Here is a 57,671-nt window from a genome sequence, read left to right as displayed (position 1 = left end):
ATGGTGTCGTCCGGCAAGCCGGCGTGACCGTATTTCTTCGCCACTTCGCCGGACAGCATGGTACCCACCGTGCGGTTCAGGTTGCGTACGGGCGAGATGAAGGAGACGCGCTCGCCCTTTTCCAGCGCCGCGCGCGCTTGCGCGATCAGCTTGTGGTCGAGCGCTTTCTCCAGCGCATGGTCCTGAAACTCCACATGGCGGCAGGCTTGGCCATCAGGTGTTTCCGGCTTGTGGAAGATGGCCGAGAAGTCCAGGCCCTGCGCCTTCCAGTGCGAAATCGCCTTCGATTTATCGAGCAGGTCGACACGGCCGATCAGTTCGTCGTACGTGCGGATGCCCAGCTGCGCCATCAATTGACGGGCTTCTTCGGCAACGAAGAAGAAGTAATTGACGACATACTCGGGTTTGCCCGAGAACTTGGCGCGCAGCACCGGATCTTGCGTGGCCACGCCCACCGGGCACGTATTCAGATGGCATTTGCGCATCATGATGCAGCCTTCGACCACCAGCGGCGCCGTGGCGAAACCGATCTCGTCGGCGCCCAGCAGGGCGGCGATGACTACGTCGCGGCCCGTTTTCATCTGGCCGTCGGCCTGCACGCGGATGCGGCTGCGCAAGCCGTTCAAGACCAGGGTTTGTTGCGTTTCAGCCAGGCCCAGCTCCCACGGCGTGCCCGCATGTTTCACGGACGACAGTGGCGACGCGCCCGTGCCGCCGTCGTGGCCGGCAACGACCACGTGGTCGGCTTTCGCCTTGGTGACGCCGGCGGCGACCGTGCCGATACCCACTTCCGACACCAGTTTCACGGAAATCGAGGCACGCGGATTGGCATTTTTCAAGTCATGGATCAGCTGCGCCAGGTCTTCGATGGAATAAATGTCATGGTGCGGCGGCGGCGAAATCAGGCCCACGCCCGGCACGGAAAAGCGCAGGCTGGCGATGTATTCCGACACCTTATGCCCCGGCAACTGACCGCCTTCGCCCGGTTTCGCGCCTTGCGCCATCTTGATCTGGATCTGGTCGGCCGAGTTCAGGTAGGCGGCCGTGACGCCGAAACGTCCCGATGCCACCTGCTTGATGCGCGAACGCATGGAATCGCCTTCCTGCAGCGGAATATCGACGACGATCTGCTCGGCGCCCACGATGGACGCCATGGTGTCGCCCTGGCGGATCGGGATGCCCTTCAATTCCTGCGTGTAGCGGTTCGGATCTTCGCCGCCTTCGCCCGTGTTCGACTTGCCGCCGATGCGGTTCATGGCGACCGCCAGCGTCGCGTGCGCTTCCGTGCTGATGGAACCGAGCGACATGGCGCCCGTGGCGAAACGCTTGACGATTTCCTTGGCCGGTTCCACTTCATCGAGCGGGATCGCCTTGGTCGGATCGAGCTTGAACTCGAACAGGCCGCGCAGGGTCAGGTGGCGACGGCTCTGGTCGTTGATGATTTGCGCATATTCCTTGTAGCTGGAGAAATTGTTGCTGCGCGTGGAATGCTGCAGTTTCGCAATCGCATCCGGTGTCCACATATGGTCTTCACCACGCACGCGGAATGCGTATTCGCCGCCCGCATCGAGCTTGTCCACCAGCACGGGATCGTTGCCGAAAGCCAGTGCATGCAGGCGCAGCGCTTCTTCCGCCACTTCAAACACGCCGATGCCTTCCACGTTCGAAGCCGTGCCCTTGAAGTATTTGTCGACCAGCGATTTGTTCAGGCCGATGGCTTCGAAGATTTGCGCGCCGCAGTAGGACATGTAGGTCGAAATACCCATCTTCGACATGACCTTCATCAAGCCCTTGCCGACAGCCTTGGTGTAGTTATAGATGGCTTTGTCGCCCGACAGGTCGCCCGGCAAGCCGTGCGCCATCTCGGCCAGGGTTTCCATGGCCAGGTACGGGTGGACGGCTTCCGCACCATAGCCAGCGAGCAAGGCGAAGTGATGCGTTTCGCGGGCCGAGCCCGTTTCCACGACGAGACCGGTGGAGGCGCGCAAGCCCTTGCTCACCAGGTGCTGGTGCACGGTGGACGTGGCCAAGAGCGCAGGGATCGCCACCTGGTCGGCGCAAATGGCGCGGTCCGAGACGATCAGGATGTTGTGACCGGATTTCACGGCGTCGACGGCTTCCGCGCACAGCGAGGCCAGGCAGGCTTCCACGCCTTCCTTGCCCCAGGCCAGCGGGTAGCAGATGTCCAGTTCGTAGGACTTGAACTTGCCACCCGTGTGGGCGCTGATGTTGCGCAGACGGGCCATGTCGTCAAAGCCCAGCACGGGCTGCGCCACTTCCAGGCGCATCGGCGGGTTGACGTTGTTGGTATCCAGCAAGTTCGGTTTCGGGCCGATGAAGGACACGAGCGACATCACCATCGCTTCGCGGATCGGGTCGATCGGCGGGTTCGTCACTTGCGCGAACAGTTGCTTGAAGTAGTTATACAGCGGCTTCAATTTGTTCGACATGACAGCCAGCGGCGAATCATTGCCCATCGAGCCCGTCGCCTCTTCGCCGGCCACGGCCATCGGCGCCATGAGAAATTTCAAGTCTTCCTGCGTGTAGCCGAATGCCTGCTGGCGGTCCAGCAGCGACGGCTGGGCTTTTTCGCCCTGCGCGCGGTCCAGCTTTGCCTGGCCTTCGGCCAGCTTGATCTCGTCGAGCTTGATGCGCACGGAATTGATCCACGCTTTATACGGCTTGGCGTTGGCGTAGGTGTTTTTCAATTCCTGGTCGTCGATGATGCGGCCCGCTTCCAGGTCGATCAGGAACATTTTGCCAGGCTGCAAGCGCCATTTCTGGATGATTTTCGATTCCGGAATCGGCAGCACGCCCGATTCCGACGCCATCACCACCAGGTCGTCGTCCGTGACGATATAACGCGCCGGACGCAAGCCATTGCGGTCCAGGGTGCCGCCGATATGGCGGCCATCCGTAAACGCCATGGCGGCGGGGCCGTCCCACGGTTCCATCATGGCCGCGTGGTATTCATAGAAGGCGCGGCGGTTGTCATCCATCGTCGTGTGGTTTTCCCACGCTTCCGGGATCATCATCATCATCGCCTGGGCGATCGGGTAGCCTGCCATCAACAGCAGTTCCAGCGCATTGTCGAAACAGGCCGTGTCGGACTGGCCTTCATAGATCAGGGGGAACAGCTTTTGCAGGTCGTCGCCCAGCACGGCCGACTTCATGACGCCTTCGCGCGCGCGCATCCAGTTAAAGTTGCCTTTGACCGTGTTGATCTCGCCGTTGTGCGCGATCAAACGGTAGGGGTGGGCCAGCGGCCATTCAGGGAAGGTATTCGTCGAGAAACGCTGGTGGACGAGGGCCAGGGCCGAGATGCAGCGCGCATCCTGCAAGTCCTTGTAGTACACGCCGACCTGATCGGCCAGCAGCAAGCCCTTGTACACAATAGTACGGGCCGACATCGACGGCACGAAGAATTCCTTGCCATGCAACAGTTTCAAGGCCTGGATGGCGTGGCCCGACGATTTGCGGATCACATACAGTTTGCGCTCGAGCGCGTCGGTGACCATGATGTCCGGGCCGCGGCCGATGAAAATCTGGCGGATGACGGGTTCCTTGGCGCGCACGGTGGGCGACATCGGCATGTCCGTATCGATGGGCACGTTGCGCCAGCCCAGCACGACTTGTCCCTCGATGCGCACGGCGCGTTCGATTTCCTGTTCGCAAGCGATGCGCGATGCGTGTTCCTTCGGCAGGAAGACCATGCCCACGCCGTATTCGCCAGGCGGCGGCAGTTCCACGCCCTGCTTGGCCATTTCCTCGCGGTAGTACTGGTCGGGAATCTGGATCAGGATGCCGGCGCCATCGCCCATCAGCGCATCGGCGCCCACGGCGCCCCGGTGATCGAGGTTTTTCAGTATCAGCAAACCCTGTTCGACGATCGAATGGGTCTTGTTGCCCTTGATATGGGCGACGAAACCGACGCCGCAGGCATCGTGTTCATTGGCTGGGTCGTACAGGCCTTGCGCTTTCATGGGCTTCTCCGCTGCATATGACTATCGAAAAACTAGAGTAGTGCAACGCAACAAAAAACTCAACTACAACAATTAGGGTCGGAGTCGAATTAAATTCGATTCTGTCGCGCTAAAAATTTAATAGGGACATAGTCGAGGCCATTTCAATAAAACGTCAGAAAGGACTCATTTTTTGTTTTAAATACGAATGCTTTTTAATTAGCGTCCGCGGCGGCCGCGATTTTGCGGGGACGGCCCCGCTTGGCCGGCAGCACTTGCCGCTGCATTTTCTGCTCCAGCGCCTGCTTGAACGGCTCGGAACCCAGCGGCCAGCCCTTCAATACAGCCTCTTCCACCACTTTCACCTGGCTGCTGCCCAAGCCTTGCTCGAACAGGCGCAGATAGGCCGCCTCGCGGTCGAACGGCGTGTTGCCCAGCGCCCAGTACAACGCGTGGTCGGTGATGACGGGATCAGGTCGCACGCCGGCATGATGGGCATAGCTGGACCACGCATGGTCGAGGGCATGTGCCACCAAGCCCGTTTGCACGGGCACGCATTCGAGGTAGCGGCAGCAAGTGAGGAAGAAATTATCGGGATCGATGACGGAAGTTTTGTAGCGTCCCTGCCACAATGCCCCTTCACGGCCGTATTTTTGGTTGAAATACGGCACGTAATAGCGTCCCAGCCACTGCATCAGCTGCCCCAGGCCCGTCGCATCGCTGGGCGTGGCCAACAAATGTAGCTGATCAGGCAATAAAACGTAGGCGTGGATGGCCACCTTGAACATTTTCGCCCCCGTTTTCAGCCACGAGAGAAATTGCGTATAGTCGGCCGCATCCTGGAACACGGGCTGGCGGTTGCTGCCGCGCTGTATCACGTAATGGGGCAGTGCTGGAATGATGAGACGAGGCAAACGGGCCATGGCAAGAGTCGGCAAATAAAGGCTAAGGCCTTGATTTTACACACTTGTGCGCGCAAGACACGACTCTGACCCTGTTTTATTTGACATACTGAAAAAAACGGCTGGCTCTGTCCCTTTTATTGCACCGGCCCCTTGCGAGCGGCGCGATACGGCAAATCAGGACAGATTAAAACTGGCCGACAGGCTGTAGCCCTCGCCATAGGCGCTGCGCAGCGGCAAGTCCTGGCCCAGGCCCGTCTTGGCTTTCTTGCGCAGGCGGTAGACGAGCATGTCGACCCGGCGGCCCGCATCGGGATCTTCGCCGCCCATACCGGCCACGATGACGTCGCGCGGCACGGGGCGGGTGTTGATGGTGAGCAGGTGCAGGAAGTTGAATTCCTTTTCCGTCAGGGCGATGACGGCGCCCATCAGCTCAAGTTGGCGAGCGCTTACCTTCAAGGTCCACTTGCCCGGCTCGGGCACGGGATCTTGCGGACCGACGCGGCGGTCGAGCGCCTCGATATGGGCGGCCAGTTCGGGGAATTTGATCGGCTTGGTCAGATAGTGGTCGGCACCGAGGCGCAAGCCCAGGATGCGGCTGTCGAAGGCGACGCGCCCCGTCAGCACCAGTACGCCGATTTGCGGATACAGCTGGCGCATGCGGGGGATGACGTTGAAGCCATCCTCGTCGGGCAAGCCCAGGTCCAGCACGACCACGCCAACATTGCCATGGCTCAACGCCGTCCACATCCCGCCAGCGGAGCTGGTGATATGAACTTCGTGTTCGAGCTCAACGAGAAACTCCGCCATGTCTTCGGCGTAGTCCAGATTGTCTTCGACGATCAGTATTTTCGTCATTGCAACGCCATTCTTCCGTTAGTGAGCTACCGTGGGCAAACCATGCCATTCACTTCTGCACCATGATGGACGGCACAATAGGTTTACGTCAAGGAATTATCACGGTTGCCTTCAGCGGAAGCAAGACTTTTCCTGATCTAGACAGGAAGCGGCAGCCAAATCCGGAAAACGGCCCCACCTTCGGGCAGATTATGCCCCTGCAAACTCCCGCCATGCACGTCGACCACGGCGCGCGCCATGTACAGGCCCAGGCCTGCGCCCGGATGCGTCGCATGGCTTCCACGGCTGCCCTTTTCGAACATATGCGCCAGTTCGTCTTCCCGCAAGCCGGGGCCCGCATCGCGCACGCACAGCGCCACGCCGCCTTCGGGTACCAGCCTGGCCGACAAGCCGATGGGGCTGCCGGGCGGGCTGAACTTGACGGCGTTGTCTAACAAGATTTTCAGGCACAGAGCCATGCCGGGCACGTCGCAACGCAGCTTGGCTGGCAAGTCCTCGTCGAGTTCCAGCTGCACCGGGTGGCTGGCGGGCACGGTGGCGGCCGCCTGCTGCAGCAAGGCCAGCGGCGCGATGCCGTCGGCGGCCCGCTCGCGGCCGATGGCCGCCATGCGTTCGGGCGACAGATAATCGTCGATCATGAACAACAAGCGGTCGACGGCCGTCTGGATTTTCACGTAGCGCTTGCGCGTGGCCTCGTCGGCATCTTTCGATGTCGAGACGAGGCGCTGGATGGCGCCATCGATGGTGGCCAGCGGCGTGCGGAATTCATGCGACAGCATCGAGGCGAAGCGCTTCTGCTCCTTTTCCCGTTCCGCTTCCTGCGCCTGGGCCGCGCTGACGTCGCGCACCGTGCCCGCCAAGGTCACGCCCCGCCCGGCCGCCGCGGGCACGATGGTCGAGCTGATTTCCAGCGCCAGCAGATGGCCGTCCGCGTGCGGCAGTTCCACTTCGCGCAGCAGGCTCAAGCGGCTGGTGTCGCCATCGCGCCAGCGTTGCAGCCGGGCCGGCACCTCCGCCGCCAGCTGCGCCGCGTATTCGCGCAAGGCAGGCAGGTCATGGCCCGTCAGGCGCTGCGCGGCGGGGCTGATGTAGAGCAATTCGAGGGTGGTGGCGTCGAGCAGGAAAGCCGCGTCGCGCCCGTGCTCGGCCAGCAGGCGGAACTGCGCTTCGCCCGCCCGCGCGCGCAGCAGGGCACGGCGCAACTGGACGAAACGCAGCGCCATGAGGATGGCGCCGGCAAGCAGCAGAAGGAAAATAGGCAGCATGCGTTATACCTGGCAGGAAAGAATCGCCAAGTATAAGCGTGCGGCAGCGTTAATCTTCCAGCGGGGCGAAAATCTGCTGCAAGTCTTCCTGCGTGAGCGCCATCTTTTGCGATTCGCCTTCGGCCAGGATCGATTGCGCCAGTTCCGATTTCTTTTGCTGCAGCAGCTGGATTTTTTCTTCCAGGGTACCCTTCGCGATCAGCTTGTAGACGAACACGGGCTTGTCCTGGCCGATACGCCAGGCGCGGTCCGTGGCCTGGTTTTCCGCCGCCGGATTCCACCACGGATCGTAGTGGATGACCGTGTCGGCCGCCGTCAGGTTCAGCCCCACGCCGCCCGCTTTCAAGCTGATCAGGAAGATCGGCACGGCGCCCTGCTGGAAGGCGGCCACTTGCGCGCCCCGGTCCTTCGTTTCGCCCGTCAGCAGCGCGTACGGGATGTCGCGCGACTCGAGTTCTTCCTCGATCAATTCCAGCATGCTGGTAAATTGCGAGAACACGAGGATCTTGCGCCCTTCGTCGAGCAAGTCTTCCACCATCTGCATCAGGTCGAGCAGCTTGGCCGAGCCGGCCGATTGCTTTTTCGCCGGCAAGGATTTGACGAGACGCGGGTCGCAGCAGACTTGCCGCAATTTCAGCAGCGCTTCGAGGATGACGATCTGGCTGCGCGCCACGCCCTTCTTGTCGATTTCCTCGCGTACCTTTTGATCCATCGCCAGACGCACGGTTTCATACAGGTCGCGCTGCGGGCCCGTCAATTCCACCTTGCGCACCATTTCCGTCTTCGGCGGCAGTTCCTTGGCCACATTGTCCTTCGTGCGGCGCAGCAGGAAAGGCTTGATGCGGCGGTTCAGCAGCATGCGGCGCAGCGGGTCGTCCTGGCGTTCGATCGGATGGCGGAACTGGGTGTTGAAGGTCTTCTCGTCGCCCAGCAAGCCCGGCAGCAGGAAGTGGAATTGCGACCACAATTCTCCCAGATGATTTTCCAGCGGCGTGCCGGACAAACACAGGCGGTGGCGCGCGCGCAGCAGGCCCGCGCTTTGCGCCGCCTTGCTGCGCGTATTCTTGATGTAGTGCGATTCGTCGAGGATGACCAGGTGGAAATCATGCTCGCGCAAGGTTTCCTCGTCGCGCGGCAACAGGGCGTAGGTCGTCAGCACCAGGTCGCACTGATCGATCTGGTCGAACTGCTGGGCGCGGTCCTTGCCTTGCAGCAGCAGCACTTTCAGCGAAGGCGCGAACTTGGCCGCCTCGTCCTGCCAGTTGCCCATCAGACTTGTCGGTGCAATTACCAGGGCCGGATGCGTGAGACGGCCCGCTTCCTTTTCCACCAGGATATGCGCCAAGGTCTGCACGGTTTTACCCAGGCCCATGTCATCGGCCAGGATGCCCGCCAGGTCGTGGTCGCGCAGGAATTGCATCCACGCCAGGCCATCGGCCTGGTAGTCGCGCAGGGTCGCCTGCAAGCCGGCTGGCGCCGCCACTTTTTGCACGGAACCGAACTGGCTCAGCTTGCGGCCCATGGCGCGCAGCTGCTCGCCGCCCGTCCATTCCATCTCCAGACCCCGTGCCAGCTCTTCCAGGCGCGCCGCATCCAGGGTCGACATGCGCACGGCATGTTTGATCTTGTCGCTGAAATACAGTTCGCCCAGGGTGTTCAGGATGGGGCGCACACGTCCCCACGGCAGCGCAACGCGCGTGCCGTCCGGCAAGGTTGCCAGCATCTGGTCATCGTCCGCATGCGCTTCGATGACTTTCGGATTGAAATCGTTGGGTGCGTTGCGGATCAGCTGCACCAGCACGGGCAAGAGCGGCACGCGCTCGTGGTTGACGACGATGCCCAGTTCCAGCTCGAACCAGGCGTTGCCGCTGTCCGGGTCCTGGTCGTCGATTTCCGCGTACCAGTCGCCCACGTCGCTCACGTCGTAGCGGTACTTGGCCGTCTTTTCCACGATCCAGCCCTGCTCCAGCAAGGCGTCGATGCCGGACTCGGCAAAACGCAGCCATTCCGCCTGGGACGGCAGTTGCAAGGCGCCCTTCAAGCCGCTCAAGGGGGCAGAGCCCGGCTTCTTGAATTGCAGCTCGGCCAGGGTGGCCAGGGCGCGCGCTTCGTCGACCGTGTTTCTCTGGATGATTTCCGTCACGTCGCCCACTTGCCGCACCACGCGCTGCGACGGATCGAACGAGACGCGCTCGCCATCGTAGTCGTAGGACAGCACGGCGAAATCGCTCCAGCGCTGGATGCTGCCATCGGCCAGCATGGCGCTATCGAGCAGCAAGACCGGTTGCGCCGGCACGTCCTTGCGCAAACGCTGCGGCAAGGGCTGCGGCAGCGGCATCAAGTGCTGCAAGCCTTGCGCCAGCAACAGTTGCGACACGCGCACCTTGTCGTTCGCGTTCAGGGGCGGCGCCTGCGCCACCAGCGCCTGCAAGTCGGCCAGGGAAATGTCGGAGCCGCCCTGGTTCAATTCCAGCACGCCGCACGACAGGTTGTCGATGTACCACGGCGGATCGGTGGGCAGCATGTAGTCGATCTGGTCGGCGCCATGGTGCTTCGCGCCTTCCGGCGGGTCCACTTGCCAGCCCAGGCGCATGGTCTTGCCTTCGTCGCGCCAGAACAGGCGCGCGGGACGCACGGGACCTTCCTTCAACGGGTACACGAGGCCATTGCCGACGTCGGCCCAGGAATTGGCCCACAACAATTTATCCTGCTCGGCCAGCATTTTCAGCAGGGCCGCGCCCACCTTGCCCTTGGGCTCCGTGGCGCTGCCCGTCTGCGAATTCTGCCCGCTGCGCATGGCTACGAAGAAGCGCACGAGGTCTTCATCGGCCGGCGTCAAAAACGTGGGCGGCGCCGACAGCAGGGAAAAGATTTCGCTGATGGGCGACGCCGCCGCCACGTCGCCATTCGGCCGCAGCCGCGCCTTGTACAGGCACAGGGCCACGTGGCGGCCGCCGCTGGTGGGCGCCAGCACGTAGATCAATCGATGCGCGTTGAGTTTCGGATCGGGCTCGGCAATCGTCAGCACGGCCTTCGGATGGGCGGCTGCCTCCACCCGCTGCAGCCAGGTGGCGACGGCATACGGCAAAGGCGCTCCCGGCGCGCTGGCCGGGGCAACTGGGGTTTCACTGGTTTCGTCGCGGGTAAAATCCATGGGGCGCATTTTTGTGTAAAGGTCGTATCCAAATCGGCAACAGGCAATATTATCCGCCATACAGGCGTTGCTGGCTTGATTCACACACGCTCTTTGAGCAGTTTTAATGCGCGATGCCTAAAAAATAAGTATTTAATACGACACTTGGGACCCGCTGGCGGCAAAAAAGGCCCGTCCAGGGCCTTTTTTAGCGCCGCTGGACGATTTATCAGGCCGGCACGGTGTCTTCTTCTGCCACGCTGGCGGCCTCGACTACCGGTGCTGTGCTCGTATCGGCTGGCGTAAAGTTGCGCAAAAACAAGAAGAACTGGCCCATCATCTGCGTCCACAGTTGCAGATTGATATTCAGGTACTCCGTGCTGACGCCACCGGCGACCAGCACATCCATTTCCAGCACGACGAAATCGCCATGCTGGGCCACGCGGGCGAAACGCTTGCTGCGGTGCCATTCGGCCAGCAAGCCGGCCGGCAAGTCGCCGCCCTGCACGCGCAGCGGGCAGCTCAGGGTCAGATCCGCGTACTGGCCAGGCGCCGCTTCATTACCCCACAGCACCTGGAATCCGATGCCATGGCTGGCACTGTGCAGGCGCACGACGCCGTCGTGTTCGATGCTGGTCACGGCGCAGCCAGCCGCCTTGATGGCGTCGGCCGTTTGTTCCGCGTTCAGGGTGGTCAGCAAGTTGGTATTCGTGTTTTCCATCGTCATTCCATTCATTTCAAGAAAAATTATTGGGGGGCCGGCGTTTCTGTTTGACGCGCATCAAAGCGGCCCTGATACAGCTGGTCGCCATACTGCTGCGCGATTTGCTCGAGTTTCACCCGGCTTTGCGCGGCAAACGGCTGGCGCGCCTTCATGACGTCCAGCACATCGAGGCCCTCATACGCTTGCAGGATGTCCTGTCCGACCGCATACAGCTGGGCATTCTTGCTTTCGCAGCGCGCCAGGGCGCCCCGCTGGGCCGTCACTTCGCCGTCGAGGCGCGCACGCTCCGCTTCCAGCCGCTTGCCCGTGGCAGTCAATTGCTCGCTGGCCTGGCGGTACTGCGCCAGGCTGGCGGCCGCCTCTTGCGCGGCGGCGGCGCTGCGCTGTTGCTGCTCGCCCAGTTTTTCCCGCTGCGCGCGCTCTTGCGCCAGTTGCGACTGGCTGCGCGCCAGCTCCTTTTTCAAGCCGTCGCTGGCGGGCGCGGCGGCAGCGGGCGCCGCCTTGGCCACAGGCACGCCCTTGGCTTTGAGCACTTCCAGCTCGCCGCGCGTCTGCTGCAATTGCGCCGTCACGTTACGCAACTCGGCCCGCAAGCGCTCTTCCATGCTTTGCCCCTTCTGTCCCTGCGCTTGGGCCGTGCCGGCGGCCAGCAAGCTCAGCAACAGCAAAGGCAGGCGCATTTTGTTGGATATCAACATCGTGGCTCCTTAGAAACGCGCGTTCAATTCGATTTGCAGGGTGTCGATCGACAGCGCCGAACCGAACACTTCGCGGCTCGACGTCCAGCGGCCGTTCAGCCACGTATTCTTGTCGAGCGCATACGCGCCGCCCAGGTAGTAGCCGCGCGCATTCGTGCCGCCCAGGTGGAAAGTCGAATCGTTGTAGGCGTCAGGCAAGGCGTCCGGTTCGATACGCTTATAGCCAAGCAAGACGTTCCAGTCGCCGCGCGCGGCCGGGCTGGCCTTGCCCAGCGTTGCCTGCAACATGTAGGCATTGCCGCCGCTCTTGAAATCGGCTTGCGAGACGCCACCCGTGCCGCCGAAATTGTTCATGATGCCGCCCTTGGCGCGCGCCCACATTGCGTTCTTGTCGTAAGCCATGTTGCGCACATAGTCGCCTTCGATGCGCAAGTCCGTGCCACCCGCCACCCTGCTATCCCAGCGCGCATTCAGGTTGGCCAGGCGGAATTTCGACGCCAGGCCCACGAATTGCGGCTGCGGCGTATTGGCCGGGTCCAGCGGGTTCAAGGCGATATTGCGCAGCAACATCAGGCTATTACCCTTTTGCATGCTCGATGGACGCGACCAGTCCGTGCTGCAGCCATCGGCGCCCGCGTACAGCGCGCACGGCTGCGAGTATTCTCCGCTGATGTTGCGGAAGTTGTAGTAGGCCAGCGCGCCACGCAATTGATGGTCGTTATTGATCTTCCACGAGGCACCCATTTGCGCACCGAGCAGCCATTTGTTTTCGCTCGACATTTTTGCCTGGCTGCGGCTAGGCGCATTGTCGGACGAATACTCGAGCGGAATCAGGCCCAGGGTACCGAAGACGGTAACGTCCTTGCTCTCGCCCACCGGTTGCTGCACCTTGGCGGCGATGCCGTCGAAATTGAGTTCGCTGGAAAACAGTTCGTCGCCAGACACGAATGGATTGTCGAAGCGGCCCGCCGTCAGTTTCAACCAGGAAGCGGGCTGGTACGACAGCCACGCCTGGTCCAGCCAGATGTTTTTCTTGCCCAGGCCGCCACCGAGGGTTTGCGTGGTGGACACCGGGCTGTCGTCGTTGCCGCTGGCCAGGCGGATGCCTGCTTGCGTGGTCTCGGAAATGTCGGCCAGGATACCCAGGCGGGCACGCGCGCGCAGCAAATGCTTGCGGTCTTCGCGCGTGTTCAGCAACGCCGGCAGGGCCAGGTTGGTGTTCGAGTTGACGTCGTAGCCGCTGCCGCTGTTGAGCGAGCGCCAGTCGATCTCGATATTGCTGTTGGCCATGTCGTAGTAGCGCGATTCGTAGCGCGCGCGCACGTCGCCTTCCAGACGGATGCGCTTGGTCCAGGCCGGCGTTTCATTCGGCGCCGCCCAGCCGCCCGCCTTCGCTTCAGCCATGACCTGGCCCTTGATCTCGTCGCGGATCTGTTCGCGCACGGTTTGCGAAATATACGGCACGCGCACGTCGCCCGGCTGCACCTGCGCCAGGGCCGCCGGCGCCGCAGCCGGACGGGCTTGCGCCGCGGCCAGTGCTTCGCTCTGCGCCTGCGCCAGCAGCGCTTCGCCGGCATCCTTGTTCAGGGCGCCGCTCTGGATCAGGCCGCGGATCAGTTTGACCATGGTGCTGTCGGCCGGTGCGGCAGCCTGGGCTTGTGCCGTGCCTGCCGCCACGCTCAGGGCCAGGGCGGCCAGCGCCAGCGGGAGGCGGCGCGCACGCTGTGGGGAAGAAAATAAGGAATTCATCGCTTCTTTCGGTAAATGAGGAATTAGTTCATGCGCTTACGGGCGCCGACCTTTAATGGAAACGCGGGCCGGGAAACGCAGGGACGCCGGCGGCCGTTCATCGGCGCGGAAATCGCGCACCATGGCCAGCACTTGCTCATCCGTCTGCGCATTGCCCGTGCCTTGCACCAGCTGCACTTTCGTCGTCTTGCCTTCCGCATCGAGCCACAGGTCGACGCGGATGTCGGCAAAGGCCAGCTGGCGCGTGCGCGGGTCGCGGGCGAACGCCAGTTGCAGCGCATTGGCCACATAGCGGCCATACGATGCCGCGCCCAGTCCGCCGCCACCGCCGCCGCCCGTCATGCCGCCGCCACGCCCGGCCTGGATGCCGAAAGCGTCGCTGCCGGCCTGCGCTGCGCCGTCGATGGTGACGGGGTCGCCCTTGTCCTGCGACGGGCTTTCCGGCGCGTCATCCATGGGCTTGTCGGCCGGTGTCGGTTCCGGCTCCGACACTTCCGGCACCACCTTGTCCGGCGTCGGTTCCGGCAGTTTTTCCGGTTCCGGCGGCGGTGGCGGCGGCGGTGGCAGCATCAGCATCGGCGGGGCCGCCACTTCGCGCTTGGTGGCAGCCGTGTCCGACAGCAAATACCAGACCAGCGCAGCCAGCGCGCCGGCCAGCAGCACGCCGCCGGCCACGCCGCCCCAGCGGCGCCACCACTGCGCCGCACCCGACGATTCCGGGGCGGCCATCTTCATCATGTCGTCACGCTTCACCTTGCGCTCCTCATGCCGGCTTGCCGGTCACCAGGCCCACCTGGTTCAGGTCGATACGGCGCAGCAAATCGAGCACTTCGACCACTTTCGCGTATTGCACGGCGGCGTCGCCGCGCACGATCACGGGGAAGTCCGGCGTCAGGGCCTTTTCCGTGCGCAAGCGCTCTTCCAGCTCGGGCAAGGTGACGGGATAGGCATCGAGGAAGACCTGGCCCGCGTTGTCGATGGTGATGGCCTTGGTCTTCGGTTTTTCCAGCGCCATGGCCGAGCTGGCTTTGGGCAGGTCGACCTTGATGCCGGGAATGCTGGCGTTGCTGGTCAGAATAAAAATCACCAGCACCACCAGCAGCACGTCGACGAAGGGCGTGATGTTGATGCCGCCGCTACGCTTGCGGGGGGTAAACTTGGCGGAGGTGGCCATGGTTATGCGCCCCTCACGCCTGTTGCAGCACGGGACGCATCTGGCGTCCGTCGCCCTGCTCTTCGGCCAGTCGCGTGGCGAACTCGTCGACGAAGACGGCCATGTCGGCAACGATGGCGTCCGAACGCGAGGACAGCCAGTTGTAGCCGAACAGCGCGGGAATGGCCACGCCCAGGCCGGCAGCCGTACACAGCAGCGCTGCCGCCATGCCCGGCGCCACCGAGTTGATGTCCACGGCGCCGGCCATGGCTGCCACGACGAACACCAGCATGATGCCGATCACGGTGCCGAACAGGCCGACGTAGGGCGCGCCTTCGATGGTGGTCGACAGCCAGATCATGCGTTTGGACATGCGTTCGCTTTCGCGCACCATCACGCCATCCATGGCGGCGCGGATGGCGCCGATGGTTGCGTTCGAGACGGCGTTCAGGTCGTAGCCGCGGTCGTGGCGGCGGCGCATCTCGTCGATGGCCACGTCATACAGACGCCACAGCGAGGAATCGGCCTTCACGGAAGCGCTCAGCTTGCCGTTGCGCGACAAGTGGTCGAGCGGCGCGCCGGCCGCTTCGTGGAACGACTGCATGAATTGCGCATTGGCGCGCGAGATGGCGCCATAGCTGCGGCCCTTGCCGATCATGATGATCCACGACAAGACCATCATCAGGCCCAGCACGCCGACGACGATCCACGCGTCGAGCGGCATGGCGGCGATGATGAAGCCGAAATGGCTTTTGCCCGCCTGCTGTTCATCGGCGCCAAACACGGCCAGGCGCGATTCGGAGCCTTGCGAGACGGCGTCGGCCAGCAACAGGGCGTCGGGACGGGCCGTGCGCGACAGACGCAGCTCGTCGATGGCGCCCGTGAAGTTGGCCAGGGTGGCGGCACCGGCAGCGACCGGCGGCGCATCGGCACCCACCGAGGCTGCCGTGCTGAACGCCGGCAGCGCGGTGGCCAGCGACACGGCCGGACGGCCGCCCACGTACAGGGCCACGTTGTTCTTGTCGGCCTTGACGGCCAGGTGCGACCATTGCGCGGCCTGGATAGGCTGGCCCGGCTTGCTGCGCTGACCATTGACCTGCACGAAAGGCACGCCCTGGTTCACGCCGATCAGCAATTCATTGGCGCCATCGCGGCGCGCATACAGCACTTGCTGCGCGCCCAGGCTGTCCGGGCGCACCCAGGCGGAGAAGGTGAACGGCGCGCCGGCGGCCAGCGCCAGCGATGGCGAGGCGGGCAGCATCAGCGGTGCCGTACCCAGGCGGGCGCCGGCGCCGATGACGGAACCGTCGAGTGCCGGCACGGCCGTCTGCGCATGGTTGCCGTAGGCGGTGCTGTCGCGCGCAGGCACGCCAGGCTCGGTGAAGTGGTAGACGAGGCTGTAGTCGGGATCGAAAGTGCGCTGGCCATTGCCGGAAGCGGGCGCCTTCGGATTACCGTAGTACATCCACAGCTGCTGCGGCGTACCGGCCGTCAGGGCCGGCACGTCGACCCAGATCAGGGCGATGCCCAGCAGCGGGTTGAACTGTTCGATCTGGTGGTTCAGCACGGTTTTATCGTCGCCCGCCACGAAGCGCAGGTCGGCGCCGTTGTCGCTGACGCCTTCGAAGTTGAAGTTACCCGAATGCAAGCGCAGCAGCACGGGAATGCGGCCGGGATCGCCGCCCACGGCGCCCGCCTTCGGGCCGGCGTCGACGGTGACGGGTTTGCGGTAAGCCCAGTCGGGCTGCCACCAGGCATGCGCCAGGCCGGGAACGAACGTGCCCAGGATCGTGAGCAGGAAAAGAAGACGTTGCATGACAGTGATTCTCCGAAGAAAAGTCTAAAAAAGTGCAGTGCTGGTGAGCTGGCCCGTCAGTAGCTGGCCGACAGGTTGAAATTGATGCGGCGCACGTGTTTGTGCGTGCGCGGGCCGTCGCGCAGCGGATACGAAAAATCGATGCGGCCATTCAGGTAGCGCAGGAACTGGAAGCTGCTGCCCACGCCCACGGAGGCCAGGCCGAACAGGTCTTTCTGCTCGATCATCGGATCGCGCAGGCGCAGGCGCGCGCCATCGGCAAAGGCGAACAAGCGCCAGTTTTCCAGGCGGCTGAAATACGTCAGCTGGGGCGTGCGCCATTCGACGGTGCCGGACACGCCGTAGTCGCCCGTCGCTTCGGCCGACAGGTAGCCGCGCACGGAATTGGCGCCGCCGGCGGCCATCTGCTCACCCGACACGAGCGCCGCGTCGGCAAGCTGGCCCGCCAGCTTGCCGTACAGCTGTGCGCCGCTGCCCAGGGTGGTGGTGGCGTTGGCGTCGCCCTTCAGGACGAGGAAGCTGGGCGATGCCTTGTAGCGCTTGTCGTCGTAGGCGGCGCTATTGCTGCCGTAGCCGAACGAGGCGCGCGTGCCGGCCACGAGGGACAGGCCGAGGCCATACGTCGTCGCCTCCGTCTGCGCAAAGCCGTTATACGACACGCTCAGTGGCACGTACTTGAGCGGAATATTGCTGCCCGTGCCATTGAGCTTGAGTGCTTCCTGGTTATCCTTGAAGTCGATGCCGGCCGAAAAACTGTGCCACCAGATGCCGCCGTTGGGCACCGTGTAGTTGAGCTTCATGCCCAGCGCGTGCCCCTTGCCCAGCACGTTGGTGCCGCCCGCGCTGGCCACGTTGCTGTTCGACCGGTAACCCGTCGCTTCCACGCTCCAGCCCTGCGTGCCGATGGGCGCCACGTACGAGGCCGACCACACTTTGGTCTGGTTCAGGTCGCCCGGCGTGCCGAAAAAGCTGATGGTGGCGCTATGCCCCATCTGCCACAGGTTGTCGTGGCCGACCGACACGCTCGTGCGCAATTTTTTCGTATCGGCGCTGTAATCGTTGTTCAAGCCCACGCTGGCACGCCACGGGCTGCTGTCCTCGACTTTCAAGTCCACGTCCATGGTGCCGGGCAAGCTGCCCTGCTTGACCAGCGGCATCACCTGGCGCTTGGGCCCCCGGTTCAGGGCCGTCAATTCCACTTGCGCCTGGGTAAAATCGGGCACCTTGCCTTCCGTCAGGGCCGGCACTTGCTGGCGCACATCGAGCGGCGAGTTGTATTGCGCACCGACCACGCGCAAGCGTCCCACTTTCGTTTCGCTCACCTGCAGCACCACCACGCCCTGCGCCACCTGCTGCTCGGGCAAGTCCACGTAGACGGACTGGTAGCCGCGCGCCTGGTAGGCCGCGACGAGGGCGTCGCGCGCCCCTTCCACGTCCTTCAGGCTGCGGCCCGGTCCCAGGAAGGGCGTGACCGCCTCTTCAATGGTGCGCGCGTCGAGCACGGTATTGCCGCGCACCAGGTATTCCTCGATGGTCAGCTGCCGTTCCGGCGCGGCGACGGGCGCGGCAGCCGGGACCGCGTCCTGCGCGCGCGCCATGCCGGGCAGCGCCAGCATGGCCAGGCACAGCATCGTCAAGGCCCTTGCAGGCGCCGCTGGCGGCACGCCCCTGCCCTTGGTTGTCATTTCACGCATCTTCCATTCACCTTAAAATCAAACGGTTGCCCTGTGTTGCGGCGCTGGGCCGGCGTTTTTCTGTTAATGCTGATCTACTGATGCCTAGACAGCCGCCGCGCGCGACGACTGCCGAATGTCATCAAATGTTCATAAAACTCACGGTTGCAGGCCGCGCCGCTCGTTCGGCGTGAGCGCCTGCAGCTGCGGCGCCGTCAACGGTCCCGCCCCCAGCACCTGCACCACGCCGGCCGGCTGGTAGCTGGACGCCTGCGGCTCGCCGCCCTGGTGCTTGCCAGCACCGGCTTCGTCCGCCTGCTCGTTGCCAAAGCCCAGCACCTTCACCGTGAACAGCGACGGCAGCGCCTGGCGCGTGGCGGCCCGTTCCCGTTGCAGCACGTCCTGCGCCGCCGTGACGGCTTGCGTGGCGGCCGCGCTGGCATTGCTGAGCGCACCCACGTTCACGCTGGCGATCACGGGCAGGCCCGCCGACTTGCCCTGCACCTGGACGTTTTCCGCATTGATCACCTGCAAGGCCGCCAGGTTGACGTTGCCCGAGACGCGGATGCCCGCCTCGCCCGCGTCGATGCTGCCCAGCGGGGCGATCAGGTCGATGTCGCCGGGCGGCACCTCCGGGATCGGGTTCAGGGTGGCGATGCCGGCGCCCGTGGCCGGCGTGCTCGGCGACAGGCTGACGAGGCCGATGCTGTCGTAGGTACGGCGCTGCGGCGTGTAGACGACGGTGGACTTGGTGCCGCGGCCCGCATTGATGTCGCCCGTGGCCGACCAGGCCAGGATGTTGCCGCCGAAGGTGGTGAAGATGCGGCTCTGGCCCAGCAGGATGCTGTCTTTCGCATACATCTGGATCTCGCCCGCGCCCTGCGTCAGCACGCCCGAGCCTTCGCCCGGCGCATAGCCGCCGTCGACGCCGATCAGCGCCCGTCCGCCCGGCACCGTGATGCCGATGTCGCCGCCCACATCCGTGTGGATGCCGGCATCGTTGACGATCACGTGCGGCACGTTGACGGTCGGACGGCCCGCTTCGGCCCACTCCTGCGGACTCAGGTAGCGCACGCCCTCGACCGGCCGCTTGGTGTACACGCCGCTGTAGTCATTGACCGTGTACAGCGCGCTGCTGAACATCGTCAGGTCGCCCTTGTACTCGATCTTCTTGCCCGCCTTGTCCTGCGATGGGAACAGGGTGGCGATGGCTTCGCGGCCGCGCAGGTAGCTGCCGCGGCGCATGCCGTCCGGATCGTTGTATTCGCGCCCGGCCGCCTTCAGTTCGGCAAAGTAGACTTTGCTCAGGTAGACCTGCTGCTGTTCCTTCGGCAGGGCGGCAAAGAAGCTGCGCGCATCGGTGGCCGGGTCGTAGCGGATGCCCAGGCCGCTGTCGCCGCCAAAGCGCGTTGTCAGCCAGTTCACCAGGTGCAGCTGGCTCACCTGCGCATATTCGCGCGCCAGGTCGCGCCGCGCGGTGCCCGTCGCCTGGCCGGCCTTTTCCAGTTCCGCCTGCTTCGTGCCGAGGAAGGCGGACGCGCCCGCCTCATCGCCGCTGTAGGCGAACTGGCCGCGCAGCCAGTCGGCCAGGGTCAGCTTGCCGCCGTAGACGTACACGGCGCTGCCGGCCTGGTCGGCCAGCGGCCGGTTCGGGTCGGCCAGCTTGGCCGGGTCCAGGTAGCGCGCCGCGAAGGCCGCATAATCGGGACCGTTGCGGCCCACGCCGGCGGCCACGCTGATGCCGGCGCCGTTGCCGCGCTCGCCGATACCGCTGCCGACGATGGAGCCAAGGCTGCGCAATTCCGCCTTGTCGGCCATGTACAGGTCGCGCCCGGCGCTCACGTTCAGCTGGCCCGGTCCCGCCACGTAGAAGGTGCTGTAGCGGATGTCGCGCCCGGCGCTGACGACGGAGACGTCGTCGGCATGGCGGTGCACGAACAGGTTACCGCGCGTGGACGAAACGCCGGAGACGACCGGCTTGTCCGGATAATCGGGCCGGCCGACATAGCCCAGGCTGGTCCATCCGGCCGCACCGTCCGGCACGCCCTCGACGCTGCCGAGCGGCGTGCCGGAATTGACGATGTCGCGCCCGGCGCGCACGGCCACGGCGCCAGCACCCTCGTACCACACGCCCAGCGGGCCCGTTTCGCCCTTCAGTGTTCCCCGGTACACGATGCCGCCCGTGCGCAGGCCAACGATGTCGCCGCTGTTGGCATAGAAATGCGCGGGCACCTGACCCACCGGTACGTAGTCCGACACCGTCGGCGCCGTCATGCTGAACAGCGGATACAGTTGCTGCGCAGCATCGCTGGCGCCATTCGACGACGAACCGAACCATTTCAGCGCGCCGGGTGCCAGCCCGTTGGCGCTGACGTTATGCAAGGGCAGCAGGCCGAACCAGACCGGGTCCAGGGCGCCGACGAAGCCCGGGTTGAATGGACTCGGCAACAGGCGCGGATCGGCGCCCGATGGCGTGATCGGATAGCCGGCCGCATGGATGGAGTCGGCGGCCAGCATTTCCAGCTGGCCCGCGCCCGTCTTGACGAATTGCGGCGCCACTGGCGACGGCGCCAGGATCACGCCGTTTTGCGGCATGTCGACGTTGCCGCCCTCGCCAAGCCTGCCCAGGCTGGCATTGCCGTAGTACAGGCTGCCGCTGGCGGCCACGGCGCGCAGCACGGACGGCATGATGAAGCGTGCATCCGTTGGCGCATGGTTGTTGCCCGGTGCCGCATTGATCCAGGCGGACGTCGGCGTCAGATTGCCACCGGCGCTGAACAGGTCGATGGCCGTGGCCGGCGTCCACAGCGAGAACCAGCTCCAGCCCTCGCCCTGGCGCTCGACACCCTGGTAGGTGAACGGCGAGCCATTGCCCAGCTGCTTGACGCGGCCTGCATCGGCCGTACCGCCCAGCACCAGGTCGCCGCGCGCATCGATGCGCACGCCGCTGTCGCCCGGCACGAGGATCGGCCCGCCGCTGGCAATGGCCGTGCCCGCCGTATAGGTTTCATACGGCCGCGATTCCTTCGGATCGGCGCGGTCGAAGCGCAGTTCGACGCCACCCACGGCACCCGCCTCCATGCGCAGCGCGCCGCGCAGATTCGTGAAGGTGCTGTTAAGCGTCGGATACTGGCGCTCGAAGCGCGTGTCGGCATTCGGGGCATCGCTGTTGGCGTCGAAGCTGCGCACCTCGGCGACAGGGTTGAGGCCGCCGCCGATACGGATATCGAGGTCGCCGCCGCCCGTCAGCAGCAGCTTGCCGTCCGGCGTCACCCTGCCCGTGCTGGCCACAGCCACGTTCAGCCCCTGGCTGCGCGGCGCGAACTCGCCGCCCGGATCGGCGCGCGACGTCAGCATGCCGGCGTTGCCGCCCGCCTGCAGCAGCACATTGCCGCCGCCGAGGGTGCCGATGCCCGTAAAGCCCGATACCACCGGAACGCCCGAAAACAGATCGTAGCCTTCGGGACGCGCGACATAGGTGCCGAAGTTGATCCACCACGCCGTCGGCACGCCCGCGCCCGTGCTGCCGCTGCCCTGGCGCCACAGCCAGGCGCCGATGTCGCTGGTATCCTGCTGCGCGCTCAGGGTACCGATGGCATCCTCACGCTGGGCGGTGGCCGTCCCCATGGTGTCGCCCTTGACGTCGCCCTGGGCGCGCAGCAGCAGGTTGCCGCCGTGCTCCGGATACCAGGCGCGGTACAGGCTCTCGCTGCCGCCATCGACGAAACGCGTCAACTTGTCGTCGCCCAGCGCGCCAAGCAGCTTGCCCTTGGCGTTCAAGCCGCGCGGCAGGTTGAACAGATCCTTGCCATCGACCAGCGGCGAGGCCGACTGCGTGCCCGCCGTGTAGACACCGTACAGCGAACGCATGTCGAAATCGCCGGCGGCGAGCAAGTCGAGGTCGCCCGTGCCCGTGCGCAGCACGCTGAACAGGGGCTGGCGCGCCGGTTCCACGTTGGTCACCATTTCGGGCGGTGTGCCGTCGGCAATCTTGATCACCCAGGTGGGATAGTTTTCCAGCAGGGCTGCTTCACCGCCCCAGTCATCAAGATTGACCTCGCCTTCCGGAAGTCCCATCTCGATGGCTTCTGCACTGTAGATATATTTGCCCGGCAAGCCCGTGCCCGGCTTGATCGACGTCCGTTCCCCCATACCGTAATGCGTATCGGCCAGCATCAGATGGGCATCCTTCGCATGCGGCCGCAGCGCGCGCGTATCGGCGGCGGCCGTATCGGCGCCGCCCACCAGGCGCAGCGACCACGCTTGCGACCCCTGGGCCAGCATGGGCGCCAGCGCCAGGTTGCGGCCCTGGCTGCCGCTGCCATCCGCGCTGCGCAGCGCCACCATGGTGTCGTCGCCCGGCAGCTTGACCACGGTGCCGGCGGGCAGCACGCTGCCCTTGTCCAGCGCCAGCGCCGAGGCCAGCACCACGCCATTGACGGCATTCGTGGCGTCGGCCACATCCCACGGCCTGCCTTCAGGGAAAGGCAGGGCCACGTTCGCCGGCCACACCATGGCCGCCACCTGGGCCGCGCCAGGCAGGCGCAGGCCGGGATCGAGCTGCATGCCGCTCGATAAGGTCAGCGCCTTCGGCAAGACCGTGCCGGCCGCGTACAGCACCGTGCCGTCGGCATCGCGCACGGCGCCGCCCAGCACGCTGCCGGCCGGCAAGTTCAACTCCGCCGTCAAGGTGGCGCGCGCCGCCAGCAAGGTGCCGCCGCGCAGTTGCATGGCCTTCATCGGCACGGCGAAATTGACGCTCGTGCCCGATTTGAAATACGTGTCTTCGGCCAGGGTCACGAGACCCGCTTGCGGCACGACGACCTCGCCGCCCCATGGCAAGCGGCCCTTCACCAGTTGCCAGCCCTTGTCGTCCGACGTGACGGGCAAGGTACGGGTATCGAAGCCATCCGTGATGCTGCCAAAGACGCTGAGCTTGCCACCGGCGCGCACGACCAGCGCACCCGCCTCGCCCGAGCCGTACACGCCGCTCAGGCGCGCCTGCGGATTGACGCCGTCGTAGCGGTGGCCGGACAGGTCGATGTCGCCATCGATGTGCAAGTCGCCGCCCGGCGTGGCGCTGACGATCTCGACACCGGGGCGCACATGGAAAGCATTGGCGTCGCCGCGCAAGCCGCGCAGTTTGCCGTCCATCAAGTTGCCATTGGCCAGCGCGTGGGCCATGAAGGCCTGGCTGTCCCCATGTTTCTCGTCCAGATAGGCCTGGTTGATGCCCTGGTAGCTGCGGCCGTCCGCATCCTTGCCGGTACCGGCCGGCGCATCCTTGTATTGCCAGAAGGCGTTGACGTTGATGGTGCGCGCGCCGGCGATGTTCAGCGCGCCGGCCGCATCGATGTCGATATCGTCGCCCGTGGCGCCGCCCAGGCGCCGCGCGTTCAGGTCGATGCTGCCGTAGTTGCCGCCCTTGTCTCCGCTGCGCAGGTCGAAACGCGCGCCATTTTCCAGGCTCAGGCGTCCGCCAGGCGCGGCCAGTTCGATGACGGCGCGGTTCGGCGCCTCGATCACCTGGCCGTAGCTGTCCGTGCGCAGCAGCGTGCCATGCGCATCGAGCACGGCGCCGGACTGGATGGTGACGCCGTCGCGGCCGGCCAGGCGGATGCTGCCCACCTGTTCGCCGCTGGCGTCGATGCGGCCGCTCACGTTCAAACTGCCGCCATCGACGGACACGCTCACTTCGCGCGCCTTGACCTCGTCGCCGATGGTCAAATTGCCCTGCTTGAGCTGGAAGCTGCGGCTGCCGAACACCTTGCCCGTGTTCAGGCGCTGGTTCAGGCCGGCGAAGTCGCCGATCTGTTGGGCCCGCACCTCCACGCCGCCGGCCGCGTACGGCACCTGGGTGCCGCCCGCGTCATAATGGCCGCTGGCGCCGCCCAGCAAGCTGCCGCGCAAGTCGGCCGTGCCTGCCGCCTCGCCCGTGGCGACCACGCTCAGCTTGCCGGCGCGGTTGTTCACGGCCGACACGTCGATCACGGAAGCGGCCGCCTGGCGCACATCGCCTGCGCGGCTGTCGAGGATCACGTCGCCGCCCCAGCTGTACTTGCTCGTGTCGTAGAAATCGATCTTGCGGCCCGCCAGATCCAGCTTGGCCTTGTCGCCCAGCAGCACATCGCGCTCGGCCGACAGGGTCAGCTTTCCGCTTGGCAGAACCACGGAGGTATCGACGCTGACACTGTTGCCGCTCAGCGCCACTTCCGCGCCCAGGGCGCCGGCCGGCGCCGCGTTCGCCGGTGTGGCGGGGGTCGCGCCGGCCGGCGCGCTCACCTTGAGGTCGCCGCCCGCCGTGATGCGGTTGACGGAACCGGCCGCGCCCGTCAGCAGCGGCGTGTTGATCAGCAGATCGCCGCCGCTGTAGCGGTAGCCATTGGTGGCCGTATCCCACGCGCTTTGCGACTGGTAGACGGACAGGCTGCCCTTGTTGTTGGCGGTCAGCTGCTCGCTGGCGTTGAGCGCCACCTGGCCGAAGCCCAGTATCAAACGGTCCAGGTTATGGATGGTGTCGGTACGGCTGTCCTGTGTGAAACCGAACTCGATGCGCTTGGCATCGACCTGCAAGCGCCCGCTACCCGTGCCGGGGCCGTTGGCAACGACGGCGCCGGGCGCATTCGTCGCGCCCTGCCACACGAGGGTGTCCGTGTGAATGCGCGCCAACGCGTCGCTGCCGCCATAGCCGTAGATGGCGGGCGTGTTGAGCACCAGGCGCGACAGCGACGACTTGCCCGTGGCCGCATCGATGGTCGACAGCTGCGACGAGTCATAGAAATTGAAGGAATTACGCGCCGTCAAACCCAGGCTTTCCAGCGCCGGTGCGCCCGTGCTCGTATCGCCGCGCAGCAGGCGGTCGAGCACGTCCTGGTTCAGCGCCAGGCCGTCTGGCAAAGCGCCACGGGCGCTGGCGTCCGCCAGCGCAGCTGCGCTGCCGATATTGATGGCCCCCATGCCCAGCACCAGGTTGCGCGTGCCGTAGCGCACGTTGTCGCGCAGGGTAAATGCGCGCTCCGTGACGGCGGCGATGGTGCCTTCCGAATACAGTGAGGTGGTGCCCGTGCAGGCGCCGCCCGCCTTGACGCAGGTGCCGATGTCGATGATGCCGGGACCACCCGAATCGAACGGCGTGCGCACGGCCGGCAGCATGTCCAGCCAGCCGTTCGAGACGGCCAGCACGCTGCCCATCGGCTCGTACACATAGCCGTCGCGCGAGTCCCAGGCCGCCTTGCCGCGGCCCAGCGTATTGATGCCGGAACCTTGCTCGAGGAAGATGCCGTCGTCGGTTTTCGTGGTCACCAGGAACACTTCGGCCGCCTTCAGCACGGCGCCCTCGCGCAGCACGATGCCGCCCGCCGATTCCTTGATGGCGGCGATATTGGCGCGCTGATTGCTGCCCGTACCGATATCGCTGTAGGTGACGCGCGGCAAGCCGCCGATGCCCAGGCGCTGGGCGCCGAAGGCGTTGATCTGCGAAGCATGCACGGAGACGCCATCGAAGTCCGCCTGCGCTGCCGTGCCGTCGGCCAGCACCTGATAGCGGGTACCCGCATGGCCACCCGTGCCCAGCAGCAGCGAGCCGCCAAAGCCGCCCTCGGCCGGCGTGTACAGGGCGCTGCCATCCATCATCAATGGCGTGTGGTTATTCTCGACGCTGTGCAGGGACGGGGCGATCAATTGCACCCGCATGCCCTTGGCGTCGCGTTCCAGCATGGCGCGCGGCACGCCGTCGCGCGTGGCTTGCGCCATGGCAAAGGTGGCATAGCCCGTTTCATTGTATTGCGAATAGGTACGCAGCACGTCGGCCGGCGTCAGGATGGCCTGGCCCGGTACGGCGTCGCGTATCGCCGTGCCGGCGATGCCCGTCTGCGCCGCCGTCGCATACGATCCATTGCGCATGGCCACCGTAGCGCCCGCCTCGACGGCGCCGGCCAGGCCATTCAGCTCCACGCGGAAGGCGCCGGGCAGCAAGGCGAAATTCGATGGCAGCAGGGTGTAGGTGCCGGCGGCCAGACCGGGCACGCCCGCGGCGATGGTGATCTGGCGTCCCACGGCCGGCTTGCCCGCGCCCTGCTCGGCCGTCAAAGGCGCCACGTCCGGCTGCACGCCGGGAATGATGGCGTACACGGGATTGGTATTCAGGCCGGGCAAGGTAAAACCGCCATTCGGCTTCATCTGCACCAGCGGATTGAGGCGCGCATCGGTGGAGCCGCCCCGTCCGGCCAGGAAGGCCGCGCCCGTCAAGGTGCCGCCGCCCGACAGGTCGAGCACGGCGCCGGCTTGCACGTCGACGGCGGCGCCGACCAAGGCGACCTCGGGTCCGTTGCCCACGCCCTTGAACACGACGTCGTTGCCGTCATATAGGTAGCTGAGGCCATCGAGCGTGCCGCCGTACGGCATCGTCAAGCCTTTCGCGCTGACGGACGTCAAGCTGCCCGGCAACAGATTGACATGGCCCGTATTGGCTTCAAAGCCCTCGGCGCCCAGGGTGATCTGGCCCAGCGGCGCGCGCAGCACGCCGTGCTGGTTGATGGTGGGAGCAATCAGGTTGAGGCTGCCGAACACGGAAAACGGCTGGTTCGGCGTGGCGCTGCCGGCGCTGCGCTCGATATTCAGGGTGCGCAACGGATCGAGCGTGACGCGGATATTGCCGTACTCGTCGACGCGGCTGCTCTGGCCCACCGTGAGCATGCCGCTGTCGCCCGTGGCCGGATAGATTTGCGCGGCGACCAGGGTGGCGTTGCCCGGCTGGTACAGGGCGGCGTTGTTCGACATGCGCAAGTCGCCGCGGCTGTTCAGGGTCAGCTGTTCGAAGGCATCGCGTTCGACGGCCAGCGGCGTGCCGCCGTTCTGCACGATCTCGCCGCGCGTGCCCATGTTGACCTCGCCCGCGAGGTCGAGCATGCCCGCATCGATCTGCAGCAGAGAGCCGTCGGCCACCAGCGGCACGCCCAGCATGCCGCGCCCCTTGCCCGAGTTTTTCGAGCCTTTCACGGCATTGGGCACGATGTAATTGTCTTTCTGCACGCGCGCGGCCGTACCCAGGCGCACATACGGCGCCGCCAGGTGCACCTGGCTGGCAAGGCCATGCAACTTGTCCTGGCCGTCCGCATCGGGCTGCGGCGTCTGCGGCTTCGGCTGCGTCAGGCCCAGCGAACTGGCGCTCAGGCGCAGGCTCTGGCCCAGCGCCAGGTTGACGTCGCCATCGACGCTGAGCATGCCGTTCACATGCATGGCCAGGTTATCGAAGCCGCCCGCCTTCACGCGGTCGGCGCCCAGGCGCGCACTGCCGTAGCGCAAGGCTTCATCCTGCTGGCCGGCGCGCAAACCGGCCGGCAAGACGCTGTCGCCCTGCACTTGCGCCAGCACGAATTCGCGCGGCACCCGCACCGCATTGTCGACGCTATCGCCTTCCAGCGTCAGGCGGTTCACTTGGCCGTAATTGGGCGTGTCGAGCGCCATCGCCAGGGTGCCGCCGGCCGCCCCGGCGCCACCGGCCACCGCACGCAAAGTGCCATCGGCAAAGATGCCGTTGTACGAACTGAGCGAAATCAAACCGCCGCTGCCGGCCACGTTGACGGCGCCCTGGTTCGGCAAGTCCAGGGTGGCTTGCGCCCCGCTGGCGTCGAGCAGTGCGCCCGGGCGCACGACGACAAAGGCGTCGGCCGCGTCGACGCTGGCCGCGTCGGCCTTGTAGCGGGCGCCGATCTCGATGCTGCCGCCCTTGTCGGCGCGGCCATAACGGCCGCCGCGCATGTCGGTGGCGACGGTGGCGCGGCCGGCGACGTCGAGCACCGCGTGTTCGCCGATCCAGATCGACGTGGCTTGTCCCTTGCCGTTCGGCACATCCGCATCGCTGCCCGTACCCAGCGTGCCGGGCAGCACGGCGATCTTGCCGCCCCAGGCGTCGAGGCGGCCATCGATGCTGACCTGGCCATTGCTCGTCATGCTGATCTGGCGGCCCGGATCGACCGCGACGACGGCGCCTTGCGCCACCGCCAGGGCGCCCTTCACGTACGGGCTGCCGGCCGTCAGCGTCAGGTCGGCGCCGGCGCGCTGCGTCAGCTTAGCCTTGCGCGCATCTTCCTGGTACAGCTCCGGCATCCACACTTCCAGCGCGGCGCCTGGATCCGTGCCGCCGGCCACCGTGTGGCCGGTGGCGGGATTGAAGCGCAGCACGGGCATCTTCACGTCGAGATGCGCATCCTTGACCACCACGACGCCGTCACGGCCCGTGACGGCGTAGTCGGCAAAGCCGCTCTGGAACAGGCTGGCGTCCAGCGCCAGCATGGGCTGCACGGCAACGTCGCGCCCCAGCATGGTGCCGGTCGGCAGCAGCACGCCACGCGGCGCGCGCACGTCGTCGGCGGCGATGCTGCCGGCCGCATACTGGGTCGTGATCGGCACGATGGGCAAGCCGTTCGGGAAGGCCGCCGCCGACACCACGAAACCCGTCGTGAGGCCATTGATGGCCGTCACCACGCTGCCGGCGGGAACGATGGAACCGCCCTGGACGTACGCCAAGCCGTTGATGAAGAAGCTCGCGCCCGGCGGCACCAGCACACTGTCTGCCACGACCAGCGGTTTCTGCGTCGACACATCTGCCGTCACGGGCATGCTCAAGGTCTCGCCCGGCTTGATCAGGCTGAGACTCAGCGCGAAATCGAAGGGAATCTTCTCGCCCTTGGCAATCAGAAATTCATCGGCCAGGCGCAGGCCGACGGGGGCGCTGCTTCCCCCTGGCAACACGTCGCCGTCCCGCAGCTTGCCGCCGATGCTGACGGCCGTCCCGTTGTCGATCGTCAGGCGACCTCCGCCCTTGACGCCATGGCCGCGCAGCTCGCCATCGAGCTTGAGCACGGCGCCCGTCGGCGTTTTTTCACGCGGCAAGTCAACGGCCAGGGCGATGTCGCCGCCGCGCCCGCCCTGCAGGCTGCCATTGCTCATCAGGGCCGCGCCCGACGAAACGTCGATGACGCTGCCGCCGGCCAGCTCGATGCCGCCCGAACTCTTCAATGTGACCTTGCCGCCATTCACGTACGGCAGGCCGCCGCTGGCGCCCGGGTCCAGCTCCAGGTTGCTCCACAGGCCGCGCGCATCGAGACGCACGCCGGGCGCCACGCGCACACCGGCCTGGCCCGTGGCGCGCCCTTCCGGCGACACGGGGCCATCGATCCACACGGCGCCCCCGTTCGCCTGGTAGCGCGAGACCATATTGCCGGCCGCGATGCTGCCGCTGCGCGCGCTCACATTGGCCTTGATGGCCACGTCGGTGGCGTGCAGGGCGATGTCGCCGCCATCGGCCACGCGCACGTCCGCGTTGACGTCGAGCTTGTCGTAGGCGTAGATATTCAGGGCGCCCAGCTCCAGGCCGTTGAGCCAGTCCGCATCGAGCTGCAGGGTCTTGCTGCGCGCGGCCGGCAAAGCTGCACTGAGCAGCTGGCCATCGGCGACGGGCGCCACCTTGCCGATCTCGACGCTTTCCAGCACGGCTTGCGGGCTGTCGCGCAACTGGCCCGCCTTCGGATCGAAGACGGGCGTCATTTTGCCGACGATCAATTGACCGGCGCGCGCGGCCGAGGTCTGCGCCTGCTTGTAGCCATCGACGCCGTCGTCGCGCTTGCGCTGCTGGCGCTCGCCCTGGAACACGGACGTGTCGACATCGCCTTCGAGCACGGCCGCGCCCGTGGAGACGATCAGGCGGCCCGCATCGCGGCCCACCGTGTAGCCGTTTTCCAGGCGCTCGCGGGGACCGATCAAGGCATTCGCATGGGTTTCCGTCGTGTTCGCGCCCCAGCGCGCATGCGTGCTTTCGTAGCCGCGGTACAAGCCCGTGTACAGATTGTCGCCAGGGGCCGTGCTCAGCTTGACCATCGCGCCATCGGCGCCTTTCAGCCACGTCTGCTTGACCATGCCCGTCTGCACGTCCAGCGAACCGCCGGCGATGTTGATGCGCGAACCGGCCTGCGTCACCACTTCGCCGCCGCCAAAGCCGACGGTGCCGCCCTGGGCCGCCCACTCGCCGATGCCGTGGCCGCTGGTATTGAGGTAGCCGCTCACTTCCAGCAGGCCACCGGCCGTGTACCAGCGGTCCGTGGCGTAGCCGTTGGTGCCGGCCGGCACCAACACCAGGTCGCGGCGATCGACCCACACGTCGCTGTTGTTCAGGTACTTGGCGTCGCGGCTGCCCGGCGCGTCGCGCTGTTCGTTGCCCTGCACGTTGACCAGCACATTGTTGCTGCTCATGTCGACCTTCACGCCGACGGCGCCGGACACATCGATGGCGGCGTCGCGCGCCACGTGGCTGCGGCGGGCCGCATCGGCCAGCACCTGGCCGCCCGTGGCCAGGGTCAGCGAATCGCCTTCGAACTCGATGTTGCCGGCGGAGACGATGCGCACCAGCGACTGGTCGCGCCGGTCCTGCGGCGTGTCCGTGCCCTTGCCCGTGTCTTTCAGCAATGTGTCGCGCTGCACGTCGAGCGCCGTGGCGCCGTTGTCGTCGATGACAATGGCGCTGACGCTGCCGCGCGCCAGGGTGACGGCGGCGTTCTCGCCCGCCGCCGCCAGGTGGATCGTGCCGCGGCCATTGACGGTCGTGCTCGACAACAGCACGCCATCCTGGCGCACGCTGTTGCCGCTGAGCGTGATGTCGCCCGTGGCCGCCTGGATCAGGCCGTTATTCACGACGCTGCCGGCGCCGCTGTCGGCCACGCGCAGCATCTCGACTTCATTGCCGCGCGTGCTCGAATACTGGTTCTTGTCCGTGCCCATGCCCTGGCGCACGACGATGGCGTCGCCGGCCGCCAAGGTGGTCTGGCCATTCGGCGTGGTGATGGCGCCCGCATTCTCGACGGCGCGGCCGGCCAGCAGCACATAGCCGCCGCCTTCCGTCACCGTCTGCGGCTTGCGCGTGTCGATGCGCGCGCCGGCGGCGACAACGACGTCCGCTTCGGCCGCCGCATGCGTAAAGGTATTCTGGCCCAGCAGCAAATCGTTCGCGAAGGTCGGTACGGCGCCCGTGCCCTGCGTCTTCCCGTACAGGCCGCTCTTAAACTGGCTGTCGCTCATGCCCATGGCGGCGGCGGCCAGGTTGCGCGTATCGACCTGGCTGCTGCCCGCAAACACGATGCCGTTGCGGTTGACGATCATCACCGTGCCGTCGGCCTTGATCTGGCCCTGGATCTGGCTGGGGCGCGCCAGCGGATCGTTGACGCGGTTCAACACGGACCAGTGCGATTTCTGGTCGAACTGCAAGGTGGTGTTCTTGCCGACATTAAAACTTTCCCAGTTCAAAATCGCCTTGTCGTCCGTCTGCGCGACCTTCACGACGGTCTTGCCGTCGGCCTGGGTTTGCACGGGCGCCTGGGCGTTGAGCCAGCCCGCCGTCAGGCTGTTGCTGTCGACCTGCAAGCCGCCCTTGACGAGGCCGTCGGGCGCGCCGCCGGCCGCCAGCGCCGCCTGCCGCGCGGCCGCCTGTACCGCCTGTTCGGCGGCGATGCCGCGCGCGGTCAGCAACAAGTTGTTCAGCGATTGCTGCAGCTTGCCTTCGGCCTTTTGCTGCTGCAGCAAAGGGTTGTTCAGCGAGGTGGCCGGCTGGCCATTCGGCAAGCGTCCCGTAGCGGTGGCCGTTCCCTGCTGCGCTCCCTTGCCCGCAAACCAGGCGCCGCTGAACGGCTGCTGCGCCTGCGCGCCGCCTGCCTGCAGCAGCATGGCGATGGCCAGCGCCAGCGGTTTCAAGCGCACCGGGCGCCCGTTGTGGCTGCCCGCCATGGCGGAGGAGGATGCGTGTTTCGTGACCGACTTGCTTCGCTGCATGGCGACATTCCCTTTTCATGTTCCGTTGCTGACCGATATCGCGAAGGGCAAGCGGCACGCACGGGGGCGGGCGGCAGGCACTGATTCGCGGCTTCCAGCAGCATTGACAGGGAACAAGGTCCGGGACTGCAAAAGGTCATGAAAATGTCATAATTGGCTGAGCACCCCGGCGCGCCAAGGCGGGGTTCAGCCGAACAGCACGATGCCGCCCGGCAAACGCGTCACGCGCGCGCCATACGCGTCCTGGATCAGGGCGATCACGTCATCGAGGCGGTCGAGCGAAAAGCTCGCTTGCACGCGCGCGTGTTTCAAGGCGTCGCCATTGAGGATCAGCTTGCCGGGGCGGTAGCGGTTTACTTCATCCACCACCTCGGCCAAAGTGCTTTGCTTGAAGACCAGCAGGCGCTGGCGCCACGCGCTGACGTCGCTTTTTGCCACCGCGCGGGCGATGCCGAAATGCTCGGGCCGGTAGCGCAGCTGCTGGCCGGCCGCCAGTTCCGCATCGTTGCCGGCCTGCGCCACGCGCAAGCGGCCCGCCAGGCACGTCACGCACACTTCCTGGCCAAACAGGCGGATATTGAAACGCGCGCTGCCGGCCGACACCGTGCCGTCGCCCGCCTGCACGCGCACGCCTGCCGCGCCGCGCAAGCCAGCCTGGAATTCCGCTTCGCCGGCCAGCAGCACCAGCGACGCGGCGCCGTCCTGCACGGGCGCCGCGTCGAGCCGCGTCTGCGTATTCATCTGCACCAGCACGCCGCCATCGAGCGCCACTTCGCGCTGCTCGCCCGTGCCCGTGGCGTAGTCGGCTGCAAGCCCGGCCACGGCCGGCCACAGGTCCGTCGGCGGGCGCAGCACCAGCAAGCCCAGCGAGGCGGCGACGGCGCCACCAAGCCAGGCGCGCCGCGCCACGTTGACAGGCGCCTGCGCCCGCTTGACGGCGCGCGCGGCGGGCGCCATGGCGCCCCACACGGCGCGCGCTTCGGCAAAGGCCGTCGCATGCCTGCGGCTGCGCGCGCACCAGTGGCGAAACACTTGCGCGTCGCGCTCGCTGACCTGGCCCGAGGCCAGACGCACGACCCACGCCTGCGCTTCCTTCTGGATGACACCCATATCGTCTTCCGCTTGTTCAGTCATGATGTTTAGACGTTTTTCCCGCGCCGGGACCGAAGCGCTGGATGAAATCGCGCCCCATGCGTTCGCAGCAATGTTCGAGGCCGGCGCGCAATTCCTTCTCCACGGTGCGGGCGGAAATGCCGAAGCGCTCGGCGATGTCGCGGTGCGGCAACTGGTCGACGCGGGCGGCGATGACGATGGCGCGCCGGCGTTTCGGCAACTCCTGCAAAGCCCGTTCCAGTTCCTCGAGTTCGGCGCGCGCGCTGAAGGTGCGGGCCGGGTCGGCCAGCTCATCGGCCATCTCGTACAGGTCGTCGATATCGGGCAGGCTGAGCAGACGCGCATTGTCGCGGCGTTGATCTTCCGCAATGTTGATGGCGATGCGCATCAGGTAGGCGGACGGGTAGCTGATCGCCTCGGGCGCCGTCATCTTTTCCACTCTTAAATAGGTTTCATGCAGCGCGTCATTGGCCAGGTCTTCCGAGCCCAGGCGGCGCTGCAGGTGGCGGCGAAACTGTCCGTAGCGTTCCAGGAACAGCTTGCGCAGGGTGGTTTTGAGCAATTCCGACATGGTCAGGGCGCCCCGGCCACGAGGTAGGGCGCGCAATCGGCGCCCGGGTCGGGCCGCGGCGTCAGTAAAATCGTCAGCGGCTGCGGCAGGCCGGCCGGCGGCGCGCCATCCATCAGCAGGCTGCGCAGGCGCTGCAGCACGGCGCGGTCGCGCTGTTCCACGCCGCTCGGCACGAGCACGTGCACGTCGCGCACCTTGCCCCGTTCGTCAAGCCACAGCTGGAAGGCCAGGCGGTAGCGGCCGAAAGCGTCCGGATGCAAGCGGCACAGGGCGCGCGTGAGCGAGCGCTGCAGGACCGCCGCATAGCCTTGCAATGGTGCGCTGGCGGGAGCGGCTTCGGCCGGCACGGACGGCGCCACAGGTGCATCGGCCAGCGCCAGCAAGGTGAACGCATTGCTGCCGCTGAAACGGGCGCCCAGCTGGGTTCCGACCAGCAAACGCTGCAACGCTTCGGCCGGCGTGTAGTCGCCGCGCACGGGCGCAGCCACTCTGCCGGCCGCCAGCTGGCTGCTGACGAGCACGGAATACCCGGTCACTTCGCCAAACGCCACCAGGGCCGCATCGAGCGGCTGGGCGGGCAAGTCGAAATGCATGCCCGCGTGCGCGCCGGCGTCAGCGCCGTCCGCACTGGCGGCCGGCCGCACGAATGTCATCAAGGTCATGAATGTCATCAGCAAGCAGGCGGACAGGGCATTGCCCGTTGCGGCGTGGCGGTGGCTTAGTGTCATTTTCCAGGGGAATCAACGAGAACCTGCGCATGAAGTGTCTTGTCTGCAATGTTGTCTGCAGAATGGCAAGATGGTAGCTTCATAAAATGACAACTGCATGACATGGCGCCAGCCCGCATTCCGGCCCGTGTCATCGCCGCGACACATGCCCCTGCTATGCTGAACGCTGATTCCACCGCTCCGGGAGCCGCCATGGCACGCCTGTTCTTGACTGTTTTACTTGCCTGCGCCGCCCTGCCCGCGCAGGCGGACGAGCACACCGTCGTCGTGCAAGCTCCCGCGCCGGAGAAGGGCTGCGTGGAGGTGGAAGTCCATGGCCAGCGCGCGCAATCGATGTCTTGCTTGAGCGAAAAATTATTGCCAAATAGCAACACCATGAACCGGCAGCCGCCCGCCCTGTCCGGCGCGGAGGCGGTCATGCAACGCCCGTCGAACCAGCTGGGACTGTACAACCGCGCCGCCCTCGAACACCGCATGGGCAATGCCTTTGGCAAATCCGTCACGCCGCAGCGCCCGAGCACGCCGCCACCCGCCAGCCCGCTGCTGCCGCCGCGCTGACCTTGTTGTCAACGCACAGTCCATTTGCGCTGTCAAGATTGCGCAATCGCGCCGATTGCGTATCATTCCAGGCTTGATCGCTCTGGAAACAACCATGCTGCCCACTATCGAACAACGCCTTGCCCTTGAACTTGCCGCCAAACCGGTGCAGGTTGCCGCCGCCATCGAACTGCTCGACGAAGGCGCCACCGTGCCCTTCATCGCCCGTTACCGCAAGGAAGCGACCGGCGGCCTCGACGATATCCAGCTGCGCCTGCTCGAAGAGCGCCTGCGCTATCTGCGCGAGCTGGAAGAGCGGCGCGCCGCCATCGTGGCGTCGATCACGGAACAGAACAAGATGACGCCCGAGCTGCTCGACGCCGTCATGCACGCGGAAGACAAGACGCGCCTGGAAGACTTGTATCTGCCGTACAAGCAAAAGCGCCGCACGAAGGCGCAGATCGCCATTGAAGCGGGCCTGATGCCGCTGGCCGACGGCTTGCTGGACAATCCGGAACTGACGCCGGAAACGGAAGCGGGCAAGTTCCTGCGCGACGCGTTTACTAGCGCCGACGGCAACAACCCGGGCGTGGCGGACACCAAGGCGGCCCTCGACGGCGCGCGCCAGATCCTGATGGAACGTTTCGCCGAAGACGCGACCCTGCTGCAAACCTTGCGCGAATACGTGCAGGAACACGGCATCGTCGAATCGAAAGTGGTGGAAGGCAAGCAGGACGAAGGCGAAAAATTCGCCGATTATTTCGATTACTCGGAAACCATTTCGACCGTCCCCTCACACCGCGCGCTGGCCCTGCTGCGCGGCCGTCGCGAAGGCATCCTCGACGTCACCCTGCGCCTGGATACGGAAGCGGAAAAACCGAAATGGGATGCGCCGCACAACCCGTGCGAAGGCCGCATCGCCGCCCGCTTCGGCATCAAGCAACAAGGCCGCCCGGCCGACAAATGGCTGGCGGACACGGCACGCTGGACCTGGCGCGTGAAAAGCTTCATGCACCTGGAAACGGAACTGATGGGCGCGCTGCGCGAACGCTCCGAACTCGACGCGATCAACGTCTTCGCCACCAATCTGAAGGCGCTGCTGCTGGCCGCGCCGGCCGGCCAGCGCGCCACCATGGGCCTCGATCCCGGCTTGCGCACGGGCGTCAAGGTCGCCGTCGTCGATGCCACCGGTAAAGTCGTCGACACGGCCGTGATCTACCCGCACCAGCCGAAGAACGACTGGGACGGCTCGCTGCATACCTTGGGCCGCCTGGCCGCCAAGCACAATGTGTCGCTCATTTCCATTGGCAACGGCACGGCCTCGCGCGAGACGGACAAGTTGGCGCAGGACTTGATCAAGCAGCATCCGGAAGCGAAGATGACGAAGATCGTCGTCTCGGAAGCGGGCGCGTCGGTGTATTCGGCGTCCGAATTCGCGTCGAAAGAATTGCCGGACATGGATGTGTCGCTGCGCGGTGCCGTCTCGATCGCGCGCCGCCTGCAAGACCCGCTGGCCGAACTGGTGAAAATTGACCCGAAATCGATCGGCGTGGGCCAGTACCAGCACGACGTGAGTCAAAGCCAGCTGGCCCGCTCGCTTGATGCCGTCGTGGAAGATTGCGTGAATGCCGTCGGCGTGGACGTCAATACGGCGTCGGCTCCCCTGCTGGCGCGCGTGTCCGGCCTGTCGGCCAGCGTAGCGCAAAGCATCGTCACCTACCGCGACATGAAGGGTGCCTTCACTTCGCGCGCGGCCTTGAAAGCCGTGCCGCGCCTGGGCGATAAAACGTATGAGCAGGCAGCCGGCTTTTTGCGCGTGATGGGCGGCGAGAATCCGCTGGACGCCTCGGCCGTCCACCCGGAATCGTACCCGCTGGTGGAAAAGATCCTGGCGGACATCAAGAAGGACATCAAGGCCGTCATCGGTGAAACAGCCTTGCTGAAAACCTTGAGCCCGGCAAAGTATGCGGATGAAACGTTTGGCGTGCCGACCATTTCCGACATCCTGAAGGAACTGGAAAAGCCGGGCCGCGATCCGCGTCCGGAGTTCACCACCGCCACCTTCAAGGAAGGCGTGGAAGAAATCCGCGACTTGCGCCCGGACATGATTTTAGAAGGCGTGGTCACCAACGTGGCCGCCTTTGGCGCCTTTGTCGACATCGGCGTGCACCAGGATGGCCTCGTGCACATTTCCGCCCTGTCGAACACGTTCGTGAAAGATCCGCACACGGTGGTGAAGGCTGGCCAGGTCGTGCGCGTGAAAGTGCTGGAAGTCGACGAGAAGCGCAAGCGCATCGCGCTGACCATGCGTTTGACGGACAGCGCGCCGCAGGCGGGCAGCAAGCCCGAGCAGCGTGGCGACCGCAACGACCGCCGCAGCATGGCGCAGCACCAGTCGCAGTCGCGCAACGCGCCGGAACCAGCGGGCAGCATGGCCGCCGCGTTCGCCAAGCTGCGGGGCTAAGTCCGTGGCCGCCAGGCATGATTTCGTCATCCTGGCGGCGGATGCCGCCAGCGCGGAGGCGCAGCTGCTGCTCGATGCATTGTCGGACGCGCTGCTGCGCATCAATGGCGACAGTGGCCGCTCTTCCTTCGATGTCGAAGCGGCAACGCCGCGCGGCGGCTTTTACCTGGCCCGCGATACGGCTGGAGAACTGCTGGGCTGCGCCGCCCTGCGTCCGCTGGGCGAAGCGGACAGCGCCATAGGCGAGCTCAAGCGCATGTATGCGCGCCCGGGTTCGGCTGGCGTGGGCGCGGCCCTGCTGGCCCACGTGGAGTCGCAGGCGCGCCAGCATGGCTACCAGGCCCTGCACCTGTCCACCCGCGTGGCGAATACCCGCGCCGTGGCGTTTTATGCCAAACACGGCTATGCACCCGTCATTGCCTGGGGCAAATACGTGGGTGCGGCACAATCGACCTGCCTGGGCAAGACCTTATAAGCGTCAACGTGGCTGACTTGCCCGATTTATGACTTGAGCGCATACCCGTGCCGGCGTTTTCTTATAAAATGACGGCATCTATTTATTTACCCCATCAGAGGCAGCTATGAGCGACGTACAAACCTGGATCAAAGAAACCGTGACGAACACGCCAGTCGTGCTGTTCATGAAGGGCACGGCCCAGTTCCCGCAGTGCGGCTTTTCCGGCCGCGCCATCCAGATCCTGAAAGCGTGCGGCGTGGAAAACATCGCCACCGTCAACGTACTGGATGACCCGGAAGTGCGCCAAGGCATCAAGGATTACTCGAACTGGCCGACCATTCCGCAGCTGTATGTCAAAGGCGAGTTCATCGGCGGTTCCGATATCATGAATGAAATGTTTGAATCGGGCGAACTGAAGTCCCTGCTCGATGCCTGATAGCCAACAGCAGCGGCCGCGCCGTATCGTCGTGGCCATCACGGGCGCCACGGGCGCCGTGTATGGCTTGCGGCTGCTGCAATTACTCGGCGCCATCCCCGGCGTCGAAACGCATCTGGTCTTGTCGGATGCGGCCGTACTGACCCTGCACCAGGAAACAGGCGTGGGGCGCAAGGAAATCGAAGCGCAGGCGCACGTGGTGCACAAGCTGCGCGACATCGGCGCCTCTATCGCCAGCGGCTCGTTTCAATCGGATGGCATGGTCGTCGCACCGTGCTCGATGAAGACCCTGGCGGCCGTGGCCCATGGCTTGTCCGATAATTTGATCACGCGGGCCGCCGACGTGGTGCTCAAGGAACGCCGCCGCCTGATTTTGATGGTGCGCGAAACGCCCTTCAACCTGGCGCACCTGCGCAATATGACGGCCGTGACCGAAATGGGCGGCATCATCTTCCCGCCCTTGCCGAGCTTTTATCACCACCCGCAAAGCATTGCAGAGATGGTCGACCATACGGTGGCGCGCGTCATCGACCTGCTCGGCATCGAGCACGGCCTGGCACCGCGGTGGAATGGTCTCAAGTCTGCAAGCGACACCCCTATCCTCTAATTGGCGTCACGATGTAACTCTGGCGTCACGATGCCTGACAAAAGCGTAGCGAGCGAAAGGAAGAGGTGGTCGAGAAGCGCAACCGTGCTCTAGCACGGTGAGCATCGCAGACCGCCTATACCGACGCGCAGTAGCTTTGGTCAGGCATCCACCACTCAGCGTTTTTCGAACTGCGTGGCACTGGCCTGCTTCAAATCCCTGGCTTCTTCAACCATCCTGCGGTGGGCGATCCGTTTGCGCATCACTTCCGCATGTTGCGCGGCAGTCATGGGGGGCACGGTCATCAAGTCCTTCAGCTGCGCGGTATTGCTGTAGTTACTTTTCATAAGACGGCTCAAATGCTCGGCTCCGTAGTGGATGAACTGGCTGCTTCTGATGTGATTATGCGCTGGTATTGGCCGCTGCGCCGCTGCGTACGGGATTATTGTCAAATAATTCCGCTGCAGCGCAACATGCGAGGTCTTATTGTGCGGCAAAATCATGTCTCCAGTATGACCTTGCGCAAATAAAAGGACAGGGGAAGCAGCGCCAGCAAAAAGCGGACGGTGCCGGCCGGGGATGGCCTGAATGCTTACTTTTGGTAGTTGACGCGCACCAGCATGCGAATAAATTCTCGCGCGATTTGACGATGATGTTCATCTAATCTTTGCAAATCGGCAATTAATTTCACATCGGCGGACTCAAAACGCGACAAAGCGCTGCCCGCTTCGCCATTCGGCGTGGCGCTTTCCGGGCCGCCAAAACGCAACCATTCCGCCGGAACGCCCAACCATTGGGCAATCATGCGCAATTTCTCTTGCGTCGGAATTGCTTCACCTACTAACCATTTCCTAGCTGCATGCACGGTAATCGGGCGCCCGTCGAAACGGATATTGAATTCCCGGGCCAGTCTGGTCGGGCTGTCTGGAGAGTAATGGGCGTTTTTGAGAGCCAACTGAAGTCGCTGGCTGAAGCTTTCGCGTTCGTTAGAAGAATTCATAGGTGTACTATTTCATGTTGTAACATGAAAGTCAGTTTCTTGAATGACCATACAGATTGTTACATTTGAAAAGAGCATCAATTAACAATTAACACTCCAGCCGGGCTTTTCAGGTCAAAAAGTGGGCCGAATTTTCTCTTGCGATTCTGCGTGGCTTCGGGTCAAATTCGCGGCTAGCCTTGATTTTCGCACTGCAGCACGATTCAAAGCCTCGGTTTGGCATTACAACGTACGGTATCGGATAATGCCCTCCTCTACCGATATACGCAATGCTCATGCCATACAATTTCTTGTAGACAAAGTTTTCAGAAGGGCCATTTTGTTTTCAATATAGAAACGGCATGAACAACGTGTTCAGAGTGAAACGTTGTTTTTCGACCGTAGCTGCTGAAAAGAATCTGCGCAAAAAAAATTTTACTGCCATCGCAGCGAAAAGAATGTCGCCGTTATGCCAGGAAAGCTCTTTTTGGTGTCATCTTGGCCACCAACTCTCGATCTTAAGCGGGTTTGCGCAAGAAGAATCAATTTATTTTCAGTAATTGTTGCCTGATTCGCCAAATTCTGCCGGTCATGCCTTCTTTTTTCTTTGTTGCAGCACGGGCGGGGCAGGCTACAATAGTATTGACGTTGACGTAAACGGCACTTTGCCCCCCACAGCCTCGCAGCACCCATCCAGCGACCGACCACCCATGCAACCGACACCGCCCGCACCCACGACGACCTATACCATCACCGAACTGGCGCGGGAGTTCGACATCACGGCGCGCGCCATCCGTTTCTATGAAGACCAGGGTTTGCTCAGCCCGAAACGCGAAGGCGCTGGCGGACGCAGCCGTGTCTACACGCCGCGCGACCGCACCCGTTTGAAACTGACCCTGCGCGGCAAGCGCCTGGGCCTGGCGTTATCGGAGATCAAGAGCCTGGTGGACATGTACGAGTCGCCAAAGGATACGCGTGCGCAGATGGACCGCTTCCTGGGCGTGCTGGCGCAGCACCGGCAGACGCTGGAGCAGCAGCGCATCGATATCGAAATGGCGCTGGCGGAAATCAGTTCGCACGAAGAAGCGTGCGCACGCATGCTGGCGGACTTGAACCTTGATGAGGCGCAAACAAACTAAAGGCGCAGGCAGCGGACAGCTGCCGCGCACAGCGCTTTACGTTTACGTAAACGTCACAACTGAGTATCATAGCTTCACTGACCCGGCATCCATGACCGCCACACTTATAACGACGACGAGGACGACATGCTCCATCTCCCAGGCTTGACCTTTGACCACGGCGACGACATCGCCTCTTTGCGCGAAGCGATCCAACAATTCGCCGCCGCCGAAATCGCGCCGCGCGCGGCTGAAATCGACCGCACGGACCAGTTCCCCATGGACCTGTGGCGCAAGATGGGCGACATGGGCTTGCTCGGCATCACCGTCAGCGAAGAATACGGCGGTGCCGGCATGGGTTACCTGGCGCACATCATCGCCATGGAAGAGATCTCGCGCGCCTCGGCCTCCGTCGGCCTGTCCTACGGCGCCCACTCGAACCTGTGCGTGAACCAGATCAAGCGCAACGGCACGGCCGAGCAAAAAGCCAAATACCTGCCGAAACTGATCACGGGCGAGCACATCGGCGCGCTGGCCATGTCGGAACCGAACGCGGGCTCGGACGTCGTCAGCATGAAGCTGCGCGCCGACTTCAAGGGCGACCGCTGGGTCTTGAACGGCACCAAGATGTGGATCACCAACGGCCCCGATGCGGACGTGCTGGTGGTGTACGCGAAAAACGACCTGGAAGCGGGTCCGCGCGGCATGACGGCTTTCCTGATCGAAAAGAATTTCAAGGGCTTTTCCATCGCGCAAAAGCTCGACAAGCTGGGCATGCGCGGCTCGCACACGGGCGAACTGGTGTTCCAGGATTGCGAAGTGCCGGCCGAAAACGTGCTGGGCGGCCTGGGCAAGGGCGTCAACGTGCTGATGTCGGGCCTCGATTTCGAACGCACCGTGCTGTCCGGCGGCCCGCTGGGCATCATGCAGGCCTGCATGGACCTCGTCGTGCCCTACGTACATGACCGCAAGCAATTCGGCCAGCCCATCGGCGAATTCCAGTTGATGCAAGGCAAACTGGCCGATATGTATTCGACCATGATGGCATGCAAGGCCTATGTCTATGCCGTGGGCCAGGCCTGCGACCGCGCCACCACGCCGGAAGCCGTGCGCCAGTTGCGCAAGGATGCGGCCGGCGCCATTCTGTATAGTGCGGAAAAGGCGACCTGGATGGCGGGCGAAGCGATCCAGGCCCTGGGCGGCAATGGCTACATCAACGAATATCCGGCCGGCCGCCTGTGGCGCGATGCCAAGCTGTACGAGATCGGCGCCGGGACCAGCGAAATCCGCCGCATGCTGATAGGCCGCGAACTGTTTGCGGAAACCAAGTAAGCACGGGCGCGCGATTATCGACTGGGTGATGAGCTTTCAATGCGAGCACAGATATGACGCACATTGCCTTCCCCAAATTGCTCTCTTCCCAGATTGCATTCGATATCGCGCGCACCATCCGCGACGGCTTCGACAAGCATTACCGTTTGTTCCGCGCCACCAGCCAGCAAGCCAAGCAGTATTTCGAGCAAGGCGCCTGGGCCGCGGCGCAAACGGCGGCCCGCGAACGCATCGACTTTTATGACAAGCGCGTGCAGGAATGCGTGCAAATGCTCGAAGATGAGTACGAAGAGTCGGAGTTGAGCGACGAAGTGTGGCGCGAACTGAAGCTGCACTACATCGGCATGCTGACGGAACACAAGCAACCGGAACTGGCGGAAACCTTCTTCAATTCCGTCTGCTGCAACATCCTGCACCGCACGTATTTCAATAACGACTATATTTTCGTGCGTCCCGTCGTGTCCACGGAATACATCGAAACGCAAGACCCCATCCCCACCTACCGCGTGTATTACCCCGGCAAGAATGGCTTGCGCCATACCCTGCAAGGCATGGTGACGGACTTCCAGCTCGGTTGCGCCTTTGCCAACCTCGAGCGCGATGTGGCCCAGGTGGAAGCGCGCCTGCGGCAGCTGTTCGGCAGCGAGCGGATCGAACCTAACCACCAGATCCAGGTCTTGACCAGCTTGTTTTACCGCAACAAGGGCGCCTACCTGGTCGGCAAGGGCATCAACGGCAACCGCGAATATCCATTCGTCGTGCCCATCCTGCACAACCGCCACGGCAAGCTGGTGCTCGACACGGTGCTGTTCGAGCACCAGCAGATCGCCGTGCTGTTTTCGTTTACGCGCGCGTATTTCCTGGTCGATATGGAAGTGCCGTCGGCCTACGTGCAATTCCTCCGAAGTTTGCTGCCGCGCAAACCGCGCAGCGAAATCTATACGATATTGGGCTTGCAAAAACAGGGCAAGACCTTGTTTTACCGCGACTACCTGCAGCACCTGAAACACTCGTCGGACCACTTTGAAAGCGCGCCCGGCATCCGCGGCCTGGTCATGCTGGTGTTTGCCCTGCCCTCGTTTCCCTATGTTTTCAAGGTGATCAAGGATTTTTTCCCGCCGCCCAAGGAAACCACGCGCGCACAAGTCCAGCAAAAGTATTTGCTGGTGAAACACCACGACCGGGTGGGCCGCATGGCCGACACGCTCGAGTATTCCAACGTGGCCTTTCCCCGCGCCCGTTTTGCCGAGGAATTGCTGGCCGAACTGAAGCAGTTCGCCCCCTCGCTGATCGAAGAAGACGGGGAGCAGATCATCATCCGCCACCTGTACATCGAACGGCGCATGGTGCCGCTGAACATGTGGCTGAGCAATGCCGAGAAGGAAGGCCGCGACGACCTGGTCGAACACGCCATCGTCGAGTACGGCAACGCCATCAAGGAATTGGTGGCGGCGAATATTTTCCCGGGCGACATGCTGTATAAAAACTTTGGCGTGACCCGTCATCAGCGCGTCGTTTTTTACGATTACGATGAAATCGAGTACATCACCGATTGCCAGTTCCGCGTCATTCCCGAGGCGCGCACGGAGGAGGAAGAAATGTCGGCCGAACCTTGGTATCCCATCGGCAAGCACGATGTGTTTCCCGAACAATTCGGCACCTTCCTGCTGGGCAATCCCCGCATCCGCCGCCATTTCATGCAGCACCATGCCGACCTGCTGACGGCGCAATACTGGCAGGCGCGCAAGCAGCGCATCGAAGACGGCCATATCGAGGACGTCTTCCCCTATCCGCAGCACCTGCGTTTTTGTATGCAGTCATCATCCCCACCCTTAACCGGAGATTCAACATGAATGATCCAGTCGTAATCGTCGGTGCCGCGCGCACCCCCATGGGCGCCTTCCAGGGCGACTTTGCCAACGTCACCGCCAGCGACCTGGGCGCCGTGGCCATCCGCGCCGCCGTCGAACGGGCCGGCGTGGCGCCGGACGCCGTTGAACACGTGTATTTCGGCAATTGCCTGATGGCTGGCCAGGGCCAGGCGCCCGCGCGCCAAGCCTTGCGCAAGGCAGGCTTGCCCGATTCCACGGGCGCCGTGACCCTGTCGAAAATGTGCGGCTCGGCCATGCAAACGACCATGTTCGCGCATGACACCTTGCTCGCCGGCAGCGCCGAGGTGGTGGTGGCGGGCGGCATGGAATCGATGACCAACGCCCCCTACCTGGTGCCGAAGGCGCGCGGCGGCTACCGCATCGGCCACGGCATGATCTATGACCACATGATGATGGATGGCCTGGAAGACGCCTACAGCCGCGATGAAAAGGGCAATGCCCGCTCGATGGGCACGTTTGCCGAAGAGTGCGCCAGCCAGTACCACTTCACGCGCGAAGCGCAGGACGCGTTTGCCATCGAATCCGTGAAGCGCGCGCAAGCGGCCACCAAGGATGGCAGTTTTGAGTGGGAAATCGCGCCCGTCACCGTTTCCGGCCGCGGCGGCGACACCGTCGTCAGCATCGATGAAGGCCCGCAAAAAGCCCGCCTGGAAAAAATCCCGACCTTGAAGGCGGCGTTCAAGAAGGATGGCACGATCACGGCCGCTTCGTCCTCGTCGATCAACGACGGCGCGGCGGCGCTCGTGCTGATGCGTGAATCGACGGCGAAAAAGCTCGGCTGTACCGTCATCGCGAAAATCCACGGCCACGCCACGCACGCGCAGGCGCCCAACGAATTCACGACCGCCCCCATCGGCGCCGTGAAAAAGCTGTACGCCAAGACGGGCTGGAGCAGCGGGAATGTGGACTTGTTCGAGATCAATGAAGCGTTCGCGGCCGTGCCGATGGCCGCCATGCACGACCTCGACATTCCGCACAGCAAGATCAACATCCACGGCGGCGCGTGCGCGCTGGGCCACCCGATCGGCGCCTCGGGCGCGCGCATCATCGTCACCCTGCTGGGCGCCCTGAAGAAAACCGGCGGCAAGCGCGGCGTGGCAGCGCTGTGCATCGGCGGCGGCGAAGCGACGGCGATGGCGATCGAACTGGTATAAGCTCTTCCTGAGCACGGGCGCGCACCGCGGTTCACGGTGTGCGCTTTCATTTTATTTTCAGGGAGAATAGACATGCCTACCGCATTGATCATCGGCGCCTCGCGCGGCATCGGCCACGAAATCGTCCGTCAATACCGCCACGATGGCTGGCGGGTGATTGCCACGGCGCGCACGCAAGACGCTTGCGACGCCCTCGCGCAACTGGGCGCGGAAGCGCACCGGCTCGACGTGACGGATGTGGAAGGCTGTGCCGGCCTGGGCTGGAAGCTCGACGATGAAAAACTCGACGTGGCCATCCTCAACGCGGGCGTGTATGGCCCGCGCCACGACGGTTTCCCCGCGCAAGCCGATTTCGACCTCGTCATGCACACGAACGTGCTGGCGGCCATGCGCTTGCTGCCGATCCTGGCGCCGCTGGTGGCGAATGCAAAAGGCAAGCTGGCCGTGCTGTCCTCGCACATGGGTTCCCTCAGCGAACGCGGCAACCCCAGCGGTTCGCTGTACCGCGCCAGCAAGGCCGCCCTGAATTCCGTGCTGATCGACACGTCCCTCGTGTACGGCCCGCAAGGCGTCAGCTGCGTCGCCTTCCACCCGGGCTGGGTACGCACGGACATGGGCGGCGCCGGCGCCGATATTTCGCCCGAGGAAAGCGCTGCCGGCATCCGCGCCACCCTGGCCAGCCTGCCGGCCACGGACAAGGCCGTGTTCCGCAACTACGACGGCAAGCCCATAGGCTGGTAATGCCAGCTCACCTATAAAAACAAACGAGACGACGTCCCATGATACTCAATGAAGAACAATCGATGATCCAGGAAGCGCTGCGCAGTTTTTCGCGCGAGCGCCTGGCGCCCAACGCTGCCCGCTGGGACAAGGAACATCATTTCCCGAAAGAAGAATTGCAGGAATTGGCCGCGCTGGGCGCCTTTGGCGTGGCCGTGCCGGAAGCGCTCGGTGGCGCCGGCCTCGACTACGTGTCGCTGGCCCTGGTGCTGGAAGAAATCGCCGCCGGCGATGGCGGCACGTCGACCATCATTTCCGTCAACAATTGCCCCGTGTGCAGCATCGCCATGATGTATGCGAACGACGCGCAAAAGGAACAATGGCTGCGCCCGCTGGCGCAAGGCACGATGCTCGGTGCGTTTTGCCTGACGGAACCACACACGGGTAGCGACGCCTCGGCCCTGCGCACGACGGCCACCCGCGACGGCAATGAATACGTCATCAACGGCACCAAGCAATTCATTACCAGCGGCAAATATGCGGATGTAGCCATCGTCATGGCCGTGACCGACAAGGCGGCCGGCAAGCGCGGCATCAGCGCCTTCTGGGTGCCGACGAATACGCCAGGCTACATCGTGGCGGGCCTGGAACAGAAGATGGGCCAGCACTCGTCGGACACGGCGCAAATCCTGTTCGACAACTGCCGCATCCCTGCAGAAAACATGATTGGCGAAGAAGGGCAAGGCTACAAGATCGCCCTGTCCGGCCTGGAAGGCGGACGCATCGGCATCGCCTCGCAAGCGGTCGGCATGGCGCGCGCCGCGTATGAAGCGGCCTTGAGCTATGCGCGCGAGCGCGAGAGTTTCGGCAAGCCCATCTATGAACACCAGGCTGTGCAGTTCCGCCTGGCCGACATGGCCACGCAGATCGAAGCGGCGCGCCAGCTGATCCGCCACGCGGCGGCCATGAAGGATGCGGGCCTGCCCTGCCTGAAGGAAGCGGCGATGGCCAAGCTGTTTGCGTCGGAAATGGCGGAAAAAGTGTGCTCGGACGCCATCCAGGTGCACGGCGGCTATGGCTATGTGTCCGACTTCCCCGTCGAGCGCATCTACCGCGACGTGCGCGTGTGCCAGATTTATGAGGGGACCAGCGATATTCAGAAGATTTTGATTGCGCGGGCCCTATAAACCCCAAGGCAGATGCTGGGGTCGTACCCTGCAGGGTACGACCCCGGGGTTACGCCGTTGGGTTTTCAATAGACGAAAAAAAAGCCCGCTAGCGCGGGCTTCGTTCCAATGTATTACCAATGCTTTAATCGTGTCATGGACGCCAGTGCTATCTGCAAAGTGCCTCCTGATTTTCAGACTCCCATGCTATCTGCATGGTGACTCCAAGTGTAAATCGACCATCGTATCCGGAATTACAAAATCCATTTCTTCGCACTGTCACGCCATCGACATTACACCTGTCGGTCGCCGCGCTGAAACTGGATGGTGAGATAATTTGCTGCCAAATCTCAATCACTGAACCGAGTATAGCACAGCTTTTTGTGCGGTGCAATAATGAATTGAAGCCATACCTTAAATCAAGTCCTTAGGGCCAGCGGCTTGTCCTCTTCGCCGCCACGGGCCACTCTTTCGTATTCGGATATCACTTGCGCGCCCAGCAGCAGCAAGGTGGCGCCGATTTCCAGGCTGAACATGACGACGATGGCCGTCGTCATCGAGCCGTAGACGATGTTCACCTGCGACAAAGTGGAAAAATACCAGACCAGCACGTGGCGCGCGATTTCCCACAACAGGGCCGCCGTCACGCCGCCGATCAGCGCATGCGTGATCGATAATCGCCCCACCGGCATGACCAGGTAGATCGAGCTGAGCACGAGGATTTCGCCCGCCAGCCCCAGCAAGTACAGCAGCACGCCCGATACCCCTTCCAGGCCCCAGTCGTGGCGCAAAAAGCGCACGCTTTCCTCGCCCATCACTTGCAAGCTGCCGGCCACGAGGGTGATCAGCAAGATGCCCACGCCCAGACACAGGATGTAGCAGTACGGCAGCACGGCGGAAATGAGAAAATGGCGGCGGCGGATGGCGACGCGGTGGATGAAGATCACGCTCATGGCGTTTTCCAGCACGGTAAACGCCAGCGAGCTGAAAAACAGCATGGTCAGCAGCAGCAGCCAGCCGATCACGCCCCGGTTGTTGAGGAAATGCGCTACTTCCGCCACGATGGCTTTCGATTGCCCCGGCACCAGCCATTCCAGGTAATGGCCTATGGTTTGCAGCAATTCGTCCTGCGCGATCACGTGCGACAGGGCCACCACCACCAGCATCAGCAGGGGCACGATGGACAGCAGCGAGTAATACGCGACGGCGCCCGCCAGCAGCAAGCCCTGGTTGGCGCGGAAACCCTTCAGCACCTGCAGCACGAAGGCCAGCGGGTGGCTGAGGATGTAGGTACTGGCGTGGCGGTTGATCATGTCGGCTGCGGTGAAGAAGGCGGCGCGGCCTCGTGCCACGCCTGCATTCACACTAGCATACTGACATTCGCCCCGCTGCACCGTACGCTAACAGACGGCCGGCTCCAATAATGTCAAGGTTTGCCGGTCCGCATCCAAAGTGGCGAGGATGCCCATCGGTATCGTGAACTGGTGGCGGATGTGGCCAAACGAATAGCCGCTGACGGCTGGCACGCGCAAGGGCTGCAAATGCTGGTCCACGGTAGCATCGAGGGTCAGCGCGGTATCGCCCTCGGCCGCCTCGCAATGCTCGAAGATGCCCAGCATCAAGGCCGCCGCCTTGCTGAACCCCACGGACAGGTCGAGCTGGCACAGCATGCGGTCGATGCGGTACGGCACTTCATTGATTTCTTCGAGGAACAAAATATGCTCGCGGAAATCGGCCGCATACGGCGTGCCGGCCAGCGCGCTGACCATGCACAGGTTACCACCCGTCAAGCGCCCCGTCGCCTGGCCGCCGTGCACGGTGCGGATGGCGAAGTTCGGATGCGTTTGCGCGCGGCGGTGATTGTCGAGCGCCATCGGGATCGTGTACTGCTCTTGCGGCGTCATCAGCACGTTTTGCAGCTGCGTCACCGTGTAGTCGGAAAACGTGGATGAGGCCACGGGACCGTGGAAGGTCACCAGGCCCGTCTGGCGGGCGATGGCCAGGTGCAGGGCCGTGATGTCGGAATAGCCGATCAGCACTTTCGGGTTGGCGCGGATCAAGGCGTAATCGAGCAGCGCCAGCAGCGAAATGCAGCCGGATCCGCCACGTATCGTCCACACGGCCTTGACGTTCGGATCACGAAACGCGGCGTGCAAGTCGCCCAGGCGCTGCTGCACCGTGCCCGCATAGTTGCCGTGCACGGCGCGGATATTGGCACCCAGGCTGGCGCGCAAACCCAGCGATTCGATATTGCGCACGGCCTTGGCGATGGCGTCCTCATCCGTAAAGCCGCCCGGTGCGATGATGGCGACCAGGTCGCCTTCGCGCAGGCGCGCCGGCTTGATCAATGCGTGTTGCTGCTGCATGCGTTTGCCCTTCCCTTGTGCGGCCGCCGCCCACGCCGGTGTACCTGCCGCCCCCAAGGTGGCGGCCAGCAAGCCGCCGAAGCGGCGCCGGCTGAGATTGGTCTGACTGGACATGCGGCCCTTTCCTGGAATAAAAACGGCGACGCCAGGCGCCGCCGCACGAGGTTAGCACGCCAGCGGAATCGCCGCCGGCATGGTTGCCTTACATGAACTTGTACTTCAGCTGGAACGACAGCGAACGGCCGCGTGGATCGGCCACGCGCGGATCCCAGCCGGCACCCACCACTTCATCCACGTTGTGCGCGGTGAATGGCGGATCGCGGTCGAACAAGTTCTGGATGCCCACGGTAATCGTCGTATTTTTGAAGCCCGTGTACGTGCCCGACAAGTTATACGTGGTGTAGCTGGACACGTCCGGCTTGAAGCCCGGTGGCGGCGCGCCCTTGCCGCCATTCGGCAGCTGGTCCTTGTAGCCCGACGAAAAACTCTGGATCAGCAAGCCGCTCCAGTCGCCGCGCGACACGCCAAAGCTGGCATTGTGTTTCCAGCGCAGGTACAGATCACGCGTATAAAACTTGCCGACCAGTTCCTGGTATTCCTGGCCTTGATATTCCGCAAACTTGAAGCTGTCCATATACGTGCCGTCCAGGGTCGCCGTCCATTTCGCGTCCTGGATCTTGCCTTCGCCGCGCAAGCCCACGTCAAGGCCGCGCACTCGGCTGCCTGCCGCATTGATCCAGCCCGCCTGCACGTACTCGATGGTGCCGTCCGGATTGCGGTGGATGTACTGGTTCAGCGCCTGGTAGTTGGCCAGCACGATTTGCGGCGTGCGGTTCAGGATGCGGTCCTTGGTATTGATGGCCCAGTAGTCGAACGAGGCCGAATAGCCCTTGAATGGCTCGATGACAAAACCGACGCTGCCCTGCTTCGACGTTTCCGGCTTCAGGTTCGTGTTGCCGCCCGTCCTGTAGTCGAGGCGGTCGATGGCGCAGTACTCGGGCACGCCCGGATGCTTGGCGCAACCTTCCTGGTCAATCACGCCGTTCGGCAATTCCTGGCTCAGCGAACCGGAATACAGCTGCTGGAAGCTTGGCGCGAGGAAACCCTTGCTGGCCGAACCACGGAACAGCAGGAAGTCGGTCGGCTGGTAGCGGAAGGCCACTTTCGGATTCGTCGTCGCGCCCACCAGGCTGTAATCGTCGCGGCGGATGGCCAGCTGCATTTCCAGGTCCTTCGTGACCGGCACCAGCAACTCGGCATACACGGCCTTGACGGTACGGCTGGCATCTTTTAATGCGGCGTTGCCTGGCGCCAGCAGGATCTGGATGGCGTCGACGTCTTGCCCGAAGCTGTAACCTTCGCGGCGCAAGTCAAAACCGGCCGCCATGGCCAGCGCACCGGCCGGCAACTGGAACAGCTCGCCCGAAACGGAACCGTCGATCTGCGTCAGGGTCGTCTTGCCATGCTGGAAGTCGCCACGGAACTTGGTCGATTCGATCAATTGCTTGGCCGCTTCCGTCTGGCTCTGGCCGGCGCCCACCCATGGATTGATGATGCCGCTGGCCAATGCCGCGTACAGCTTGTCCGTGTAGGAATAGCCATCCGTCAGCTTGGTCTTGGTGCTGCTTTCGGCGCGCGAAATGCCGGCCTTGTAATCCCACTTGCCAAAGTTACCTTCAAAGCCCACCAGCACGCGGGCATTGTCTGTCGTGTTTTCCTGCGTGCGGTTGCCCACGTCATTGGCGCGCCACTTGTAGGAAATCGGCTTGGTCTTGTCGAACGAGGGGATGTAGGCCGACAGGTCCTGGTAATACGCGCCACCCACAGGGTACAGATTCTTGTTGGCAACGGTCGCCTGCACCTGCATCGGCGTCAAAATGGCCGTGGCCTTGGTGCGCGAACCGAGCACTTCGACAAACATGCGGTGGTCGGGCGCCAGCTGGAACGTACCGCGCGACAACAGATTGGCCCGTTCAACGGGGAATTGCAGCACATAGTCGGCGCCATAGTCGTAGGCGCAGGAATGCGTGGTGCGCAGCGGCGACGTCACGTCTTTCCACAGTGCCGTCTGGTATTGCGACATACCGGCGATGCTGTCGCACTTGCCCTGGAAACTCAGCGGATTGGCTTGCAGGTATTTGTTCGGATCGCCAGGCAGCTGGAACGAGGTGCCCAGCGCCGTTCCGGTACCCGCCATCTGGTTGGCAAACGGCGTGCCCGTCGTATCGGGCGACAATCCGCGGCCCGGCTGGAAACCATTGACGAAGGAGCGGTCGCTGCCGTTGAGGCGCTGCGCCTTGTCGACGGTCAGGCTGGCCATGATGTTGTAGCGGTCGCTTTCCAGCGAACCCGTACCGGCCAGGAGCGAGGCGCGCCGGGTGGCGCCACCACCGGCCTGCGTGTCGTTGGTGGAGACGGATGCTTCCACGCCGCTGTAATTGGTTTTCAGAATGAAATTGATCACGCCGCCGATGGCGTCCGTGCCGTAGATGGCCGAGGCGCCATCCTTGAGAATTTCCACGCGCGAAATCGCGCCCAGCGGGATCGAGTTCAAGTCGACCGACTTGCCGCTGGCGCCGTGCGTGGCGATGCGGCGGCCATTCAACAGCACCAGGGTGCTCGACGGGCCCAGGCCGCGCAGCGAGGCGAACGAGGCGCCGCCGCTGACCCTGTCGGCATCGGCGCCAAACACGTTATTGCCCGAAGTCATGTTATCGGCGCCCGTGCCATTCGCCGACAGGGTGCGCACCAGTTGCTCGGTCGTCGTGATGCCCTGTTTTTCGATCTGGTCAAAGGTGATGACTTGCACCGGCAGCGCGCCTTCCTTGGCCACCCGCTTGATACTGCTGCCCGTCACTTCGACCCGTTGCATTGCTGGCGGCGCCGCTTCCTGTGCGACGACCGGCCCCACCACCCCCATCAATGCCACCAACTGCGCTAGCTTTTTCAATTTCACAGGTCTTCTCCTTGTTGGGCAATCGAAACTTGAGTCATCAAGTCAGGCTGTATAGATATGTCGCAACGTCTGTCTCGCAGTACATTTTTTTATGACAATTGCGCATGACTTTATTTGTTTTCATTTTCAGAGTAGCGCGATGCATCCGCGGCCAGCCAATGAAAAATGCTTTCCTAACCATAACTTTTTGGAATGAATGCCCTTTTCAGTGACATGGTCACTTGTCTGCGGGGCTACCCTTGGCTTTATCCACGTCCAGATAGCGCCAGGACGTGAATTCCACGGGGTGGCGCCTGTAGTTTTTTAGCCACGGTTGTTGCAGGTCGGCAGAGATGGGATGCGTCAGCAGCACCCACGGCGTGTAGGCGTGGATCAGCTGAAACAGGTCGAAGTACAGACTGCGTCGGCGCGGCGTATCGGATAGCAGGCGCGCCTCCTCATAGCGTTTATTGTAATCGGGCAAGTTGAAGCGGGCATAGTTGGCGCGGCCACTGTTGGGACCGTACAACAATTGCATAAAGTTATCGCCATCGGGGAAGTCGGCGATCCAGTTGGTCTCGAACATCTGCACCTTGCCCAGGCGCGACGCCTTGATGATTTCCGTCTTCTTGTCGCTTTTAAACTCCACGCGCACGCCGATGGCGTTCAGGTTGCGGCGCCACAATTCATCGCGCAAACGCCCCACCGTGCTCGGCTCCGTATGCATGGTGAGCAGCAAAGGTGTGCCGTCCGGCTGGGTGCGGAAACCATCTGGCCCCGTCTTGTAGCCGAAGCGGTCCAGCAGGGCGCGCGCCAGGGCCGGATCGTAGCCGACGGGGCTGCGGTAATTCTTGTCGTAACCGAGCACATTCGGCGGCAGCGGCGACTGCGCCGGCAAGGCCAAGCCCTTTTTTAGCAGCGCGATATCTTCGCGGCTGTTGTAGCTGAGGGCGATGGCGCGCCGCAGGGCCAGCTTGTCCTTGCTCGTGCCGCCCAGCACGGGGTCGTCCATATTCATCCACATGTAATACGTCTGCAGCACGGGAAAGCGTGTCAGCTGCATGCCCTTGGCGGCCAAGGCAGGTTTCAGCGCGCCATTGACCAGCACCATGTCCGTCATCGATTCGGGCACTTGCTCCAGGTAATCGAACTCACCTTTCAGGAAACCCAGCATGCGCGATTGATATTCCTCGACGATGCGTACCTCGATGCGCTCAACCAGCGGCAATTGCTTGCCTTCCAGCCCAGTGGCGATGGCGCGCGCGTCGACCGGCAAGGCGGCCAGCGCCTTGGCATCCGTATGGAACACGGTGGGGCGGAAAGTCGGGTTGGCCTGCAGCACGATCTTGTCGCTGCGTTTCCATTCCTTCACCAGGAACGGCCCCGTGCCCACGGGGTGATTACCGATCTGCCCCGGCGCCGGGTACGCTTCGGCCACTTCGCGCGCCACCACGGCCGTCGCCGGCATGGCCAGGTAAAACAGGAAGTTCGGGTCGACGCCATTGAGGCGGATGCGCAAGGTGTATTTGTCCAGCGCCTGCAGGCCGGCGATCGGCGTGTCATAGCTGAACTTTGTTTTCAGGGCCGCATCGCCCACCAGCTTGTCTTCCAGCAAGAACAGCCACGGCGACTTCAGGCTGGGGTCATACAGCCGCGTCAGGCTGTACACATAATCCTGCGCCGTCACTTCGCGCGGCTTGCCCTTGAAGGCGGGATCGGGCGTAAAGAAAATACCGGGCTGCAAGTGAAAGATATACGTGCGCCCGCCATCTTCCACGCTCGGCATCGCGCGCGCCGTATTGCCCTGCAGTTGCACCGGGCGGGCCAGGTAGTCATAGCGCAGCAAGGGATCGAAAATGTTTTCCATCAAATTCAGGCTGGCCAGGTCGGACGCCACGGCCGGGTCCAGGCCCGTCTCGCTGGTGCTGAGGAACAGGTGCAAGGTCTTGTTCGCGCGGGCATCGGCGGCGGCATGGGCCGGTACGGAAAAAAGCGTCAGCAGGGCCAGGCTGGCGGCGCAGGCGGTTTTGCGTAAAAACATCATCAATAATCCAGTGCAGACAAGGTAAGGAACAGCGGCAAGCGGCAGGCATCCCCCACACTACGCGGGCACGCTGCGGGGCGCCAATGAAAACAGGCTGCCAGCTTATAACTTTTTGGCATGCGATTGCTGCATTCTTTCATCAACTCGTATCGGGCTGCCCCTATACTTTGTTTGCAGACATTTTTCACACCCGACACACAGAACTGATCGCATATGGCACTTAATTACATCTGGTCCGGCTTTTTCCTCGTAGGCTTCCTGGCCGCAGTGCTGCAGTGGCTGTTTCTCGGCGATACCGATATCTTCAAGCGCATCATCGACGGCACCTTCGAGACGGCGCGCATGGGCGTGATGGACATTGCCCTGCCGCTGGCGGGCGTGATGACCTTGTGGCTCGGCATCATGAATATCGGTGAAAAGGCGGGCATCGTCGGCTGGCTGGCCAAAGTCATCGCACCGTTCTTTTCGCGCATCTTCCCGGAAATTCCCAAGGACCATCCTGCCACCGGCCACATGGTGATGAATTTCTCGGCCAACCTGCTGGGCCTGGACAATGCGGCCACGCCGTTCGGCTTGAAGGCCATGGAAAGTTTGCAAACCTTGAACCCGAACAAGGAAGAGGCGACAAATGCGCAAATCATGTTTCTGGTGCTGCACACCTCGGGCCTGACCCTGATTCCGCTGGCCATCATGGCGCAGCGCTCCATCCTCGGCGCCGCCGATCCGTCCGACATCTTTATTCCCTGCATGATCGCCACCTATGTGGCCACCATGGTCGGCATCATCACGGTGTCCATCAAGCAGCGTATCAACTTGCTCAACCGTGTCGTGCTGGGCTGGATGGGCGGCATGACGAGCGCCATCGTCGCCATGATCTGGTACTTCACGCAATACCTGACGAAACAGGAAATCGAGCTGGTCTCGAAAGTGGTCAGCAACCTGGTCTTGATCAGCGTGATCGCCATATTTATTATTGGCGCGCTGCGCAAGAAAGTGAACGTGTATGACGCCTTCATCGAGGGCGCGAAAGGCGGCATCCAGACGTCGATCACCGTGATTCCCTACCTGGTCGGCATGCTGGTGGCCATCAGCGTGATCCGCAACGCGGGCGTGTTCAATTTCCTGATGAGCGGCATGAACTGGTTCTTCGCCAACCTGGGCATCAATACGGACTTCGTGCCCGCCTTGCCGACGGCGATGATGAAGCCGCTCAGCGGCTCCGGCTCGAAAGCCATGATGATCGACGCCATGAATACCTACGGCGTCGACTCCTTCGTCGGCCGCCTGGCCTGCGTCTTCCAGGGCTCGGCCGACACCACCTTCTATATCGTGGCCCTGTACTTCGGCTCGGTGGGCATCCGCAAGACGCGCTATGCCATCACGGCCGGCCTGATCGCGGATCTGGCTGGCGTGATCACCGCCGTCTTCGTTGCCTACGTCTTTTTCCACTAAGGAGCACCATGTTACGTCCTGTTCTGATGGCGGCACTGTTGGCGGGTCTTGGCCTGTCGACTGCCCAGGCGCAATTGCCCGAGTCCGTCAGCCTGCTGTTGCGCAGCGCGAATATTCCCGAAGACGCCATCGGCGCCATCGTCTTGCGCGGCAACACCACCGTGCTGTCGCATGGGGCCGAGCGCAGCATGCAGCCGGCGTCCACCATGAAGCTTGTGACGACGGCCGTGGGCCTGGAGCAGCTGGGCCCCATCTTCCGCGGCCGCACGGAGTTGCGCACCAGCGCCGACGTCATCAATGGCGTACTGAAGGGCGATTTGATCCTGCGCGGCGGCGCCGACACGGATTTCAATGCGGACGTGCTGGAGCACATGCTGCAAACCTTGCGCAACCAGGGCATCGTGAAAATCAAGGGCGACCTGATCCTCGACCGCCAGCTGTTCCAGCCGGCCCGGCCCGACATCGGTGCACCGCCCTTCGACGAATCGGCCGAATTCCGCTACAACGTCATCCCCGATGCCTTGCTGCTGAATACAAATCTGCTCGATATCAATATGAACTCGACGGAGCGGCAATTGAGCATCCTGATGCAGCCGGCGCTCGAGAACGTCAGTATCACGAGCGACATGAAACTCATCAAGGGAAGCTGCGCCAGATGGGAAGATGGCTGGCGCCCACCCGAATACCGGCGCGATGCGAGCGGCAAGCTGCAGGTAATCCTGCACGGCACCTTTCCGCAAAATTGCAGCAAGGCCACCAGCATCAATGTGCTTGATCGCAACGATTACGCAGACCGCTTGTTCCGTGCGACCTGGAGACGCCTGGGCGGCACGATCACGGGCACGGTGCGCGAAGCGCCGGCAACAGGCTTGCCGCCAACGGCCGAACCAGTCGGCACGCGCATGCTGGCCGACCACGTGGCGCGCGCCTTGCCGGAAGTACTACGCGATATCAACAAGACGTCCGACAACACCCTGGCCCGTACCCTGTTCCTGAGCCTGGGCAGCTTGCAAAGCGATGGCTGGCTGGGCAGCCGTCCCGTCGCCATGGCGGCGCCGGAAGACACGGCCACGCGTGCGCGGCAAGTGATACAGGAATGGTTCCAGCGGCACCAGATCGACACCCAGGGCATGCTGGTCGACAACGGTTCCGGCTTGTCGCGCACGGGACGCATTGCGCCCGCGCAAATGGCCGGTGTCTTGCAAGCGATGCAGCAAAGTCCGTGGGCGCCCGAGTTCCAGTCCAGCCTGCCCATCGTCGCGCTGGACGGCACCATGCGCAAGCGCCTGCTGAACAGCCCGGCCGCCGCGCGGGCCCGCATCAAGACGGGAACGTTGAAGAATGTGGTGGCCATCGCCGGCTATGTCCCCGACGCCAACAACCAGCTGTGCGTGGTGGTCGCCATGATCAATAGCAACCTGGTGGGCAACGGTAACGGCCGCGCCGCCGTCGACGCCTTGATCGAGTGGGTCGCCAAAAGCGGCGCGACGCCGGTAGTGGCCGGCCAATAAAGGGAAGTAGTGATAGAAAGGCAGCGCGCAGCGCTGCCTTTTTTTTCGTCTGTCACTTGGCTGCCGACTTGTCGGATTACGCTACGCTAATCCGACCTACCGGACTTTACATGACCGTAGGTCGGCTTAGCGCAACGCGCGTAAGCCGACACCACTCGCGGCGCCCGACAAAACCACCAGACGAAAAAAAACCCCACCATTGCTGGCGGGGTTTTTCTCTACTGCGCATAACAAGCCTGACGATAACCTACTTTCACACTGGTTGCAGCACTATCATCGGCGCAAAGTTGTTTCACGGTCCTGTTCGGGATGGGAAGGGGTGGGACCAACTTGCTATGGTCATCAGGCATAACTTGTAC

General features: G+C 63.7%; 36 protein-coding genes and 1 rRNA gene (1 of these 37 running past the window's edge). 14 read left to right on the top strand and 23 right to left on the bottom strand.

Annotated features, from left to right (window positions below; translation table 11 throughout):
• The 16 genes from BLU39_RS22875 to BLU39_RS22800 all read right to left on the bottom strand — a co-directional run.
• Positions 1-3,983 carry the 5' portion of a glutamate synthase-related protein gene (locus tag BLU39_RS22875; protein ID WP_092717326.1) on the bottom strand. 718 nt of this gene lie to the left of the window's left edge, so the window shows 3,983 of its 4,701 coding nt (coding positions 1-3,983); the start codon lies at positions 3,981-3,983; its stop codon lies beyond the left edge, outside the window.
• A 194-nt stretch (positions 3,984-4,177) separates the two neighbouring features.
• Positions 4,178-4,885 carry a transposase gene (locus BLU39_RS22870; protein ID WP_092717323.1) on the bottom strand — a complete coding sequence of 236 codons (708 nt, stop codon included), beginning with the start codon at positions 4,883-4,885 and terminating at the stop codon, positions 4,178-4,180.
• Between the two features lie 156 nt (positions 4,886-5,041).
• A complete protein-coding gene (locus tag BLU39_RS22865) occupies positions 5,042-5,722 on the bottom strand; it encodes a response regulator transcription factor (protein WP_034753797.1) in 681 nt (226 codons plus the stop codon).
• 137 nt (positions 5,723-5,859) lie between these two features.
• On the bottom strand, positions 5,860-6,987 hold the full coding sequence (locus BLU39_RS22860; protein ID WP_092717320.1) for a PAS domain-containing sensor histidine kinase: 1,128 nt from the start codon (positions 6,985-6,987) through the stop codon (positions 5,860-5,862).
• Positions 6,988-7,036: 49 nt separating this feature from the next.
• Positions 7,037-10,141, bottom strand: a complete 3,105-nt coding sequence (locus BLU39_RS22855; protein ID WP_092717317.1) for a DEAD/DEAH box helicase — start codon at positions 10,139-10,141, stop codon at positions 7,037-7,039.
• A gap of 208 nt (positions 10,142-10,349) precedes the next feature.
• The gene (locus BLU39_RS22850; RefSeq protein WP_232731246.1) at positions 10,350-10,841 is read right to left on the bottom strand and encodes a YbjN domain-containing protein; all 492 of its coding nucleotides are present in this window, start codon (positions 10,839-10,841) and stop codon (positions 10,350-10,352) included.
• Between the two features lie 26 nt (positions 10,842-10,867).
• Positions 10,868-11,542: a hypothetical protein gene (locus tag BLU39_RS22845; protein ID WP_092717311.1), complete on the bottom strand. Its 675-nt coding sequence runs from the start codon at positions 11,540-11,542 to the stop codon at positions 10,868-10,870.
• A gap of 9 nt (positions 11,543-11,551) precedes the next feature.
• Positions 11,552-13,291, bottom strand: coding sequence for a putative porin (locus BLU39_RS22840; RefSeq protein WP_092717308.1), 1,740 nt, complete (start codon positions 13,289-13,291; stop codon positions 11,552-11,554).
• 36 nt (positions 13,292-13,327) lie between these two features.
• Complete coding sequence (locus BLU39_RS22835; RefSeq protein ID WP_254789043.1) at positions 13,328-14,044, bottom strand: energy transducer TonB family protein; 717 nt, start codon at positions 14,042-14,044, stop codon at positions 13,328-13,330.
• A 10-nt stretch (positions 14,045-14,054) separates the two neighbouring features.
• Positions 14,055-14,465 (bottom strand): ExbD/TolR family protein, encoded by a 411-nt coding sequence (locus tag BLU39_RS22830; RefSeq protein ID WP_034753784.1) that lies wholly within the window; start codon positions 14,463-14,465, stop codon positions 14,055-14,057.
• 13 nt (positions 14,466-14,478) lie between these two features.
• Positions 14,479-16,260 carry a DUF2341 domain-containing protein gene (locus BLU39_RS22825; protein ID WP_092717305.1) on the bottom strand — a complete coding sequence of 594 codons (1,782 nt, stop codon included), beginning with the start codon at positions 16,258-16,260 and terminating at the stop codon, positions 14,479-14,481.
• Between the two features lie 56 nt (positions 16,261-16,316).
• Positions 16,317-17,954, bottom strand: a complete 1,638-nt coding sequence (locus BLU39_RS22820; RefSeq protein ID WP_217635103.1) for a ShlB/FhaC/HecB family hemolysin secretion/activation protein — start codon at positions 17,952-17,954, stop codon at positions 16,317-16,319.
• 138 nt (positions 17,955-18,092) lie between these two features.
• Complete coding sequence (locus BLU39_RS22815) at positions 18,093-31,751, bottom strand: filamentous haemagglutinin family protein (RefSeq protein WP_092717302.1); 13,659 nt, start codon at positions 31,749-31,751, stop codon at positions 18,093-18,095.
• Positions 31,752-31,937: 186 nt separating this feature from the next.
• Positions 31,938-32,885, bottom strand: coding sequence for a FecR family protein (locus BLU39_RS22810; protein ID WP_092717299.1), 948 nt, complete (start codon positions 32,883-32,885; stop codon positions 31,938-31,940).
• A complete protein-coding gene (locus tag BLU39_RS22805; protein WP_092717296.1) occupies positions 32,878-33,435 on the bottom strand; it encodes an RNA polymerase sigma factor in 558 nt (185 codons plus the stop codon). The genes BLU39_RS22810 and BLU39_RS22805 overlap by 8 nt, the downstream gene beginning before the upstream one ends.
• Positions 33,436-33,437: 2 nt before the next feature.
• The gene (locus tag BLU39_RS22800; RefSeq protein ID WP_175539394.1) at positions 33,438-34,097 is read right to left on the bottom strand and encodes a secretin and TonB N-terminal domain-containing protein; all 660 of its coding nucleotides are present in this window, start codon (positions 34,095-34,097) and stop codon (positions 33,438-33,440) included.
• A 258-nt stretch (positions 34,098-34,355) separates the two neighbouring features.
• Here BLU39_RS22800 and BLU39_RS22795 point away from each other — a divergent pair, with 258 nt between their 5' ends.
• The 5 genes from BLU39_RS22795 (at position 34,356) to BLU39_RS22775 (ending at position 38,664) form a co-directional block, all read left to right on the top strand.
• Positions 34,356-34,721: a hypothetical protein gene (locus tag BLU39_RS22795; RefSeq protein ID WP_092717290.1), complete on the top strand. Its 366-nt coding sequence runs from the start codon at positions 34,356-34,358 to the stop codon at positions 34,719-34,721.
• Positions 34,722-34,815: 94 nt separating this feature from the next.
• The gene (locus tag BLU39_RS22790; RefSeq protein WP_092717287.1) at positions 34,816-37,164 is read left to right on the top strand and encodes a Tex family protein; all 2,349 of its coding nucleotides are present in this window, start codon (positions 34,816-34,818) and stop codon (positions 37,162-37,164) included.
• 4 nt (positions 37,165-37,168) lie between these two features.
• The gene (locus BLU39_RS22785) at positions 37,169-37,639 is read left to right on the top strand and encodes a GNAT family N-acetyltransferase (protein WP_254789042.1); all 471 of its coding nucleotides are present in this window, start codon (positions 37,169-37,171) and stop codon (positions 37,637-37,639) included.
• Between the two features lie 106 nt (positions 37,640-37,745).
• Positions 37,746-38,057, top strand: coding sequence for a Grx4 family monothiol glutaredoxin (gene grxD, locus BLU39_RS22780; protein WP_034753766.1), 312 nt, complete (start codon positions 37,746-37,748; stop codon positions 38,055-38,057).
• On the top strand, positions 38,050-38,664 hold the full coding sequence (locus BLU39_RS22775) for a UbiX family flavin prenyltransferase (protein WP_092717284.1): 615 nt from the start codon (positions 38,050-38,052) through the stop codon (positions 38,662-38,664). Before grxD ends, BLU39_RS22775 begins: the two co-directional genes overlap by 8 nt.
• Positions 38,665-38,819: 155 nt before the next feature.
• Here BLU39_RS22775 and BLU39_RS28370 read toward each other — a convergent pair whose 3' ends face one another.
• Both BLU39_RS28370 and BLU39_RS22770 read right to left on the bottom strand, forming a co-directional pair.
• Positions 38,820-39,146: a hypothetical protein gene (locus BLU39_RS28370; protein ID WP_139178450.1), complete on the bottom strand. Its 327-nt coding sequence runs from the start codon at positions 39,144-39,146 to the stop codon at positions 38,820-38,822.
• 89 nt (positions 39,147-39,235) lie between these two features.
• Entirely contained in the window at positions 39,236-39,643 is a 408-nt protein-coding gene (locus tag BLU39_RS22770) for a hypothetical protein (protein ID WP_034753756.1), read from the bottom strand.
• A gap of 341 nt (positions 39,644-39,984) precedes the next feature.
• On the opposite strand from BLU39_RS22770, the gene BLU39_RS28365 reads away from it, so the two are divergent.
• The 7 genes from BLU39_RS28365 (at position 39,985) to BLU39_RS22740 (ending at position 47,025) form a co-directional block, all read left to right on the top strand.
• Positions 39,985-40,182 carry a hypothetical protein gene (locus BLU39_RS28365; protein WP_139178448.1) on the top strand — a complete coding sequence of 66 codons (198 nt, stop codon included), beginning with the start codon at positions 39,985-39,987 and terminating at the stop codon, positions 40,180-40,182.
• Positions 40,183-40,332: 150 nt separating this feature from the next.
• Complete coding sequence (locus BLU39_RS22765; RefSeq protein ID WP_092717280.1) at positions 40,333-40,761, top strand: MerR family transcriptional regulator; 429 nt, start codon at positions 40,333-40,335, stop codon at positions 40,759-40,761.
• A gap of 126 nt (positions 40,762-40,887) precedes the next feature.
• On the top strand, positions 40,888-42,072 hold the full coding sequence (locus tag BLU39_RS22760; protein WP_070260712.1) for an isovaleryl-CoA dehydrogenase: 1,185 nt from the start codon (positions 40,888-40,890) through the stop codon (positions 42,070-42,072).
• Between the two features lie 53 nt (positions 42,073-42,125).
• Positions 42,126-43,925 (top strand): bifunctional isocitrate dehydrogenase kinase/phosphatase, encoded by a 1,800-nt coding sequence (aceK, locus tag BLU39_RS22755; RefSeq protein WP_092717277.1) that lies wholly within the window; start codon positions 42,126-42,128, stop codon positions 43,923-43,925.
• Positions 43,922-45,118 (top strand): acetyl-CoA C-acyltransferase, encoded by a 1,197-nt coding sequence (locus tag BLU39_RS22750; RefSeq protein ID WP_092717274.1) that lies wholly within the window; start codon positions 43,922-43,924, stop codon positions 45,116-45,118. The genes aceK and BLU39_RS22750 overlap by 4 nt, the downstream gene beginning before the upstream one ends.
• Positions 45,119-45,190: 72 nt before the next feature.
• Positions 45,191-45,859: an SDR family oxidoreductase gene (locus tag BLU39_RS22745; RefSeq protein ID WP_092717271.1), complete on the top strand. Its 669-nt coding sequence runs from the start codon at positions 45,191-45,193 to the stop codon at positions 45,857-45,859.
• A 38-nt stretch (positions 45,860-45,897) separates the two neighbouring features.
• Positions 45,898-47,025, top strand: a complete 1,128-nt coding sequence (locus BLU39_RS22740; RefSeq protein WP_092717268.1) for an acyl-CoA dehydrogenase family protein — start codon at positions 45,898-45,900, stop codon at positions 47,023-47,025.
• A gap of 398 nt (positions 47,026-47,423) precedes the next feature.
• Here the strand turns inward: BLU39_RS22740 and BLU39_RS22735 are convergent, their stop codons facing one another.
• The 4 genes from BLU39_RS22735 to BLU39_RS22720 all read right to left on the bottom strand — a co-directional run bounded on the left by BLU39_RS22735 (position 47,424) and on the right by BLU39_RS22720 (position 54,349).
• A complete protein-coding gene (locus BLU39_RS22735) occupies positions 47,424-48,317 on the bottom strand; it encodes a YihY/virulence factor BrkB family protein (RefSeq protein WP_092717264.1) in 894 nt (297 codons plus the stop codon).
• Between the two features lie 87 nt (positions 48,318-48,404).
• Positions 48,405-49,484: a S66 peptidase family protein gene (locus BLU39_RS22730; RefSeq protein WP_092717261.1), complete on the bottom strand. Its 1,080-nt coding sequence runs from the start codon at positions 49,482-49,484 to the stop codon at positions 48,405-48,407.
• An 88-nt stretch (positions 49,485-49,572) separates the two neighbouring features.
• The gene (locus BLU39_RS22725; protein WP_254789041.1) at positions 49,573-52,326 is read right to left on the bottom strand and encodes a TonB-dependent receptor; all 2,754 of its coding nucleotides are present in this window, start codon (positions 52,324-52,326) and stop codon (positions 49,573-49,575) included.
• Between the two features lie 217 nt (positions 52,327-52,543).
• On the bottom strand, positions 52,544-54,349 hold the full coding sequence (locus tag BLU39_RS22720) for an ABC transporter substrate-binding protein (RefSeq protein ID WP_175539393.1): 1,806 nt from the start codon (positions 54,347-54,349) through the stop codon (positions 52,544-52,546).
• Between the two features lie 213 nt (positions 54,350-54,562).
• On the opposite strand from BLU39_RS22720, the gene BLU39_RS22715 reads away from it, so the two are divergent.
• Together BLU39_RS22715 and dacB are read left to right on the top strand one after the other, a co-directional pair.
• Positions 54,563-55,801: a nucleoside recognition domain-containing protein gene (locus BLU39_RS22715; protein ID WP_034753725.1), complete on the top strand. Its 1,239-nt coding sequence runs from the start codon at positions 54,563-54,565 to the stop codon at positions 55,799-55,801.
• Between the two features lie 8 nt (positions 55,802-55,809).
• On the top strand, positions 55,810-57,312 hold the full coding sequence (gene dacB, locus BLU39_RS22710) for a D-alanyl-D-alanine carboxypeptidase/D-alanyl-D-alanine endopeptidase (RefSeq protein WP_092717258.1): 1,503 nt from the start codon (positions 55,810-55,812) through the stop codon (positions 57,310-57,312).
• A gap of 234 nt (positions 57,313-57,546) precedes the next feature.
• On the opposite strand, the gene rrf is transcribed toward dacB, so the two are convergent.
• Positions 57,547-57,659: ribosomal RNA gene (gene rrf, locus BLU39_RS22705) — 5S ribosomal RNA — on the bottom strand.
• Between the last annotated feature and the right edge of the window lie 12 nt (positions 57,660-57,671).

It is taken from the genome of Janthinobacterium sp. OK676 (genome assembly GCF_900103595.1).
GTDB lineage: Bacteria > Pseudomonadota > Gammaproteobacteria > Burkholderiales > Burkholderiaceae_D > Janthinobacterium.
This window is presented reverse-complemented; position numbering and strand designations above follow the sequence as displayed.

What these genes read in the sequence shown, in the direction of transcription:
- BLU39_RS22870 (WP_092717323.1), bottom strand. Translation starts at nt 4,885, where the DNA reads ATGGCCCGTTTGCCTCGTCTCATCATTCCAGCACTGCCCCATTACGTG.
- BLU39_RS22865 (WP_034753797.1), bottom strand. Translation starts at nt 5,722, where the DNA reads ATGACGAAAATACTGATCGTCGAAGACAATCTGGACTACGCCGAAGAC.
- BLU39_RS22860 (WP_092717320.1), bottom strand. Translation starts at nt 6,987, where the DNA reads ATGCTGCCTATTTTCCTTCTGCTGCTTGCCGGCGCCATCCTCATGGCG.
- BLU39_RS22855 (WP_092717317.1), bottom strand. Translation starts at nt 10,141, where the DNA reads ATGGATTTTACCCGCGACGAAACCAGTGAAACCCCAGTTGCCCCGGCC.
- BLU39_RS22850 (WP_232731246.1), bottom strand. Translation starts at nt 10,841, where the DNA reads ATGGAAAACACGAATACCAACTTGCTGACCACCCTGAACGCGGAACAA.
- BLU39_RS22845 (WP_092717311.1), bottom strand. Translation starts at nt 11,542, where the DNA reads ATGTTGATATCCAACAAAATGCGCCTGCCTTTGCTGTTGCTGAGCTTG.
- BLU39_RS22840 (WP_092717308.1), bottom strand. Translation starts at nt 13,291, where the DNA reads ATGAATTCCTTATTTTCTTCCCCACAGCGTGCGCGCCGCCTCCCGCTG.
- BLU39_RS22830 (WP_034753784.1), bottom strand. Translation starts at nt 14,465, where the DNA reads ATGGCCACCTCCGCCAAGTTTACCCCCCGCAAGCGTAGCGGCGGCATC.
- BLU39_RS22825 (WP_092717305.1), bottom strand. Translation starts at nt 16,260, where the DNA reads ATGCAACGTCTTCTTTTCCTGCTCACGATCCTGGGCACGTTCGTTCCC.
- BLU39_RS22820 (WP_217635103.1), bottom strand. Translation starts at nt 17,954, where the DNA reads ATGCGTGAAATGACAACCAAGGGCAGGGGCGTGCCGCCAGCGGCGCCT.
- BLU39_RS22815 (WP_092717302.1), bottom strand. Translation starts at nt 31,751, where the DNA reads ATGCAGCGAAGCAAGTCGGTCACGAAACACGCATCCTCCTCCGCCATG.
- BLU39_RS22810 (WP_092717299.1), bottom strand. Translation starts at nt 32,885, where the DNA reads ATGACTGAACAAGCGGAAGACGATATGGGTGTCATCCAGAAGGAAGCG.
- BLU39_RS22805 (WP_092717296.1), bottom strand. Translation starts at nt 33,435, where the DNA reads ATGTCGGAATTGCTCAAAACCACCCTGCGCAAGCTGTTCCTGGAACGC.
- BLU39_RS22800 (WP_175539394.1), bottom strand. Translation starts at nt 34,097, where the DNA reads ATGACCTTGATGACATTCGTGCGGCCGGCCGCCAGTGCGGACGGCGCT.
- BLU39_RS22795 (WP_092717290.1), top strand. Translation starts at nt 34,356, where the DNA reads ATGGCACGCCTGTTCTTGACTGTTTTACTTGCCTGCGCCGCCCTGCCC.
- BLU39_RS22790 (WP_092717287.1), top strand. Translation starts at nt 34,816, where the DNA reads ATGCTGCCCACTATCGAACAACGCCTTGCCCTTGAACTTGCCGCCAAA.
- grxD (WP_034753766.1), top strand. Translation starts at nt 37,746, where the DNA reads ATGAGCGACGTACAAACCTGGATCAAAGAAACCGTGACGAACACGCCA.
- BLU39_RS22775 (WP_092717284.1), top strand. Translation starts at nt 38,050, where the DNA reads ATGCCTGATAGCCAACAGCAGCGGCCGCGCCGTATCGTCGTGGCCATC.
- BLU39_RS28370 (WP_139178450.1), bottom strand. Translation starts at nt 39,146, where the DNA reads ATGATTTTGCCGCACAATAAGACCTCGCATGTTGCGCTGCAGCGGAAT.
- BLU39_RS22770 (WP_034753756.1), bottom strand. Translation starts at nt 39,643, where the DNA reads ATGAATTCTTCTAACGAACGCGAAAGCTTCAGCCAGCGACTTCAGTTG.
- BLU39_RS28365 (WP_139178448.1), top strand. Translation starts at nt 39,985, where the DNA reads ATGAACAACGTGTTCAGAGTGAAACGTTGTTTTTCGACCGTAGCTGCT.
- BLU39_RS22765 (WP_092717280.1), top strand. Translation starts at nt 40,333, where the DNA reads ATGCAACCGACACCGCCCGCACCCACGACGACCTATACCATCACCGAA.
- BLU39_RS22760 (WP_070260712.1), top strand. Translation starts at nt 40,888, where the DNA reads ATGCTCCATCTCCCAGGCTTGACCTTTGACCACGGCGACGACATCGCC.
- aceK (WP_092717277.1), top strand. Translation starts at nt 42,126, where the DNA reads ATGACGCACATTGCCTTCCCCAAATTGCTCTCTTCCCAGATTGCATTC.
- BLU39_RS22750 (WP_092717274.1), top strand. Translation starts at nt 43,922, where the DNA reads ATGAATGATCCAGTCGTAATCGTCGGTGCCGCGCGCACCCCCATGGGC.
- BLU39_RS22745 (WP_092717271.1), top strand. Translation starts at nt 45,191, where the DNA reads ATGCCTACCGCATTGATCATCGGCGCCTCGCGCGGCATCGGCCACGAA.
- BLU39_RS22740 (WP_092717268.1), top strand. Translation starts at nt 45,898, where the DNA reads ATGATACTCAATGAAGAACAATCGATGATCCAGGAAGCGCTGCGCAGT.
- BLU39_RS22735 (WP_092717264.1), bottom strand. Translation starts at nt 48,317, where the DNA reads ATGATCAACCGCCACGCCAGTACCTACATCCTCAGCCACCCGCTGGCC.
- BLU39_RS22730 (WP_092717261.1), bottom strand. Translation starts at nt 49,484, where the DNA reads ATGTCCAGTCAGACCAATCTCAGCCGGCGCCGCTTCGGCGGCTTGCTG.
- BLU39_RS22720 (WP_175539393.1), bottom strand. Translation starts at nt 54,349, where the DNA reads ATGATGTTTTTACGCAAAACCGCCTGCGCCGCCAGCCTGGCCCTGCTG.
- BLU39_RS22715 (WP_034753725.1), top strand. Translation starts at nt 54,563, where the DNA reads ATGGCACTTAATTACATCTGGTCCGGCTTTTTCCTCGTAGGCTTCCTG.
- dacB (WP_092717258.1), top strand. Translation starts at nt 55,810, where the DNA reads ATGTTACGTCCTGTTCTGATGGCGGCACTGTTGGCGGGTCTTGGCCTG.